This is a genomic window from Phenylobacterium sp. RIFCSPHIGHO2_01_FULL_69_31 (assembly GCF_001824475.1).
In the GTDB taxonomy this organism is placed as follows: domain Bacteria; phylum Pseudomonadota; class Alphaproteobacteria; order Caulobacterales; family Caulobacteraceae; genus Phenylobacterium.
On the sequence record NZ_MHXN01000006.1, the window covers coordinates 56,477 to 111,423 of the forward strand.

The 54,947-nt window shown below is 70.3% G+C and carries 54 protein-coding genes (2 of these 54 running past the window's edge); 25 read left to right on the top strand and 29 right to left on the bottom strand.

Annotation, left to right across the window (positions count from 1 at the left end):
- Both A2790_RS03075 and A2790_RS03080 read left to right on the top strand, forming a co-directional pair.
- Nucleotides 1-281 carry the 3' portion of a hypothetical protein gene (locus A2790_RS03075; protein WP_293387467.1) on the top strand. 928 nt of this gene lie to the left of the window's left edge, so only the last 281 of its 1,209 coding nucleotides appear in the window; its start codon lies beyond the left edge, outside the window; it ends in the stop codon at nucleotides 279-281.
- Nucleotides 278-1,156: a DUF4198 domain-containing protein gene (locus tag A2790_RS03080; RefSeq protein WP_293387469.1), complete on the top strand. Its 879-nt coding sequence runs from the start codon at nucleotides 278-280 to the stop codon at nucleotides 1,154-1,156. Before A2790_RS03075 ends, A2790_RS03080 begins: the two co-directional genes overlap by 4 nt.
- Here A2790_RS03080 and A2790_RS03085 read toward each other — a convergent pair.
- Nucleotides 1,083-1,916, bottom strand: a complete 834-nt coding sequence (locus tag A2790_RS03085; RefSeq protein ID WP_293387471.1) for an AraC family transcriptional regulator — start codon at nucleotides 1,914-1,916, stop codon at nucleotides 1,083-1,085. The two genes, A2790_RS03080 and A2790_RS03085, sit on opposite strands and share 74 nt — an antisense overlap.
- A gap of 42 nt (nucleotides 1,917-1,958) precedes the next feature.
- Nucleotides 1,959-3,326 carry an MFS transporter gene (locus tag A2790_RS03090; protein WP_293387473.1) on the bottom strand — a complete coding sequence of 456 codons (1,368 nt, stop codon included), beginning with the start codon at nucleotides 3,324-3,326 and terminating at the stop codon, nucleotides 1,959-1,961.
- A gap of 109 nt (nucleotides 3,327-3,435) precedes the next feature.
- On the opposite strand from A2790_RS03090, the gene A2790_RS03095 reads away from it, so the two are divergent.
- Together A2790_RS03095 and A2790_RS03100 are read left to right on the top strand one after the other, a co-directional pair.
- Complete coding sequence (locus A2790_RS03095; protein ID WP_293387475.1) at nucleotides 3,436-4,056, top strand: glutathione S-transferase family protein; 621 nt, start codon at nucleotides 3,436-3,438, stop codon at nucleotides 4,054-4,056.
- Nucleotides 4,053-4,586, top strand: coding sequence for a DUF1697 domain-containing protein (locus tag A2790_RS03100; protein ID WP_293387477.1), 534 nt, complete (start codon nucleotides 4,053-4,055; stop codon nucleotides 4,584-4,586). Before A2790_RS03095 ends, A2790_RS03100 begins: the two co-directional genes overlap by 4 nt.
- Here the strand turns inward: A2790_RS03100 and A2790_RS03105 are convergent.
- Entirely contained in the window at nucleotides 4,583-5,350 is a 768-nt protein-coding gene (locus A2790_RS03105) for a hypothetical protein (RefSeq protein ID WP_293387479.1), read from the bottom strand. The two genes, A2790_RS03100 and A2790_RS03105, sit on opposite strands and share 4 nt — an antisense overlap.
- 26 nt (nucleotides 5,351-5,376) lie before the next feature.
- Nucleotides 5,377-5,967: an OmpA family protein gene (locus tag A2790_RS03110; protein WP_293387481.1), complete on the bottom strand. Its 591-nt coding sequence runs from the start codon at nucleotides 5,965-5,967 to the stop codon at nucleotides 5,377-5,379.
- 256 nt (nucleotides 5,968-6,223) lie between these two features.
- Between A2790_RS03110 and A2790_RS03115 the strand changes: the two genes are divergently transcribed.
- Nucleotides 6,224-7,084 (top strand): DUF2189 domain-containing protein, encoded by an 861-nt coding sequence (locus A2790_RS03115; RefSeq protein WP_293387483.1) that lies wholly within the window; start codon nucleotides 6,224-6,226, stop codon nucleotides 7,082-7,084.
- Between the two features lie 16 nt (nucleotides 7,085-7,100).
- Here the strand turns inward: A2790_RS03115 and A2790_RS03120 are convergent, their stop codons facing one another.
- Entirely contained in the window at nucleotides 7,101-8,189 is a 1,089-nt protein-coding gene (locus A2790_RS03120) for a trypsin-like peptidase domain-containing protein (RefSeq protein ID WP_293387485.1), read from the bottom strand.
- Nucleotides 8,190-8,404: 215 nt separating this feature from the next.
- Between A2790_RS03120 and A2790_RS03125 the strand changes: the two genes are divergently transcribed.
- The 5 genes from A2790_RS03125 to A2790_RS03145 all read left to right on the top strand — a co-directional run bounded on the left by A2790_RS03125 (nucleotide 8,405) and on the right by A2790_RS03145 (nucleotide 14,167).
- The gene (locus A2790_RS03125; protein WP_293387487.1) at nucleotides 8,405-8,800 is read left to right on the top strand and encodes a YciI family protein; all 396 of its coding nucleotides are present in this window, start codon (nucleotides 8,405-8,407) and stop codon (nucleotides 8,798-8,800) included.
- Nucleotides 8,797-10,053 carry an RNA polymerase sigma factor gene (locus A2790_RS03130; RefSeq protein ID WP_293387489.1) on the top strand — a complete coding sequence of 419 codons (1,257 nt, stop codon included), beginning with the start codon at nucleotides 8,797-8,799 and terminating at the stop codon, nucleotides 10,051-10,053. The genes A2790_RS03125 and A2790_RS03130 overlap by 4 nt, the downstream gene beginning before the upstream one ends.
- 172 nt (nucleotides 10,054-10,225) lie before the next feature.
- Entirely contained in the window at nucleotides 10,226-11,368 is a 1,143-nt protein-coding gene (locus A2790_RS03135; protein WP_293387491.1) for a hypothetical protein, read from the top strand.
- An 89-nt stretch (nucleotides 11,369-11,457) separates the two neighbouring features.
- The gene (locus A2790_RS03140; RefSeq protein ID WP_293387493.1) at nucleotides 11,458-11,718 is read left to right on the top strand and encodes a hypothetical protein; all 261 of its coding nucleotides are present in this window, start codon (nucleotides 11,458-11,460) and stop codon (nucleotides 11,716-11,718) included.
- Nucleotides 11,719-11,842: 124 nt separating this feature from the next.
- On the top strand, nucleotides 11,843-14,167 hold the full coding sequence (locus tag A2790_RS03145; protein WP_293387495.1) for a PAS domain S-box protein: 2,325 nt from the start codon (nucleotides 11,843-11,845) through the stop codon (nucleotides 14,165-14,167).
- Between the two features lie 7 nt (nucleotides 14,168-14,174).
- On the opposite strand, the gene A2790_RS03150 is transcribed toward A2790_RS03145, so the two are convergent.
- Entirely contained in the window at nucleotides 14,175-15,536 is a 1,362-nt protein-coding gene (locus A2790_RS03150; RefSeq protein ID WP_293387497.1) for a PAS domain-containing protein, read from the bottom strand.
- Nucleotides 15,537-15,665: 129 nt separating this feature from the next.
- Here A2790_RS03150 and A2790_RS03155 point away from each other — a divergent pair, with 129 nt between their 5' ends.
- Nucleotides 15,666-17,000, top strand: a complete 1,335-nt coding sequence (locus A2790_RS03155; RefSeq protein ID WP_293387499.1) for an HWE histidine kinase domain-containing protein — start codon at nucleotides 15,666-15,668, stop codon at nucleotides 16,998-17,000.
- Between the two features lies 1 nt (nucleotide 17,001).
- Here the strand turns inward: A2790_RS03155 and A2790_RS03160 are convergent, their stop codons facing one another.
- A complete protein-coding gene (locus A2790_RS03160) occupies nucleotides 17,002-18,057 on the bottom strand; it encodes a hypothetical protein (protein WP_293387501.1) in 1,056 nt (351 codons plus the stop codon).
- 347 nt (nucleotides 18,058-18,404) lie between these two features.
- Here A2790_RS03160 and A2790_RS03165 point away from each other — a divergent pair, with 347 nt between their 5' ends.
- A complete protein-coding gene (locus A2790_RS03165) occupies nucleotides 18,405-19,253 on the top strand; it encodes an SPOR domain-containing protein (protein ID WP_293387503.1) in 849 nt (282 codons plus the stop codon).
- A gap of 31 nt (nucleotides 19,254-19,284) precedes the next feature.
- On the opposite strand, the gene A2790_RS03170 is transcribed toward A2790_RS03165, so the two are convergent.
- Nucleotides 19,285-19,437, bottom strand: a complete 153-nt coding sequence (locus A2790_RS03170) for a hypothetical protein (protein WP_293387505.1) — start codon at nucleotides 19,435-19,437, stop codon at nucleotides 19,285-19,287.
- A gap of 200 nt (nucleotides 19,438-19,637) precedes the next feature.
- On the opposite strand from A2790_RS03170, the gene A2790_RS03175 reads away from it, so the two are divergent.
- Together A2790_RS03175 and A2790_RS03180 are read left to right on the top strand one after the other, a co-directional pair.
- The gene (locus A2790_RS03175; protein ID WP_293387507.1) at nucleotides 19,638-20,009 is read left to right on the top strand and encodes a hypothetical protein; all 372 of its coding nucleotides are present in this window, start codon (nucleotides 19,638-19,640) and stop codon (nucleotides 20,007-20,009) included.
- 5 nt (nucleotides 20,010-20,014) lie between these two features.
- Nucleotides 20,015-20,359 carry a hypothetical protein gene (locus A2790_RS03180; protein ID WP_293387509.1) on the top strand — a complete coding sequence of 115 codons (345 nt, stop codon included), beginning with the start codon at nucleotides 20,015-20,017 and terminating at the stop codon, nucleotides 20,357-20,359.
- A gap of 4 nt (nucleotides 20,360-20,363) precedes the next feature.
- Here A2790_RS03180 and A2790_RS03185 read toward each other — a convergent pair whose 3' ends face one another.
- Both A2790_RS03185 and A2790_RS03190 read right to left on the bottom strand, forming a co-directional pair.
- Nucleotides 20,364-21,266, bottom strand: coding sequence for an intradiol ring-cleavage dioxygenase (locus tag A2790_RS03185; RefSeq protein WP_293387511.1), 903 nt, complete (start codon nucleotides 21,264-21,266; stop codon nucleotides 20,364-20,366).
- Between the two features lie 147 nt (nucleotides 21,267-21,413).
- Complete coding sequence (locus A2790_RS03190) at nucleotides 21,414-23,909, bottom strand: TonB-dependent receptor (RefSeq protein WP_293387513.1); 2,496 nt, start codon at nucleotides 23,907-23,909, stop codon at nucleotides 21,414-21,416.
- Nucleotides 23,910-24,181: 272 nt separating this feature from the next.
- Here A2790_RS03190 and A2790_RS03195 point away from each other — a divergent pair, with 272 nt between their 5' ends.
- Together A2790_RS03195 and A2790_RS03200 are read left to right on the top strand one after the other, a co-directional pair.
- Entirely contained in the window at nucleotides 24,182-25,246 is a 1,065-nt protein-coding gene (locus A2790_RS03195; protein ID WP_293387515.1) for a DUF2157 domain-containing protein, read from the top strand.
- The gene (locus A2790_RS03200) at nucleotides 25,243-25,821 is read left to right on the top strand and encodes a GDYXXLXY domain-containing protein (RefSeq protein ID WP_293387517.1); all 579 of its coding nucleotides are present in this window, start codon (nucleotides 25,243-25,245) and stop codon (nucleotides 25,819-25,821) included. The genes A2790_RS03195 and A2790_RS03200 overlap by 4 nt, the downstream gene beginning before the upstream one ends.
- Here the strand turns inward: A2790_RS03200 and A2790_RS03205 are convergent.
- Nucleotides 25,807-26,841, bottom strand: coding sequence for a hypothetical protein (locus A2790_RS03205; RefSeq protein ID WP_293387519.1), 1,035 nt, complete (start codon nucleotides 26,839-26,841; stop codon nucleotides 25,807-25,809). The two genes, A2790_RS03200 and A2790_RS03205, sit on opposite strands and share 15 nt — an antisense overlap.
- A 2-nt stretch (nucleotides 26,842-26,843) precedes the next feature.
- On the bottom strand, nucleotides 26,844-28,097 hold the full coding sequence (locus tag A2790_RS03210) for a serine hydrolase domain-containing protein (protein WP_293387521.1): 1,254 nt from the start codon (nucleotides 28,095-28,097) through the stop codon (nucleotides 26,844-26,846).
- Between the two features lie 171 nt (nucleotides 28,098-28,268).
- Here A2790_RS03210 and A2790_RS03215 point away from each other — a divergent pair, with 171 nt between their 5' ends.
- Nucleotides 28,269-29,585 (top strand): dicarboxylate/amino acid:cation symporter, encoded by a 1,317-nt coding sequence (locus A2790_RS03215; RefSeq protein ID WP_293387723.1) that lies wholly within the window; start codon nucleotides 28,269-28,271, stop codon nucleotides 29,583-29,585.
- A gap of 18 nt (nucleotides 29,586-29,603) precedes the next feature.
- Here the strand turns inward: A2790_RS03215 and A2790_RS03220 are convergent, their stop codons facing one another.
- Nucleotides 29,604-31,937, bottom strand: coding sequence for a heavy metal translocating P-type ATPase (locus A2790_RS03220; RefSeq protein WP_293387523.1), 2,334 nt, complete (start codon nucleotides 31,935-31,937; stop codon nucleotides 29,604-29,606).
- A gap of 90 nt (nucleotides 31,938-32,027) precedes the next feature.
- Here A2790_RS03220 and A2790_RS03225 point away from each other — a divergent pair, with 90 nt between their 5' ends.
- A complete protein-coding gene (locus A2790_RS03225) occupies nucleotides 32,028-32,303 on the top strand; it encodes a metal-sensitive transcriptional regulator (protein ID WP_293387525.1) in 276 nt (91 codons plus the stop codon).
- A gap of 66 nt (nucleotides 32,304-32,369) precedes the next feature.
- Here A2790_RS03225 and A2790_RS03230 read toward each other — a convergent pair whose 3' ends face one another.
- From A2790_RS03230 to A2790_RS03245, 4 genes are all read right to left on the bottom strand, one after another.
- Nucleotides 32,370-33,209 (bottom strand): DUF3618 domain-containing protein, encoded by an 840-nt coding sequence (locus A2790_RS03230; protein ID WP_293387527.1) that lies wholly within the window; start codon nucleotides 33,207-33,209, stop codon nucleotides 32,370-32,372.
- Nucleotides 33,206-33,607: a phage holin family protein gene (locus A2790_RS03235; RefSeq protein WP_293387529.1), complete on the bottom strand. Its 402-nt coding sequence runs from the start codon at nucleotides 33,605-33,607 to the stop codon at nucleotides 33,206-33,208. The genes A2790_RS03230 and A2790_RS03235 overlap by 4 nt, the downstream gene beginning before the upstream one ends.
- A gap of 3 nt (nucleotides 33,608-33,610) precedes the next feature.
- Nucleotides 33,611-34,300 (bottom strand): hypothetical protein, encoded by a 690-nt coding sequence (locus A2790_RS03240; RefSeq protein WP_293387531.1) that lies wholly within the window; start codon nucleotides 34,298-34,300, stop codon nucleotides 33,611-33,613.
- Between the two features lie 133 nt (nucleotides 34,301-34,433).
- A complete protein-coding gene (locus A2790_RS03245; protein ID WP_293387533.1) occupies nucleotides 34,434-34,700 on the bottom strand; it encodes a hypothetical protein in 267 nt (88 codons plus the stop codon).
- A gap of 114 nt (nucleotides 34,701-34,814) precedes the next feature.
- Between A2790_RS03245 and A2790_RS03250 the strand changes: the two genes are divergently transcribed.
- Both A2790_RS03250 and A2790_RS03255 read left to right on the top strand, forming a co-directional pair.
- A complete protein-coding gene (locus tag A2790_RS03250) occupies nucleotides 34,815-36,467 on the top strand; it encodes a M20/M25/M40 family metallo-hydrolase (RefSeq protein ID WP_293387535.1) in 1,653 nt (550 codons plus the stop codon).
- Nucleotides 36,468-36,535: 68 nt separating this feature from the next.
- Nucleotides 36,536-36,931 (top strand): hypothetical protein, encoded by a 396-nt coding sequence (locus A2790_RS03255; protein ID WP_293387537.1) that lies wholly within the window; start codon nucleotides 36,536-36,538, stop codon nucleotides 36,929-36,931.
- Here A2790_RS03255 and A2790_RS03260 read toward each other — a convergent pair.
- Nucleotides 36,919-37,323, bottom strand: coding sequence for an EthD domain-containing protein (locus A2790_RS03260; RefSeq protein WP_293387539.1), 405 nt, complete (start codon nucleotides 37,321-37,323; stop codon nucleotides 36,919-36,921). The two genes, A2790_RS03255 and A2790_RS03260, sit on opposite strands and share 13 nt — an antisense overlap.
- A gap of 90 nt (nucleotides 37,324-37,413) precedes the next feature.
- On the opposite strand from A2790_RS03260, the gene A2790_RS03265 reads away from it, so the two are divergent.
- The gene (locus A2790_RS03265) at nucleotides 37,414-38,862 is read left to right on the top strand and encodes an HWE histidine kinase domain-containing protein (RefSeq protein WP_293387541.1); all 1,449 of its coding nucleotides are present in this window, start codon (nucleotides 37,414-37,416) and stop codon (nucleotides 38,860-38,862) included.
- Between the two features lie 567 nt (nucleotides 38,863-39,429).
- On the top strand, nucleotides 39,430-39,858 hold the full coding sequence (locus A2790_RS03270; protein WP_293387542.1) for a response regulator: 429 nt from the start codon (nucleotides 39,430-39,432) through the stop codon (nucleotides 39,856-39,858).
- Between the two features lie 74 nt (nucleotides 39,859-39,932).
- On the opposite strand, the gene A2790_RS03275 is transcribed toward A2790_RS03270, so the two are convergent.
- Genes A2790_RS03275 through A2790_RS03285 form a run of 3 tightly spaced genes read right to left on the bottom strand, consistent with a single transcriptional unit; the run spans nucleotide 39,933 to nucleotide 42,634 of the window.
- Complete coding sequence (locus A2790_RS03275; RefSeq protein ID WP_293387544.1) at nucleotides 39,933-40,559, bottom strand: DUF4142 domain-containing protein; 627 nt, start codon at nucleotides 40,557-40,559, stop codon at nucleotides 39,933-39,935.
- Nucleotides 40,560-40,601: 42 nt separating this feature from the next.
- On the bottom strand, nucleotides 40,602-41,570 hold the full coding sequence (locus A2790_RS03280) for a pepsin/retropepsin-like aspartic protease family protein (RefSeq protein WP_293387546.1): 969 nt from the start codon (nucleotides 41,568-41,570) through the stop codon (nucleotides 40,602-40,604).
- Entirely contained in the window at nucleotides 41,567-42,634 is a 1,068-nt protein-coding gene (locus A2790_RS03285) for a beta-N-acetylglucosaminidase domain-containing protein (RefSeq protein WP_293387548.1), read from the bottom strand. The genes A2790_RS03280 and A2790_RS03285 overlap by 4 nt, the downstream gene beginning before the upstream one ends.
- Before the next feature lie 77 nt (nucleotides 42,635-42,711).
- Here A2790_RS03285 and A2790_RS03290 point away from each other — a divergent pair, with 77 nt between their 5' ends.
- On the top strand, nucleotides 42,712-43,866 hold the full coding sequence (locus A2790_RS03290) for a saccharopine dehydrogenase NADP-binding domain-containing protein (protein WP_293387550.1): 1,155 nt from the start codon (nucleotides 42,712-42,714) through the stop codon (nucleotides 43,864-43,866).
- Between the two features lie 30 nt (nucleotides 43,867-43,896).
- On the opposite strand, the gene A2790_RS03295 is transcribed toward A2790_RS03290, so the two are convergent.
- From A2790_RS03295 to A2790_RS03315, 5 genes are all read right to left on the bottom strand, one after another.
- The gene (locus tag A2790_RS03295; protein ID WP_293387552.1) at nucleotides 43,897-44,682 is read right to left on the bottom strand and encodes a 3-hydroxybutyrate dehydrogenase; all 786 of its coding nucleotides are present in this window, start codon (nucleotides 44,680-44,682) and stop codon (nucleotides 43,897-43,899) included.
- 39 nt (nucleotides 44,683-44,721) lie between these two features.
- Nucleotides 44,722-45,852: a patatin-like phospholipase family protein gene (locus A2790_RS03300; RefSeq protein ID WP_293387554.1), complete on the bottom strand. Its 1,131-nt coding sequence runs from the start codon at nucleotides 45,850-45,852 to the stop codon at nucleotides 44,722-44,724.
- 112 nt (nucleotides 45,853-45,964) lie between these two features.
- Nucleotides 45,965-46,705, bottom strand: a complete 741-nt coding sequence (gene radC, locus A2790_RS03305) for a DNA repair protein RadC (protein ID WP_293387556.1) — start codon at nucleotides 46,703-46,705, stop codon at nucleotides 45,965-45,967.
- A 217-nt stretch (nucleotides 46,706-46,922) separates the two neighbouring features.
- Complete coding sequence (locus tag A2790_RS03310) at nucleotides 46,923-50,501, bottom strand: M1 family aminopeptidase (RefSeq protein WP_293387558.1); 3,579 nt, start codon at nucleotides 50,499-50,501, stop codon at nucleotides 46,923-46,925.
- Nucleotides 50,502-50,519: 18 nt separating this feature from the next.
- Nucleotides 50,520-51,398 (bottom strand): ABC transporter ATP-binding protein, encoded by an 879-nt coding sequence (locus A2790_RS03315; protein WP_293387560.1) that lies wholly within the window; start codon nucleotides 51,396-51,398, stop codon nucleotides 50,520-50,522.
- A gap of 255 nt (nucleotides 51,399-51,653) precedes the next feature.
- Here A2790_RS03315 and A2790_RS03320 point away from each other — a divergent pair, with 255 nt between their 5' ends.
- On the top strand, nucleotides 51,654-52,328 hold the full coding sequence (locus A2790_RS03320) for a PEPxxWA-CTERM sorting domain-containing protein (RefSeq protein ID WP_293387562.1): 675 nt from the start codon (nucleotides 51,654-51,656) through the stop codon (nucleotides 52,326-52,328).
- On the opposite strand, the gene A2790_RS03325 is transcribed toward A2790_RS03320, so the two are convergent.
- From A2790_RS03325 to sfsA, 3 genes are all read right to left on the bottom strand, one after another.
- Entirely contained in the window at nucleotides 52,325-52,648 is a 324-nt protein-coding gene (locus A2790_RS03325; protein WP_293387564.1) for a hypothetical protein, read from the bottom strand. The two genes, A2790_RS03320 and A2790_RS03325, sit on opposite strands and share 4 nt — an antisense overlap.
- A gap of 6 nt (nucleotides 52,649-52,654) precedes the next feature.
- Entirely contained in the window at nucleotides 52,655-53,473 is an 819-nt protein-coding gene (gene map, locus A2790_RS03330) for a type I methionyl aminopeptidase (RefSeq protein WP_293387566.1), read from the bottom strand.
- A 74-nt stretch (nucleotides 53,474-53,547) separates the two neighbouring features.
- Nucleotides 53,548-54,264, bottom strand: coding sequence for a DNA/RNA nuclease SfsA (sfsA, locus tag A2790_RS03335; protein ID WP_293387568.1), 717 nt, complete (start codon nucleotides 54,262-54,264; stop codon nucleotides 53,548-53,550).
- A gap of 53 nt (nucleotides 54,265-54,317) precedes the next feature.
- Between sfsA and A2790_RS03340 the strand changes: the two genes are divergently transcribed.
- On the top strand, nucleotides 54,318-54,947 hold the 5' portion of the coding sequence (locus A2790_RS03340) for a competence/damage-inducible protein A (protein ID WP_293387570.1). The gene runs 138 nt beyond the window's last position; only the first 630 of its 768 coding nucleotides appear in the window; its start codon is at nucleotides 54,318-54,320; its stop codon lies off the right edge, out of view.

The following is a 54,947-nucleotide window of genomic DNA, read 5'->3' on the forward strand; positions in this document are numbered from 1 at the left end:
ACCTGCCGCTAGCGACGCTGCTGGCCGATGACCGGCTGTGGGTGAACGGCGCGTCCGGAACCTGCACGGAACTGTTCGCGGTGGAGCGGGCGGCGCTGTCGGGGCGCCGGGACCTGGCGGGCGACTGTGGCGGGCGGGCGCCGAACCTCGACGCCATGGATGCCTACCGCGCGCTGCTGGTGAACGGGACCACGTCGGGCGTAAGCGACGGGGTGGACCGGGACGAGATCGGGGCCGGCGCGACGTTTCCGTTCCTGGCGGCGCCGGGCGTGACCCGGTGAGAATCTGGCTGGTCGTGGGCCTCGCTCTGGCCGCGGGCGCCGCCCAGGCCCACGATTTCTGGATCCAGCCGCAGGCCTTTGCCGTCGAAGCGGGCGGGGCCACGGCTATCACCCTCCAGGTCGGGGACGGCGCTGAGCGGCAGCGCTCGTCGATCCCGCGGCGCAGGATCGTGCGGTTCGAGGCCCTCACCCCGGATGGGACGGTGCGGGACCTGGCCGGGGCCCTGACCCTGGGGGCGAGCGGCGGCGACACGGCGGCGCGCTTCGAGGCGCCCGGCGCGCACGTCCTGGTGTTGGCCACCGACGCGGATGGGCGCAGCCGGCTGCCGGCGGAGAAGTTCAACGCCTATCTTGTCGAGGAAGGCCTGATCCCGGCCCTGGAGGCCCGGAAGCGGGCCGGGCGGAGCGAGCGCGAGGGCTCCGAACGCTATCGGCGCGCGGCGAAGGCGATCGTTCAGGTGGATGACGGAGAGGGTGCGGCGATGCGACCGGCAGGCCTGCCGCTGGAGATCGTCCCCCTGGCGTGGCCCAGGACCGAGGCGGGCCGGCTGCCGGTTCGGGTGCTGTTTGAGGGCAAGGCGCTGGCGGGCGCCCTCGTGAAGCTGACCGAGCTGACCGAGCTGACCGAGCTGGCCGGCGGCGCCGGGCCGCAGGCTTCAAGGCGGACGGATGCGGCGGGAGAGGCGGTCTTCGCCGCGCCCTCGGCGGGAGCCTGGCGGCTCAGCGTGGTGTGGACCAAGCCGCTGGGGCCGGACGCGGACGCCGACTTCGAGACGACCTTCGCGACACTGTCGTTCGGGGTCAGCGCGCCCTGGCCGGGCGCCTGCGGAAGGCGGACGGCGGGCGCCCGTAGGCCTGGCGGAAGGCGGCCGTGAAGTGGCTGTGGCTGGAGAAGCCGAGGTCGAGGCCGAGCGCGGTGAGATCGTCGGCCTGCGGCAGCAGGTCCAGCGCCCGCGCCAGGCGCAGGTGCAACTGGTGGCGATAGAGCGGCACGCCTTCGACGGCCTGGAAGACCTGGGTGAGATAGACCGGCGAGCCCCCCACCTCGGCGGCGATCTCGGCCAGGGTCCAGCGACGGGCAGGATCGGTGCTAAGCACAAGCTTGGCGCGGTCGGCGAGCCGACGGCGTCCCGGCGTCCCGCCGATGGCGCGGCTGGTGCGCGGTCCGAGAGCGCGGCGGGCCAGGGAGAGGGCGAGACTCTCGGCCTCCAGCGGCTCGAGGGCGCCGGCGGCGAGGCCGTGGCGGAGCTGGGCGGCCAGCGCCTGGGCCTGCGGGTCGATGCGGCGGCGCTGGTCGTGGAAGGCCAGGGCCGGGGCGCGGCGGAGCAGGGGCTGGGGCGCCAGCTCGCGCAGCACGTCCGGGTCGAGCGCGAAGGACAGGCAAGCGTCGCCGCCGGCCACGGGGTGAGCGATGCGGTAGCCCTCGCCGGCGTTGAAGAACAGGACCTGGTTGGCCTCGGCCACCGCGAGATCCCGCCCGAGCCGGCGCGTGTAGACGCCGCGGTAGGGAAAGACGAGTTCGGTCGCGGTGGCGCATTCCTCGGCGCCGGCGTGTCGGCAGGTCCCGCGGCAGCGGATATCCCGGACGGCGAGCGTCCGGGTCCGCAGCAGGGTCTGCACGGCGACTTCGGTCATCGGCGCCTGGGTACGCGCGCCGCCGGCGCAGCTCAAGCCGCTCTAGCTGACGGTCTCCTCGCGGATGGTGCGGCGGGCCAGCCAGAAGCAGACGAAGGCGATCAGGCCGAACAGGGTGGAGACGATCAGGGCCCAGCGGACGCCTTCGGCGGCGCCCATGCCCATGCCCTTGTTGAACCAATCCGACAGCAGGCCCACCGCCAGCGGGCCGAGGCCCAGGCCGATCAGGTTGATGATGAAGAGCAGGATCGCCGCGGCCGTGGCGCGCATGTGCGGCGGCACGACGGACTGGCCGGTGCCGTAGACGGGGCCGTACCAGAGCGTGCCGAGGAAGGCGTTGATGGCCAGGATGAAGAGCGCGACGCTGGCCTGGTCGATGCTGACGGCGGTGATGTAGACCGGAATGGTGATCAGGCTGGCGATGGCCGGGGCCACCATGTAGGCGCGCAGGTCCTTGCGGCCGTACTTGTCGGCGATCCAGCCGCCCACCCAGGAGCCGATGGCGCCGGCGGTGCCGCTGATGACGCCCAGCGCCAGGCCCAGGAAGCCCACGGGTCCCAGGCCGAAGCTGGCGGCCAGGGCGGCGATCTCTTCCGGATGGTTGCGCAGGAAGAACGAGGCGGTGAAGGGGGCGTGGCCGTAGCCGATGAAGGCCTTGATGGCGGCGGCGAAGGCGATGAACCAGAAGGTGCGCCGCTGCATCAGGTAGGACATGGTCTGGCCGAAGGTGGCCGAGGCGGCCGCGACCTGGGCCGCGTGCTGGGCCATCAGCTTGCGCGGCTCCTTCAGGGTGAAGAAGGCCAGCAGGGCGAAGATCAGGCCCGGGACTCCGGCCACCAGGAAGGCGGCGCGCCAGCCGTAGGCGTCGGCGATCAGCCCGCCCATCACCAGGCCCAGCAGACTGCCGATCGGGGTGCCCATGGAATAGAAGGCGAGCGCCGAGGCGCGCTTTTCCTTGGGCGTGTAGTCCACGATCAGGGAGTGGGCCGGCGGCGTGCAGCCGGCTTCGCCCACACCCACCCCGATGCGGAAGATGATCAGCTGCCAGAAGTTGCCGGCGGTGGCGCAGAGGGCGGTGAAGCCGCTCCAGACCGCGGTGGCCGAGCCGATGATGAAGGCGCGGTTCTTGCGCTCGGCGAGTCGGGCGATGGGAATGCCCAGGAAGGTGTAGAAGACGGCGAAGGCCAGGCCGCTCATCAGGCCGAGTTGCCAGTCGGCGAGGCCCAGGTCCTGCTTGATCGGCTCGGCCAGGATGTTGATCACCTGGCGGTCGAGGAAGTTGATCACATAGATGCCGAGGAGCAGCCACATGGCGTAGCGCGCGTAGGCCTTGGAGAACGGAGCCGCCTGCAGGCCGCCTTCGGAGGCGGGGGTGGCGACGGGGCCGCTGGGCGACACGGCTTCGGTCATGGGGGACGCGTTCCTCTGGTTTTCTTTGTGCTTGGCCCGAACTAGATGGCGCCCTGCGGCCGGCCGCAACGATTCAAGTGTTTCAAAACAGCAGTATGGAGCGAGCGCGATGGAGCTGGTGATCGGAACCAAGCGGTGGTCGACGTGGTCGTTGCGACCCTGGCTTGCGCTGAAGCGCTCGGGGCTGTCCTTCACCGAAACCTTGGTGGAGCTGCGCCAGGAGAACAACGTCAGCGAGGCGCAGATCCGGGTCCACTCGCCATCGGGCCTGGTGCCGGTGCTGAAGGACGGCGGGCTGACGATCTGGGACAGCCTGGCGATCTGTGAGTACCTGGCGGAGAAGGTGCCGGGCCTTTGGCCGGCCGACCCGGTGGCGCGGGCCCTGGCGCGGGCGGCGACCGCGGAGATGCACTCTGGATTCGCCTCGCTGCGCGGCGAGTGCCCCATGGCGCTGGAGGCCGAGCCCAAGCCCACCGAGCTGTCGCCCGCGACGCAGAAGGACATCCGGCGGATCGTCACGGTCTGGAACGAGCTGCTGGGCCGGTTCGGCGGGCCGTTCCTGGTGGGCGAATGGTCGATCGCCGATGCGTTCTACACCCCGGTGGCGACCCGGTTCCGGACCTATGGGGTGAAGCTGTCGGACTATGGCGACTCCGGCGCGGCGGGAGAATATTGCCAGCGCCTGCTGGAGACGCCGGAGTTCCTGGCGTGGGAGGCAGCCTCGAAATGAGGCGGTTCGCCGGCCTCCTCCGGGCGGTGAACGTCGGGGGGCGCAAGCTGCTGATGGCCGACCTGAAGCGGATTGCGGCGGAGGCGGGGTTCGACAGCCCCGCCACCCTGCTGGCCAGCGGCAACCTGCTGTTCGGCTCGCGCCTGGCGCCGGACGAGGCCGAGGCGGCGCTGGAGGCGGCGATCGCAAAGGACCAGGGGCTCAAGGCCGACGTCATGGTCCGCGACCATGCGCAGCTTCAGGCCGTCATCGCGGCCAATCCCTTTCCACAACAGGCGAAGGATGAGCCCAACCGGCTGATGGCCATGTTCCTGACCGGGACGCCGCAGGCCGGGCCTGAGACGCTGGAGAACGCGTGCGGGGCCGGGGAACAGGTGCGCGCCGGGCCGGGCTGCCTCTATGTGTGGTTTCCCGGCGGAGCGGGGACCTCGACGCTGTCGAACACGCTGATCGAGCGGCGGCTGAAGGTGCGCGGCACGATGCGCAACTGGAATACCGTGGGCAAGCTGGAGGCCCTGCTGGCCGGCTAGCCGCCGCGGCTGCGGGCGAAGAGCAGGTCGGACCAGCGCCAGTCGCCGGCGCCAACGACCACCCGGGGCGAGGCCGGGCCGTCGTCCAGCGAGACGACGATCAGGCCGCGCACCCGTTGCTGGCGGCAGGCCTCGGGCGCGAAGGCGACCTCCCACATGATGGCCTCGCGGACCGAGGCCAAGCCCTTGCCCTCCTGGCCCGGGTGGGTGACCCAGTCGCCGTTCCAGACGCGGATCGCGCGGCCCTGATGCGCCTGCGCCATCGCAGCCTGTACGCGGCGGTCCTTGCGCAGCTTGGCCTGCAGCCAGGCGACCATGTCGCAGCGCCCGCCGCCGCCGCCCGCGCCGACACCCGAACCGGCCTTGGTGGCGGAAGCGAGCTCGGCGTCGCTCACCTCGGCGGCGAGGTCCGTCACCGGGCCGGAATCGGCCTCAATGGGCGTCACGTCGGGCGGAGGCGTGCGGACTGGCCGCGAGACCGTGCGCCGGGGCGGCGTCGGTTTGGGCTTGGGCTCGACCTTTGGCGGCGGCGGGGTCGGCGGCGCGGGGTCGGGTTCGGGCTCGGGTTTCGGCGCCGGGGGGGCGGGCGGCGGCGGGGGCGGCAGCTCCACGAGCTGGACCTGCACCGCCGGCAGCTCGCGGGGCGGCGGGATATCGGGCTGGGCGAGCAGCAGCGCGGCGAGGAACGCCGCGTGCCCACCAAGGCTTAGCATCCCCGTGACCAGGCGGCGGCGCTTCGCGTGGATGCGTGCGGCCTCGGTCACGGGGCTTTGGGCGACTTCGTCGCGCTCTAGGAGAGCACGACCAGGACGACCCGGCGGTTCGCCTGGCGGCCCGCGCGGTCACGGTTGGGCGCGACCGGCGAATCCGGACCGTACGAGATCGTGCTGATGCGGTTCAGCGGCACGCCGTGCTGGTTGAGGTAGCGGCGCACGGCTTCGGCGCGTTCCTCGCCCAGCCGGTAGTTCAGGTCCTTCGAGCCGGTGGCGTCGGTATGGCCCTGTACCTCGATGTAGACGTTCCGATTGTCGGTCTTCAGCTTCTCGGCGATCGCATCGAGGCGGGCCTGCATCTCAGGGGTCAGGGTGGCCTTGGCCACGCCGAACTTGAAGCCGTCGTCGGACAGGACCTCGGAATAGAGGAACTTGCCCTCGGCCAGCTTGCCCGCCGCAGTGGCGCGGTCGAGCGCGTCCTTGGCCGTGCCCTCGACGCTGGCGACGCGGGTTTCGACGGTGTCGACCCGCCCGGCGACCACGTCGGTCTTGGCGCCCACGACGGCCACTTCTTCCCTGACGAACTTCTTTGTGGCGCACCCTCCCAGGCTCACCACACCCAGTAACGCCGCCCCCGCAATCATCACCTTCGACGTAGGGTGGATCATTCAATTCTCTCCGTTCCGGTTGGTCCCCCCGACCGTCGTTAAGCTTTGAACAACCATTCCATCGGGCCCGATCTAGGCCGTTTTCGGGCGCAGCTTGACCGTGGGGCGGCGGGGCTGGGAGCGCGCCGATGGCCCCAGGGGCCGCTTCCGTGCTAGGCTCCCCCTCGAGTTTCCTGGGCGATGGCCTGCGCCAGACGCCAGCCGAACCGGCAGGAGCCTTGCGCCGCCACGCGCCCGATCGGGCCGGAGGTGTGCGATGGCTGTCGGAAATCACGTCGAGAATCCGTTCGAGTATGTGCTGAAGGGACTGGCCGGGGCCTTTTCGCCCGGACGGCGCAGCGATCCCGCGGCGCGCGCGGCGGCCCGGGCGGCGCCCCAGGTGCGGCGGATCACGGCGGCCGACCTCTGGGCGTCGCTGCGCAAGGGGGTGGACGATTTCGCCGCCGCGCGGGACGACGTGATCTTCATCGCCGTCATCTATCCGCTGGCGGGCCTGGTGCTGGCGGCGACCGCGTTCCGCTACGCGCTGCTGCCGATGATCTTTCCGCTGCTTTCGGGCTTCGCGCTCATCGGACCGCTGGCCGCGATCGGCCTCTACGAGATCAGCCGCCGCCGCGAGCGGGGCGAGACGGTGAGCTGGATGGACGCGGTGGGCGTGCTCCGCTCGCCGGCCATCGGCTCGATCATCGGCATGGGCCTGATCCTCGTGGGCCTGTTCGCCCTGTGGCTGGCCACCGCCTACGAGATCAGCCTGCTGGCGTTCGGCGACGGCCCGCCGGTGACGGTCGCGAGCTTCGTCGACCAGGTGTTCGCCACCGGCGGCGGCTGGGCGATGATCGCCATCGGCATCGGCGTAGGATTCCTGTTCGCCGTGGCGGCGCTGGCGATCAGCGTGGTCTCGTTCCCGCTGCTGCTCGACCGCCACGTGGGCGTGGACGTGGCCACCCGGACCTCGCTGAAGGTGGTGGCCGAGAACCCGGGAACGATGGCGCTCTGGGGCTTGGTCGTGGCTGGCTCGCTGGTGATCGGCGCCCTGCCGGCGCTGCTGGCGCTGATCGTGGTGGTGCCGGTCCTTGGACACGCCAGTTGGCATCTCTACCGGCGGGCCGTGGCGTAGGACTGACCGCCCCCCGTCAGCCCTGATCGCTGCGCCGGGCGGTGCGCACGGTTACGGTTTCGGGGCGGCCGGCGCGGAGGACCTGGAGGGTGAGCTGGGCGCCGGGGGGCGCCTCTGCGATGGCGCGCAGGAGGCCGCCGGCGCTGGCGATGGCCGCGCCCTCGACGGCGACCACCACGTCGCCCGGGCGCAGGCGGCCGGCGGCGGGGCCGCCGGCGGCGACGCCGACGATCACCGCGCCGCGGCGGCCGCGGGCGTCGAGCCGGGCGGCGAGGGCGGGAGTCAGGTCCTGGACGCCGACGCCCAGGTACCCGCGGGTGACACGGCCCTCGGCGATGAGCTGCTGGGTGACCCGTTCGGCCAGGTCCGAGGGGATGGCGAAGCCGATGCCCACCGAGCCGCCGCTGGGCGAGAAGATTGCGGAATTGACGCCCACCACGCGGCCCTGGAGGTCGAAGGACGGGCCGCCGGAGTTGCCGCTGTTGATCGGGGCGTCGATCTGCAGATAGCCCACGAAGGTCTCGCCGATCTCGCGGCCCCGGGCCGAGACGATGCCGGCGGTGGCCGTGCCGCCCAGGCCGAAGGGATTGCCCACCGCCACGACCCAGTCGCCCACCTCGGGCAGAGCGGAGCGGGCGAAGCTGACGTAGGGCAGGTCGCGGCCGTCGATCTTGACCACCGCGAGGTCCGTGGGCGGGTCGCGGCCCACGATGCGGGCGGGGAACTGGCGCCCGTCGGCCAGGCTGACGACCATTTCGGTGGCGCCCTCCACCACGTGGTTGTTGGTGACCACGTAGCCGTCCGCGCTGATCAGGAAGCCTGAGCCCGCGCCGCGCCGAACGGGCGTGGGGCCGGCCAGGCCGGGGGGCAGGAGCTCGAGCCAGGGGGTGTCGTTCTGGGCGACGCTGAGGGTGTCGATGGAGACGACGGCCGGGGAGACGCGCTTGACGATGGGCGCGAAGGAGTCGGGCGCGCCCCCCGCGGGTGTCGCGATGGCGGGCACCTCGATGGGGCCCTTTTCCGCGGCCGCGGGCGCGGCGGGCCGGCGCTCGCAACCGGCGACCAGCGCCAAGGCGGCGCACGCGACGATCAGGGACTTCTGCAACGGCGTCTCCCGGGACTGGACGTGGCGGGCGACCCCGCGATGATGGTCAAATGTCGCTGACGCCCATCGGCTGCAAGCGCCCGTCCCCGCGCGGGCGGGGCGTTGCCGCGGAGGGCCATCAACTTTTCGGCCCGGCCGTGTCTGTCTGGCGGCGGGTCGTTCGTCGACGGGGGGATGGGCCGAAGACGCCCGCCGCTCAAGCTAGGAGATTTCCCATGCGCTATATGTTCATCGTCCGCTCGGGCCACCAGGGCCCGCCCACGCCCGAACTGATGGAGGCCATGGGCGAGCTGGCCGCCGAGGAGATCCGCGCCGGCCGTATGATCGACCAGGGCGGGCTGCTGCCCATGCCCATGGGCGCCGAGATCTCGCTGAAGGGCGACAAGGTGTCGGTGCTGGACGGGCCGTTCGTGGAGTCGAAGGAGATCATCGGCGGCTACGCGATCTTCGACTTCCCGGCCAAGGAGGAGGCGATCGCCTCGGCCGTGCGGTTCATGGAGCTGCACCGCCAGCACATGCCCGGCTGGGAAGGCGTCTGCGAGATGCGGCCGATGGCCATGCAGGGGGTCGAGACCGAGGCCTGCGCGAGCATGCCTGCCCCCGTCGCGTGACGGACGGCGCCGCGCAGCGGGCGGTCCTGGCCGTCTGGCGGATCGAACAGCCGCGGCTGCTGGCCGGGCTGGCCCGGATGCTGCGCGACGTCCCGCTGGCCGAGGAACTGGTGCAGGAGGCCCTGGTGGCCGCCCTGGAGACCTGGCCCTCGGCCGGCGCGCCCCAGAACCCCGGCGCCTGGCTGATGACCACGGCCAGGCGCCGGGCGCTGGACCATCTGCGGCGCGACAAGATGCTGGCGCGCAAGCACGCGGCGCTGGCGCGGACGCTGGAGGTCGAGGAGCAGGCGATGCCCGACCTCGACTCGCGCCTGGACGACGACATCGGCGACGAGCGGCTGCGGCTGATCTTCACCGCCTGCCACCCGATCCTGCCGCGGGAGGCGCGCGCGGCGCTGACGCTGCGGATGATCTGCGGCCTGACCACGGAGGAGATCGCCCGGGCGTTCCTGCAGACCGAGGGCGCGGTGGGCCAGAGGATCACCCGGGCCAAGCGGACGCTGTCGGAGTCGGGCCTGGAATACGAGACGCCGCGGGGCGAGGAGCTGGCCCGCCGGATGGGGTCCGTGCTGGACGTCGTCTACCTGATCTTCAACGAGGGCTATGCCGCCACGCGCGGGGACGACTGGATGCGGCCGCAGTTGATGCACGAGGGCCTGCGGCTGGGCCGGATACTCACGGCGATCGCGCCGGAGGAGCCCGAGGTCCACGGTCTCTTGGCGCTGATGGAGCTGAACGCCTCGCGGGCGGCGGCGCGGGCGGGGCCGGACGGGACGCCGATCCTGCTGCCCGACCAGAACCGCGACCTGTGGGACTGGGCGCAGATCCGCCGCGGGCTGGTGGCGCTGGGTCGGGCGCAGGCGCTGGGCGGGGAGGACGGGTTCCACGCATTGCAGGCGGCGATCGTGGCCTGCCACGCCCGCGCCCGGCGGCCGGAGGACACCGACTGGGGGCGGATCGCGAACCTGTACGCCGTGCTGGCGCGCGGCTGGCCATCGCCGGTGATCGAGCTGAACCGGGCCATCGCGGTGGGGTTCGCCGAGGGGCCGGCCGCGGGGCTGGCGGTGCTCGACACCGTGGCCGAGGCGCCGGCGCTGCAGCGCTATCATCTGCTGCCCAGCGTGCGCGGCGACCTGCTGCTGCGGCTGGGGCGGAAGGCGGAGGCGCGGGCCGAGTTCCTGCGCGGCGCTGCGCTGGCCGGAAACGCGCAGGAGCGGGCGTTCCTGAGCCGCCGCGCGGCCGATTGCGGCTGAGCGCCGTACCAAATCTTCAATTTTTGAAACAGGGCTGCAATGCGTGGGCGATAGGCCAGCCGCACCGGTGGAACGCCGGCGTGGGCGCATTGCCGGATCGGTGGGGCGGCCGTAAAATCGGTATGAACGCGGCGACCTGAGATCGCGGCGAACAAGATGGGGAGATGAGGCCATGCAAAAGGTGGTCGTCGCAGCACTTGGGAGCCTCCTGCTGGCCGGCGTCGCCGCCGCGCCGCTGACCGCCGCCGCGGAGGGCGCGAAGGCCGCCCCCGCCAAGGCCGGCGCGGCGTGGAAGACGCCCCGCAACGCCTTCGGCCAGCCGGACCTCTCCGGGTTCTGGAGCAACGCGACGCTGACGCCGCTGACGCGCCGGCCGCAGTTCAAGGACCAGCTCAACTACACCCCTGAGCAGGTGAAGGAGATGGAAGCCAACGCGGCCGCCGAGGTCGAGGAGGGCAATCAGGACACCGATCCCAACGCGCCGGCCGAGGCGCCCAAGACCCCGCCCGGCGCCAACATCCGGCCCGAGTTCGCGGCCGCGGGCGGGGACGTGGGCGGCTACAACCGCGGCTGGCTGGACCCGGGCAGCCACGTGATGCGCGTGAACGGGGAGCCGCGCACCTCGCTGATCACCACCGCCAACGGCCAGCCCCCGCCGCGCAAGGCGGGCGCCCCGCCGGCGCCGCGCTTCGGCGGCGGCATGGGATCGTTCGATCATCCCGAGACGCGCTCGCTGGGCGAGCGCTGCATCATGTCGTTCGGCCGGAACGCCGGGCCGCCGATGTTCCCGAACGGCTTCTACAACAACAACTACCAGATCCTTCAGACGGCCGACGCGGTGATCATCGAAGTCGAGATGAACCACGACGTGCGCCAGATCCGGCTCAACTCGAAGCACCGGGCCGACGACGTGCGGCCGTACATGGGCGATTCCATCGGCTGGTACGAGGGCGAGACCCTGGTGGTGGAGACGACCCACATTCCGCAGGCCCAGCACTTCATGGGGTCGTGGCAGAACCTGAAGATCACCGAGAAATTCACCCGCGTGGGGCAGCACCGGTTGCACTACCAGTTCACCGTCGAGGACCCGGACACCTGGGACAAGCCGTGGGGCGGGGAGTACGAATTCTCGCCGCTGGATGGGCGGATCTACGAATACGCCTGCCACGAGGGCAACTACGCGCTGCCGGGCATCCTGGCCGGGGCGCGCGCCGAGGAGGCTGAGAAGGCCAAGGCCGCCGCCGAGAAGGCCGAAGCCGACAAGGCCGCCGCGGCCAAGGCCAGCGCCGGCAAGAAGGCCAAGTCGGGCGACTGATCGCCGCCCCTGTCGACACCTACGCGGGCCGGGGAGCGATCCCCGGCCCGATGCGTTGAGGGGCGAGCGTTTCAGACAGGGACCCGTCCATGAAGATCATCCTCGCCCTCGCAGCGACCGCGGCTCTCGGCTTGGCGGGCTGCGAACGGTCCACCGGCACTGCGCCGCAGGGCTCGGACGTGGCGGCCGCCATGCCGGATACGACGCAGCCGCGCGACCCTAACGTGCAGATGACCGTGCCGGACGCCGGGGCCACCGGCGCCGTGCCCGCCGATGGCTCGGCGCCGCCGGTCGCGACGACCCCCGCAGATCAGCCGGCCACCGCGCCGGCCACCGAAGCACCGAAGTAAGCGGCGAACTGCGGCGAACGGCCGCAGTCCGGGCGGCGCGCGGCGTCCAGGCGTTCACCGCCTTGAAAGCGAGTTGCCGTTTACCCTGCTCCCTGGCGTCCCGGCGCCGGGAGAGGGATCGATCTTGAGTAGCAGCGTGCCGCCCGCGCCCGAGGGCGCCTTCGCCTTCATCGCCGAACAGACCAGCGATGTCATCGTGCGGACCCGGGCCGACGGCGTCCTGACGTACGTCTCCCCCGCCGTGCGCCGCTATGGCTACGAGCCGGAGGACTTGGTCGGCGAGGCGCAGGGGTCGATGGTCCACCCGGACGACGCGGCGGACCTTGCCTGTAAGAACGCCGCCCTGTTCGCGGGGTCGCTCGACCCGACGCTGAAGCGCGAGCATCGGTTCAGGGCCGCCGACGGCCGCTGGATCTGGATGGAGGGCAACCCGAAGATCATCTTCGGGGACGACGGCCAGGTGGTCGAGGTCATCAACATCTTCCGCGACGTCACCGCGCGACGCCTGCTGGAGGCGGAGGCGCGCGAGCAAGCCGAGGTGTTCGAGGCCGCCTTCACCCATGCCGCGATCGGCATGGCCCTGGTCGGCCTGGACGGACGCTTCCTGCGCCTGAACGACGCCTTCTGCCGGATCGCCGGCTATACGGAAGACAAGCTGCTGACGCTGGACTTCCAGACGATCACCCATCCCGAGGACCTGGATACCGACCTGGACCTGCTGCGACAGCTGACCAACGGCGAGATCGACAGCTACCGGATGGAGAAGCGCTACCTGCACGCCAGCGGCGAGACGGTGTGGGTGGGGCTGGCGGTGTCGATGGCCCGCGACGCGGACGGCGCGCCCCGGCACTTCGTCGCCCAGGTCACCGACCAGTCGGAACGCCGGCAGGTCGAACAGGCGCTGCGCGAGAGCGAGGGGCGCTATCGCCTCATCGCCGAGAACACCTCGGACATGATCACCATGACCGACCTGACCGGGAAGACGCTGTACGCCAGCCCGAGCGTGCGGCAGACCGGCTGGACGCCGGACGAGCTGGAAGGCCGGTCCTTCGCCTACAGCGTCCATCCCGACGATGCGCGGGAGGTCCATCGGACGTTCAAGCGCCTGCTGGCCGATGGCCAGGCCACCCGGGTGCGCTGGCGCGGTCTGGACCGGGAGACCGGCGAATACAGGTGGCTGGAATCGAACCCCAGCCTGGTGCGCGATCCCGAGACCGGCGAGCCCGCCGGCTTCCTCGACACCATTCGCAACATCAACGTGCAGGTCGAGCAGGAGGAGGCCGTCGCCAAGTCTCGCGCCGAGGCCGAGGCCGCCGCGACCGCCAAGTCGCAGTTCCTGGCCAACATGAGCCACGAGATCCGCACGCCGCTGACCGCCGTGCTGGGCTTCACCAACCTGCTGCGGGAAATGGAGCTGCCGGAAGCGGCGGCCGGCTACGTGCGGCGGATCGCGGGGGCGGGCAACGCCCTGCTGGCCATCGTCAACGACATCCTGGACTTCTCGAAGCTGGAAGCGGGCAAGTTCGAGATCCGGCCGCGGCCGACCAGCCTGGCCGAGGTCTGCGAGGAGACGCTGCATCTGTTCTCCAGCCAAGCCGAGGCGAAGGGCCTTTCGATGGTCTTCGAGCCCGCTCCGGGCCTGCCGCGCGCGGCGATGCTGGACGCCGACCGGCTGCGGCAGCTGCTGATCAACCTCATCGGCAACGCCATCAAGTTCACCGAGCAGGGCGGCGTCACCCTGCGGGCCGCGCCCGCCGGCGACGGCCGGGTGAGCCTCGAGATCGCCGACACCGGCCCGGGCCTGGACGAGGAAGCCCAGGCGCAGCTGTTCCAGCGCTTCACCCAGATCGACGGCTCGGTGGCTCGGACCCACGGCGGGACCGGCCTGGGCCTGGCCATCAGCCGCGGCATCACCGAGGCCATGGGCGGCGCCATCGCCGTCCACAGCCGGCCGGGCGAAGGGGCGACGTTCCGGGTCGAACTGCCGGCGCCGGCCGCCGAGAGCGCCCAGGACCTCGCGGGCGAGGATGCGCCGATCTCGATCGAAGGTCTGCGGATCATGGTGGTCGACGACAACGCCGTGAACCGCGAGCTGAGCCGCCGGATCCTGGAGGCCGCCGGCGCCCAGGTGAGCGACGCCGCCGACGGCGGGGCCGCCCTGGCGCACCTGGCGCGGCTGCCGGTGGACGTGGTGCTGATGGACCTCCGCATGCCCGGGCTGGACGGCCGCGCCACGCTGCGGGAGCTTCGCGCCGCCGAGGGGCCGAACCGGGGCGCGCCGGTCCTGGCGTTTACGGCCGACGCCGATCTGGAGGGCGAAGGCGAGCTCGCGGGGTTCGACGGCCTGGTGCGCAAGCCGATCCAGCCGCTGGAGATGTACTGCGCCATCGCCCGCGCCGCCCAATGGGCGGCGAGCGACGAGCACGCCGGGACCCGCGTCGCGAGCTGAGCGTGGCTCAGGCCACGGGCGCCCGGAGCCGGCAGGACAGGCCCGAGCGGGCGTAGTCGATTGCGGCCGGCGCGCCGAGCTCGGCGGTGAGGCTCGAAAGCAACCGCGAGCCGAACCCCTTGGTGGCCGGCGCCGACACCGGCGGTCCGCCCGTCTCGCGCCATTCCAGGTCGAGCGCCTCGCCGGTTGGGCTGAGCGCCCACAGAAGATCGACGCGCCCCTGCCGGGCCGAAAGGGCCCCATACTTCTGCGCGTTGGTCGCAAGCTCGTGCAGCGCCATGGAGAGGGCGAGCGCCACCTGCGGGGCCACCCGGGCGCGGGGGCCCTCGATGTGGATCCGCGGCCCCTCCGGCCCGTCGAAGGGCTGCACGGCCTCGCGCACGATGTCGGCGATCTCGGCGCTCTCCCAGTTCTGACGGGTGAGCACGTTGTGCGCCGTGGACAGGGCCAGGAGCCGCTCGGTCAGGCGCTCGCGGGCGTCGGCCATGGAAACGCCCTCGCGCAGGGTCTGGCGCGCGAGCGACTGGATGGTGGCGAGGGTGTTCTTGACGCGATGGTTCAGCTCGTTGACCAGCAGCCGCTGGCGTTCGGCGGCCTGGCGCTCGTCGGTGATATCCTGGGCCAAGCCGACGTAGCCCCGGAACGCGCCGGCTTCGTCGAAGCGGGCGCTGGAGACGGTGCGGAGCCAGCGCCACTCGCCGCGGATACGGAAGCGGGCTTCCCAGCTCGCCGGCTCGCGCGTGCCGCGGGCCCGCTCGCGGGCGGTTCCGATACGGTCCCGGTCGTCGCGGTGCAGCAGCGCCAGCCAGGCGTCGCCTGTGAGTTCCTCCAGGGGCAGGCCGGCGAGATCGCGGAAGGCGCGATTGGCGAACTCGAGCCTGCCCTCGGCGCCGGTCACCCAAATGGGCAGGGGCGCGCTGTCGGCCATGTCACGGAACCGGGCCTCGCTCTCGGCCAGGCGCGCCGCCTGCTCGCGCTCGCGGCGGACGCGTTCCCGCCGCTCGGTGATATCGCGAAAGGTGACGCCCAGGCCGTCCTCCAGCGGGAAGGCGCGCAGATGGAACCAGACGCCCCGGCGAAGCTCGGACGCGGCCTCGACCTCCACCTCGGCCTGGGAGGTCATGGCGCGCTCGAGGAAGGCGCGCATCTCGCCGTCGCCGCCGAGTTCGGGGAGATCCCAGGCCACCCGCCCGATGGCCTCTTCCCGGCGCAGGCCATAGTGGGCCAGGGCGCTGCTGTTGCAGTAGGTGACGCGCCAGTGGGCGTCGAACGCCATGAAGCCGTCTCCGATGCTGTCGAGCAGCTCGGCCATGTGGCGGTCCTGGGCCGCCTGTGTGCGCGCCGGCGATCCGGGGATGGCGACCTCCATGGGATACGCAATTGCCGGTTGACGTTGACCGTAACGCGGGCCCGGGCGCAACCCCACCAGGTTCGGTCGTGACCTGCGGCGCAGCCTGTGTCTTGATCTCCGGTGCAGTCGTTCAGGTGTGGGAAAACGTTGAAGAAAGCCAAGCCAGATCCGGAGGCCGACTCGCGGCTGGCGGCGGTGCTGGAGAGCATCAGCGACGTCTACTACGCCATGGACCGCGACTGGCGGATGGTGCTCTTCAACCGGGCGGCCGAGGAGTTCTTCGGCATGACCCAGGGCGACATCCTGGGGCGCGACTTCTGGGAGCTGTTCCCCGAGGGCCGGGGCACTGAGTTCGGGCGGCTGCTGGAGGCGGCCATGGGCGAGCGCAAGCCCGGGCGGCTGACCGCGCCGTCGGCGCTGCGCGCCGGGCGGACGGTGGAGGTGCGGGTCTCGCCGCTGGGCCAGGACGGCGTCGGCGTGGCGATCAATGACATCACCGAGCGGGCCGACGCCGAGCGCGCCATGCGGCGCAGCCAGCATCGCCTGGACCTGGCGGTGGAGGCGCACGGCATCGGCATCTTCGACTGGCATGTCCCCAGCGGAAAGATCGTCTGGAACCGCGAGGAGGAGGCGCTGTTCGGCCTGCCGCCCGGCAGCTTCGGCGGCGATCTCGCCGACTGGCGCAAGCAGGTGCTGCCCGAGGACCTGGAGCCGATGGAGGCCCGAATGTCGGCGGCCATGGCGGCGCGCGAGCCGACCCTGTCGTTCGAGTTCCGCATCCACCGGCCGGACGGGGCGGTGCGCTGGGTGGAGGGCGCGGCGCGTTTCGTCTACCTGCCGGACGGGACGCCCTACCGGATGGTCGGCACCAACATGGACGTCACAGACCGCAAGATGGCCGAACAGCGCCAGCGGCTGCTGATCAACGAGCTGAACCACCGGGTGAAGAACACCCTGGCGATCGTCCAGGGGATCGCCTGGCAATCGTTCCGGCATAGCGGGGCGCCGCGTAGCGCCGTCGAGTCGTTCGAGGGCCGGCTCGCCGCCCTGGCGGCCGCGCACGACGTGCTGACACGGCAGAGCTGGGAGGCGGCGCCCATCGCCAGCATCGTCGCCGGCGCCTTCGCGCCGCATCACGCGGGGGACGGCCGGCTGACGGCCGAGGGGCCCGCGCTCGACCTCGAGCCGAAGGCGGCGGTGGCGCTGAGCCTGGCCATGCACGAGCTGGCGACCAACGCGGTGAAGTACGGAGCGCTGTCGACGGACGCCGGCCGGGTGGAGGTCCGCTGGACGGCCGTGGGCCCCAAGCTGGAGCTGACCTGGCGCGAGATCGGCGGCCCGCCGGTGTCGGCGCCGCTGCACCGGGGGTTCGGAGCGCGCCTGCTGGAGCAGGGGCTGTCGGAGGAGTTGGGCGGGCGCGTCCGGCTGGAGTTCCTGCCGCAGGGCGTGACCTGCGTGGTCGAAGCGACGCTGGACCGCTAGCTCAGGCCGCCTGGCTCTCGTGCATGTCCGTCCCGAGGCTGAGCTCGAAGTCCTGCAGCGTGTCCACGAGCTGGATCACGTTGGCGGCCAGCGGCTTGCCGCGCGGAAACTGGTAGCGCCAGTAGGTGGCGATGTGGCTGACGAGGCCGCAGCCGTCGCCCAGGGACAGGAACATCTCGGGCGACTTCAGCAGGAAGTCGCGGAAGGCCAGGGCGTTGCCGTCGACGGTGAGCTGGGAGAACACCTCGTCGTAGACGCCCAGGTGGCTCATGACGGACTTCACTTGCCGCTCCATCTTCTGGCGCAGGCGGTTCTTGAGGGCCTCGAGCTCGTGGGCCGTCTCGGAATCGATCGGGCCGATGACCCGGACGCGGCCCAGTTCGCTGAACACGTCGCGCAGGTTTCCCCACAGCGTGTTGAGGACCCACTTGTAGTAGAGGAAGCCCTTCCAGGCGAAGATCCCCTCCTTGTAGTTCTCCTTCTCCAGCCGGAGCGTGAGGCGCAGCGGCTCCAGGCGGTCGTCGGTCTTGGCCGAGAGCAGGGCCTCCACGAGGCGCGCGATATTGCCCTCCTGCCCCTCGGAGTCGCGGTAGGCGAGCTCGATCAGCTTGGCGATCTCGGCGCCGACGAAGCGCTGCATGCGGGCAAGGTCGGGGGCGGAGATCTCGAAGTGGCTGGGGCTGATGTCGAAGCCGCGCCGCTTCATGTGCTCGCGCAGCAGGAACGGGTCGAGTGAGGGAAGCTCGTCGATGGCCTCGAGAACGGCCACGTCGCGGCCGAAGTCCGGCGCCTCGCCGCGCAGCTCCTCGAAGGCGTCCAGCCAACCGGTCTCCGACACGAACACCGAACGCCCGCCGAGGCCCAGGTCGGACCGTTCGAACGGGATGATCAGCTTGGTGGCGGTGTAGCGGATGCGGTCGAACGCCTCGCGCTCCTGGTCGCGCAGCCGGTGGCGCACGATCACCGCGCCGTTGAGGCTGGAGGCGACGAAGAAGGGGGCTTTCTCGTGGTCGGGATTGTTGGCGTTGCGGGCCGAGAGCGCCGCAAGATTCAGCACACGGCTGGTCGACGCCGTCTTTTCCAGACCGCGCAGACTGCGATACGTCCTGTCAGAGCCTTTGCCCACGTCCTGATATCCCGAGGCGCGAAACGGTGGGGAGAGACCGCTTCGTCGCGAGTACCGAGTGCGTGCTGTGCAACTGCTAACCAAACTCAGCCGATTCGAGCCCCAACGGCTGCCCGCGCGGCCAGCGGGCCGTTTACCCTACTCATTTTGGGGGTGGAGGGGCCCAAGGACTCCGGTGGGCCTCTAGTTTCGAGATCCGTGTTCGGCGAATTTGCCCCGCTTGCGTCCGGCGCGGTTCGCGAACAGTTTGCCGCCGAACAGGGGCAGGGGATTCAGTGATGTGGGGCAGGGGCGTCGGCGTCGTGGGGTTCGTTTGGCTGGCGGGCGCAGGCTCGGCGGCCTCACAGAATGCGCCGGTGTTCCCCGCGTCCCTCGACCGGGGGCCGCTGCTAGCCTGGATGCAGCGCGAAACCGACATCCTGGCGGACCGGGTGGTGGCGGTGACGCCGCAGGCGCTGACCTCGGTGGTGTCGACGTTCCCGGCGGCCCCGGGCACGAGCCCGCGGGTCGTGGTCCGTGCCGAGGCGATGAGCGCGGAGGCCTATGCCCATACCGGCGCCTTGTCGTGGCACGTGTCGCTCAACGCCGACTGCGAAAGCCGCAAGGTCCGGCTCGGCGAGACCACCGGCTATGCGGAGCGGAACCTGCTCGGCGAGCGCCGAACGCTGCGGGTCTCGGAAACGAGCTGGCGGACGCCCGAGCCGGGCACCGCGCTGGAGGCGGCGTGGCGCGCTGCCTGCGAGAAGGACTTCAAGGGTCCGTTCCACGCCGCGGCGGTGACGGTGGCGCAGGCGGATCCGCCTGTTGCGACTGCCGCGCCGGCCCCGACGGCTGCGGCCAAGACGCCCGCGCCCCCGGCCAAGGCGTCGTCGCCGCGGTCCCGGGTGGGCACGGTGGTGCAGGTGGGCGCCACTACCTCCGAGGCCGAGGCGCGCGGGCTGTTAAGCGCGATGCAGGCCCGCCTGGGCGGCCGTGAAGCGTGGGTGGAGGCGGCGAGCGTGGACGGCAAGCTGTGGAGGCGCGCCGTGGTGGGCGGCTTCGCGGACAGCGCCGAGGCCGCGCGCTTCTGCGCGAGCCTCAAGGCCGAGGGCCGCGGCTGCTTCGTCCGGCCGTCCCGGCCGGGCTGAGATCCCGCACTTCCGGTGGGAAAGAGGTCAGTCAGTCCTTCGCGCGCGTGAAGAAGCGGAAGGCGAGAACGATCAGGCAGCCGACGAAGAGCACGCCGGCGATCACCCGCGCGGCGTCCACGAGGAAGCCGAGGATGGCGAGGCCGACCATGGCGGCGAGCAGAATGGCGATCCATTTTCCCATGAGCTCTACAATGGGTCGCCAGCGCCGATGTTCCAAGCGGGGTCCGTCTGCGGTTCGGTTTCAAGTCACGAAATAAAAACCATGGCCTGTGCTATGGTGACGCACGATCCGGCCACGCGGGGACGCGGCTCGGGTTCTATCAGCCGTGAAATGGCCACAGCGACGCTGCTTGATGGGGGCAGCCGGGTTGAGGACGGAGCATGCTGGCAGGACTGAGACAGATCCTTGTGAGCCCGGCGACGGGCCTGATCGCGATCGCCGTGGCGATCGCGTTGGGCGTGTTGCTTGGCATCACGTCCACCTCATGGGTGGCGGAACGCGAGCGCTACGAGGCGCGCATCGCCGAGCTGACGCGCGCATCCGAGAAGGCCGAGGCCAGTTTCCGGATGGAGCTGGCGTCGTGCCAGGCCGCCGGCCAGGCGCGCGAGGTCAAGACCGAGGCGGAGTTCGCGGCGCGGGGGCCCACGCCGGAGGGCGCGCGAAGGCTTCTGGAGCAGCAGCCCGAGGGCATCGACGCCTGCGCCCGCATGGAAAGCGCCGACCAGGCCGTCCTGTCGAATCTCAAGAAGTGAGCCGCATGAAAACGACGACCGTGGCGCTGATGGCGGCCGCCGTAGCCCTGGCCGGCTGCCAGAGCCTGCGCAAGGAGAAGCCCAAACCCGTGGCGCCGGCCCCTGTGGTCGTGCCCGTGATTCCATTGCCGAAACCGCCGCCGCCTCCGCCGCCTCCGGCGCCGCCCCCTCCCCCGCCCAAGAGCTGCGTGCCGCGGAACCTGCCGCCGCCGCCGCGCTATCCCGACACCGATGGCGCGCTACGGGCCGCCCCGGGCGCGGCCGACCGCTACCAACTGATGGCGGCCGGGCGGATCCTGCGCATGGAACGGCTGCAGGACCTGGAACGCGTGATCGCAGGCTGCCGCTAAGGGATCAGACGGCCAGGCCCACGGTGACCGAGCCGCTGTAGCCCGCGATGGGGCTGCCGCTGAGCGCGGGGGTCATGGCCGCGATCTGGGCTGTTGTGTTGTCGCCGAAGACGTTGTCGCCGCTCGTGCTGGTCTGCGCGAAGCGCGAGGCGCTGTTCGGATAGCCGCCGGCCGCATAGACGGCGGTGCAGGCCGCGGACGGCATGGCGAACTGCGAGACCAGCAGCCGGTTGGCGTAGGCCGTGGCCGTGTTCAGCGAGCGATAGACCTCGAAGTGGATGTGCGGATAGCGGCCCGCATAGCAACCGGGGAAGATGGTGGTGAAGGTGGCCTGGCCGTTCGCGTCGGTGGCCTGGACGCCGCGCAGGTAGTTCTGCTGCGGCAGGTCGTAGATCGAATACTGGCCGTTCTGGTCCGCGTGCCACAGGTAGATGGCGTAGTCGGCAAGGGCGGCGCACGCGGCGTTGGTGTTCACCAGGTTGATGGTCAGGGTCAGCTGCACGCCCGCCGCCGTCCCGGAGAGGCCGGCGAAACTGGAGCGGATGTCGCTGCGAACCACGCCGCTGGTGGTCAGGATGTTGGAGAGCACGCCGTTGGCCATGTTGGAGCCGTCGGCCGGGTAGGGGCCGTTGGTCTCGGTCGGTGTCGCGCTGCAGGTGGAGCTGCCCGTGCCGGTCGCGCCCGTGCCGGTGGTCCCGGTTCCCGTGGTCGTCGTGGTGGTCGTCGTCGTCGTGGACGCGGACGCCGAGGTGGTGGCGGAGTCGCCCGAGCCGCCGCAGGCGTCGAGCAGGACGGCGCTGCCGCCGACGGCGAGCAGGCCAAGCATCCGTCGCCGCGCCATCATCTGCCGTTCCAGAGCCTGGAGGTCGAAAGCCAGGCCACGGTGGTGATCGTCGTCGTCGTGCATGCGTCCCTCGTTGATGCCGTGCGGTGGCCGAGGGGTAGGGAGCCTGCGAGGCCGCAATGTTGCGACGCCGTTACGCGGTTGTTTCAGGGTCCAACGCAAAACGCCCCGGCGAAGGCCGGGGCGTTCGCGTGGCGGTGAGGCCGGCGGCTAGAAGCGCCGCTGGAGCTCGATGCCGTAGGTGCGCGGCGGAATATAGGACACCGTCTGGTTCACGTAGCCGGTGTTTGGGCCGGTGTTGATGCGCGTGGAGGTGACGCCGGCCGACCCACGGGAATCGAAGACGTTCTTCATGTATCCGATCACGGTCCACTTATCGTCGCGGTCGCTGAACAGCAGGCGCGCGTCGACCTGGTCGTAGGCCTTCACCCGGTTGTAGTAGCGGTTGAAGATCGAATAGTAGGTCGCATCCCGCCAGACGTAGGTCAGCGAGGCCGAGAGGTTCCCCGGCTCCAGCTCCCAGGTGTAGTTGCCGTTGATCGTGAAGCGGTGCGGCGTCGACGACGGCAGCTTCTGGCCCTTGAGGTCCTGGTTGAGCGCCGCCGTCGGGTTCGCCAGCTGGGCCGGCGTGTTGCCCGCGAGGTTGGCGCCCGGCACCAGGCCGCGCGGGTCCTCGGAGTCCTGGAAGCAGCAGGCCTCGCGCAGCTCGGCGTTCAGGTACGAGTAGTTCGCCAGGATCTGCAGGTTGTCGATCGGCTGCCAGATCGTCTCGACCTCGAAGCCGAGCACGCGGGCCTTGGGCAGGTTGAAGAACGAGTTGACGTTGGTGCTGGTCACCGGGTTCAGGCCCGAGATCGGCACCTGGATGTCCTGGTAGTTGTACCAGAAGGCCGAGGCGTTGGCCTGGAAGCGGCCGCCGAACGTCTTCTTCGCCCCCACCTCGTAGGCGTCGATCGTCTCCTTGTCGGTGCTGACGTTGGACTGCAGAGTGGTCGTGCCCGAGTTGAAGCCCCCGGCCTTATAGCCACGGGTGTACTTGGCGTAGACGAGGGTGTCGGCGTCGGGCTTCCAGTCGACGCCGAGGGTGCCGGACACGGCGCTCCAGCTCTCCCGCAGGCCGCGGTGGCGCAGGCCGGTGGTGGGATCGGTATAGGCCGGCAGGTAGACCGCCGGGTCGGTGCTCGTGCCTGGGGCCGCGACGGCGGTGACGTCGACCGCCCGGCCGGTGATCCGCGAGATCGGGCAGGTGGCGGTGTAGAGGCAGAGGAGCCGGGCGCTCTCGAAGGAGCGCTTCTTGTCGTAGGTATAGCGCAGGCCCGCGGTGACCTTCAGGGTCTCGGTCGCCTGCCAGTCGACCTGGCCGAAGGTTGCGTAGGATTCGCTGACGTTCTCGGACGAGCCGTAGGCGTACCGCCGCTCGGGGTTCGGCGCCGCGGCGACGAGCTGGGTGGCCGGGTTGGTGGAGAACAGGGTGGGGTTCTCGAAGCCGGCGTTGTCGGCGTAGCGCGCGTCGGAGAGGGTGTAGTTCGAGCCCTCGCGGAACTGGTAGAGGCCGATCAGCCACTGCACTGGCCCGTCGTAGGTCGAGGTGAAGTTCAGCTCGTTGGAGAACCACCAGACCTCTTCCTGGTACTGGTTGTTCCGGCGGGGGTAGTAGGGCCGGGCCGGGACGCCCGGCAGGAAGAACGGCGTCTGCCGCGACGTGCCGTCCAGGTCGGTCTGGAGGCGGTAGTCGTAGTAGGTCATGCCGCCCACGTACTTCACGTCGATCTTGTCGAGGTGCAGCACGGCCTCGAGCGTGTAGGTGTTGCTCTCGAGGTTGATGTAGTTGCCGTCGTCGGTGTCGAAGCAGAACTGGCATGTGTTGCCGGCGATGGACGGGCTGAGGCCGAAGCCACCGGCGTTGGGCGTCAGGGCCGCCTGGAACGGCGTGGTCACGTCGCGCAGGCCGTAGATCGCCGTGGTGCGGCCACCGGGTCCGCGGCCCAGGGTGTGCCACTCCGTCGTCGAAGCCTTGAACCACCATTCCAGCTTGTCGTCTGCCAGGCCGCCGTCGAGCTGGGCTTCCACCGTCCAGACGGCGCCGCGGTTGCCTTCGTCCTCGCCGTTCGGGTTCAGGTTCTCGAACACGCCCTTGCCGATGTGGCTGTAGGAGGCGGCGAGGCGACCGCGGACCGAGCCGGCGATCGGGCCGGATATGGCGACCTCGGCGAGCTTGTTGTCGTAGTTGCCGTACCCCGCGCGGACCTCGCCGTAGAAGTCGTCGGTCGGGCGCTTGGAGACGATGTTCAGCGCCCCGCCGATGGCGTTGCGGCCATAGAGCGTGCCCTGCGGGCCGCGCAGCGCCTCGGTCCGCTCGATGAACAGCGAGGATTGGGCGAAGGAGGTCACCGACGAGGTGTAGAAGCCGTCGTTGTACATGGCCACGCCGCCCTCGGAGGAGCGGTTGTTCGTGAAGCGGCCGATGCCGCGCATGTTGATGCGGTCGTTGTTGGTGGAATAGGCGAGGCCCGGCGTGAAGTTGGTGAGGTCCGCCACGGAGTTGATGCCGACCAGCTCACGCCGCTCGTCGGTGAAGGCCGACACGGCGACCGGCACGTCCTGCAGCGACTGCTCCCGCTTTTCTGCGGTGACGACCAGTTCCTCGATTTCGGTGGTCTGCGCCGACGCCGTCGTGGCGAGCGCTGCGCTGGAGACCGCCGTCATTGCGTAGACGCAAGACAGCAGAATGCTCTTTCTCGATAACATCTGACGTTTCCCCCAAGCCCATTTTGATAGCGCCTTGATGGCGCTTGGATTCGAATGTCCGGCATGGTGGACGCCGCGTCAATGCACCCATCGTTCTATATCGGCGGTTTTTGAACATACTGAATGTTGGAAATAGAACGCGTGATCCGAACGGTCGCTGGCCAGGAGGCGCCCGCACGGGGGCTAGGCGCCGCCGCCGACCCTGGGCCACTGTCTGGCCCGGAGGACCGATGGCGAGCTACCGGCAGCGGCTGGAACGGGACCTGGACGACTGGATCGGCCGCGGCCTGGTGCCGGCCGAGAGCCGCGTCGCGATCCTGGAGAGCATCGGCGAGGGTCGCCGCCCGGACGCGGCCACGGCGCTGGCGATCATCGGCGGTCTGCTGGCTGGCGTCGCGGTCATCGCTTTCGTGGCCGCCAACTGGGGCGAGATCCCCCGCATCGCGCGGTTTGTGCTGGTGCTCGGCGCGTTCCTGGGCGCGGCGGGCGGCGCGGCCTGGGCCAGCGCGCGGGGCCGGACGGTGACGGGCCACGTGCTGCTGAGCGTGGCCGCGCTGGTGTTCGCTGCGGCCATCGGGCTGACGGGCCAGATCTTCGACATCGCTGGTGAGCCGCAGGCGGCGCTGCGGGCGGCGGGCCTGGCCGCGGCGCTGCTGGCGCTGGCCGGGCGCTCGCCCTGGCCGGCGGCGGTGGGCCTGGTGCTGCTGGCCCTGGGCGACTTCCAGGACGGGCCGCGCCTCGGGGCGGATGAGCCGCGGCTGCCGGGCTGGCTGGCGGTGGCGGCGCCGCTGGGCATGGGCCTGGCCCTGGCCTGGCGGTCGCAGGCCCTGGCGCATGTGGCGGGGATCGCGGCGATCCTTGCCGTGCCGACCTTTGGCGAACTGTTCCGGAACGAGGCTGGGCAGCTGTTCCTGGGCGCTTCGGTGGTGCTCGGGGCCGCGGCGGCCGCGGCGCGTTTCCTGCGCGACCGGTTCGAGGCGCCCGCGGGGGTGCTGTACGGATGGCTGGCGTGGGGCGCGCTGTTCTGGTTCGGGGGCTCCGGCTTCGACGGCGACCTGAAGGGCGTGGGCCATTCCATCACGTGGCTGGCCATGTCGGCGGGCGTGGTGGCGCTGGGCCGGCAAGACCGCCACGCCCTGGTCACCGCCGCCGGCGTCGTGGGGCTGCTGGCAGCCGGGGCCAGCCTGCTGTTCAACCTGGGCGTCGGTCTGATGACCTCCGCGGCGGTGTTCGGCGCGGCGGCGCTAGTGGCGCTGGGCGTCGCCTGGGCCATGCGCGGGAGGACGCGGGCATGAGGGTTCCCGGCGTTCCGGTGCGGATCCTGGCCGCCGCGAGCGTGCTGGCGCTGGGCCTCGTGGGGCTGGTGGTGCGCGAGGGGATGGCCCGCGCGAATGGCCAGGAGGTGGTGCTGCCGATCACGGGCTACGATCCGCGCGAGCTGCTGACCGGGCACTATGTGCAGTTCCAGATCCGCTCGGAATATCCGGGGGGCGCGCCTTGTCCGCCCGGGCATGATGCGGCGACCCCTGGCGATGGCTGGGTAGCGCTGACCCGGCGCGGCGATCATCACGAGGCGACCGGCGCGGCGGCGAGCCAGGCGGCGGCGCTGAAGCTGGGCGAGGTGGCGGTGCGCGGCGGCATGGAGTGTCACGCCCGCCCCGCGCCCGAGGCGACCTGGGTGATGCTGCACCTGGGCGTCGACCGGCTGCACGCGGACCAGACGCAGGCCGAAGCGATTCAGGAGCTGCTGCGGGCGCCGGCCGGCGGCGCGGGGCGCGGCTATGCGATCATCTCGGTCGGGGCCGACGGGCGGGCCCGCCTAAAGGGCCTGGCCGCCGGCGGGCGGCGCGTGGACCTACTCTGGTTCTGAGCTCGACTCGGAGAGGTCGACGGCGTCCGGGCGCCGCCCCTCGCTCTCGGCCTTGCGGGCGCCGGCCAGGATGCCGGGCAGCGAGTAGTTCCCCTCATGGCAGGCGTATTCGTAGACCGGACCCGGCGCGGCGTTGAGCGCCATCTCGGCCTTCCAGACCTTCGAATAGACCTTGGGGTCGTCGACCTCGAACGCATAGAGGATCTGGTCCTGCGCGACCCGGGTGAAGCGTTCGACCACGCGGGCTTCGGGCGAGAGGTAAAGGCTGGAGCCGAAGTAGGGCCGCAGGCTCTCGCCCGGATGGAACCCGATGGTTTCCACGACCAGCGTGTCGCCCTCCCACCAGCCGACGGAATCGCCCATCCAGGTGCGGATGTGGCCCGGCGGGCGGCGCCTGTCGGCCAGGCGGACGATGCGGGCGTCGTGGTTCATCTCCACCACGATGACCACGTGATCGCGGGCCTGCTGCACCTGGTAGTGGTTGTTGTAGAGCACGTTCAGCATCGGCGGGCCGGCGGTGGAGCCGAAGCCCAGGATGCAGCGCTCGCCCAGGGGCCGCGCCTCGGGGCCGTCGAAGGTGTTGCGGGCCGCGTTGAGGGTGTCCTGGTACAGCTTCCAGCCCTCGGGCCGGTACGGCAGCTTGCCGTCGGTGGGATCGACCAGCCAGGAGGTACGCACCTCGCCTCTGATGCGGCCCAGGCGGCTGCCGCCGTCGGTCCAGAAGGCGTTGTAGCCGCCCGGGTCCTGGCCCGCCTTGGGGGCCGGGGCGTTGGGATCGGTCGGCCGGCTCTGGGCCTCCATCATCCGGGCGCGCATCTGCTCGACCTGCCGGGCCTGGGCCTCGGGGATCGTCAGCGACTTGAACTGGGCCGGGCGCTCGAGGCCGGTGAGCGAGGCGTTGGTCCAGACCCCTTCCAGGTCGGGCTGGCCGAATGCGTTGCGGGGCGCCTTGTAGGCGGGCTGCGCCTGGGCGCTGGCGGCGATGGCGGCAAGCGCCAGGGCGACGAGGACGCGGCGCACGATCAGGCCTTCCGGTCGGCGAGGGCGGCGTAGACCGCCTTGGGCGAGATCGTGCGGACATCCGGCGTGCCGGCGCCGGGGATCGAGCCGCGGAGGTTCTGGATCATGCCGACGAAGACGATGTCGTGGGCCGGATCGATCCAGAACCAGGTGCCGAACGCCCCGCCCCACCAATAGGTGTCCTGGCCGTGCGGCAATCCGCTCTCGGCGGGCCGCTCGTTGACCGCGAAGTCCATGCCGAAGCCCAGGCCCTTCTGCACCGGACCGTAGAGGTCGACGCCGACCCCGGGCTCGAGCACCGACTTGCGCATCAGCTTGACCGTGTCGGGCTTCAGGATGCGGGCGCCGTCCAGCTCCCCGCCCTGCAGCAGCGCCTGGCAGAAGCGGTAGTAGTCGGGCGCCGTGGACCAGAGGCCGCCGCCACCGGACAGGAAGCGCGGCGGGCTGGTGGCCATGCGGCTCTCGGTCGGCACGATCTTGCCGGCGGCGTCGTAGGTGTGGATGCGAACCGCGCGCGCCGTCTTGGCCGGGTCCACCCAGAACTGGGTGTCGGGCATCTTCAACGGCGTGAAGAGGTGATCCTGCAGGTAGCGGTCGAGCGACTTGCCCGACAGCTTCTGGACGACATAGCCCTGGAGGTCGACGCAGGGCCCATAGGCCCAGTCCGTGCCCGGCTGGCTCTCGAGGGGCAGGGCGGCGAGCTTGTCCACCATGCCCTGCAGGTCGGTCTCGCGGAGATTGACCTTGGCCGCCTCGTAGACGCCGCTGGTCCCGAAGCCGGCGGTGTGGCTCATGAGCTGGGCCATGGTCATGGGCCGGGTCTGGTCGACCAGGCCGGCGGCGGTCTTGACCTTCAGCCCCGCGAACTCGGGGATGTGCCGGGCGACCGGATCGTCCAGCTTCCACCTGCCCTGTTCCCAGAGCTGCATCATGGCGACGCCGACGATGGGCTTGGTCATCGAAGCGATGCGGAAGATCGAGTCCACGGCCATGGGCGCGGGCGCCGAGGCGTCCTGTTTGCCGTAGGCGTCGAGGTTCACGACCTTGCCCTTGCGGGCCAGCAGGGTGACGACGCCGGCCAGCTTCTGCTGGTCGACCAGGGCGTGCATCTGGGCGTTGAGGTCCGCGACACCCGCGGCGGTGAAGCCGGCCGAGGCGGGCGATTGCACGGAAATCTTCGCGAAGGCGGGCATTGCCGCCAGGCTCATCAGCCCCGCGCCGCCCAGCATCAGGCCGCGCCGATCCAGCGTCGTCATGGTCGTCCTCCCAATCCCTTGTCCGTCTGCAGCGGACTCTTTCGGGGATGAGCATCCCCTGTTTTCGAAACCTGGGCGACTCGTTTTGCCGGGATGTTTCCGGATCGGTGGGCGCGGCTCCGGCCATCCGCTAGGTTGCCGCGACGCAGGAGGGGGAGTCGCGTGGCGGGCATCAGGACGGTCGAGGCGCCGGTGAAGCGGCCGCTGTGGACGCAGCTTTACCTGCAGGTGCTCGTGGCCATCGCGCTGGGGGCGGTGATCGGCCACGTCTGGCCAGCCACAGGCGAGGCGCTCAAGCCGCTCGGGGACGCCTTCATCAAGCTGGTGAAGATGATCATCGCCCCGGTGATCTTCCTGACCGTGGTCACCGGGATCGCCGGCATGCGCGACATCGGCAAGGTGGGCGGCGTGGCCGCCAAGGCCTTCGCCTACTTCTTCACGGTGTCGAGCTTCGCCCTGGTGGTGGGGCTGATCGTTGCCAATGTGGTGCAGCCGGGCGCGGGGATGAACATCGATCCTGCCTCGCTCGACGCCGAAGCGGTCAAGGGCTACGCGGCCAAGTCGCACGACATGACCATCGTCGGCTTCCTGATGGACATAATCCCCACGACGGTCGTGACCGCCTTCACCGAGGGCAACATCCTGCAGGTGTTGTTCTTCTCGATCCCGTTCGGCCTGGCGCTGGCGATGATCGGGGATCGCGGCGAGCCGGTGCTAAACGTTCTGAACGCGACCGCCGAGGCATTCTTCAAGCTGGTGGCGATCTTCATGCGCGCCGCGCCCATCGGGGCGTTCGGCGCCTTCGCCTTCACGGTGGGCAAGTACGGGATCGAAAGCATCGCCAGCCTGGCGGCGCTAGTGGCCACCTTCTACGGAACCTCGCTCCTGTTCGTGCTGGTGGTGCTGGGGGCGATCGCGGCCCTGAACGGCTTCTCGATCCTGAAGCTGATCCGCTACCTCAAGGAGGAGCTGCTGCTGGTGCTGGGGACCAGCTCCTCGGAGGCGGCGCTGCCGTCGCTGCTGGAGAAGATGGAGCGGGCGGGTGCGGCCAAGAGCGTCGTCGGGCTGGTCGTGCCCACCGGCTACAGCTTCAACCTGGACGGCACCAACATCTACATGACGCTGGCGGCGCTGTTCATCGCCCAGGCGGTGGGGATCGACCTGCCGCTCAGCGAACAGCTTCTGCTGCTGGGCGTGGCCATGCTGAGTTCGAAGGGGGCCGCCGGCGTGACGGGGGCGGGCTTCATCACCCTGGCGGCGACGCTGCAGGTCGTGCCCAGCGTGCCGGTGGCGGGCATGGCGCTGATCCTCGGCGTGGACCGGTTCATGAGCGAGTGCCGGGCCCTGACCAACTTCATCGGCAACGCCGTGGCGACCCTGGTGGTCTCGCGCTGGGAAGGCCAGCTGGACCGGGCGAAGCTGGCGGAGGCCCTCAGCGGCCCGCCATTGCCGGTGGCGGCCCCGCCGGTCGAGTCAGACGCGGACTGACCGGCGGGGCTGCGGCACCTACAACCGCACCGCCCGGAGCCTCAGCGCGTTGCCGATGACGCTGACCGAGGACAGGGCCATGGCCGCCGCGGCGATGGCCGGGGACAGCAGCAGGCCGAAGACGGGGTAGAGCAGGCCGGCCGCGATGGGCACGCCCGCGGCGTTGTAGACGAAGGCGAAGAACAGGTTCTGGCGGATGTTGCGCATCACCGCGCGCGACAGCCGGCGCGCCTTCACGAGGCCCTGCAGGTCGCCGCTCAGCAGGGTGACCCCCGCGCTCTCGATGGCCACGTCCGCGCCGGCGCCCATGGCGACGCCCACCTCGGCCGCCGCCAGGGCCGGGGCGTCGTTGACCCCATCGCCGGCCATGGCGACCTTGCGGCCTTCGGCGCGGAGGCGGTTCACGACGGCGGCCTTGTCCTGCGGCAGGACCTCGGCCTCGACGTCGTCGATGCCCAGGCGGCGGGCCACGGCCAGGGCGGTGGTGCGGTTGTCGCCGGTCATCATCACCAGGCGCACGCCTTCGGCCTTGAGCGCGCGGACGGCGTCGGCGCTGGTCTGCTTGATCGGATCGGCGATGGCCAGGATCGCCGCGGCCTGGCCGTCGACGCCCAGGAAGATGGCCGTGGCGCCTTCGCCACGCAGGCCGTCGGCCTCCGGTTCCAGGGCCGAGACATCGACCCCGCGCTCGCGCAGGAAGGCGGCCGAGCCAAGCACGATGGCGCGGTCGTCGACGCGGCCCTCGACGCCCTTGCCCACGGGGGAGTCGAAACCTTGCGGCTCGGACAGGGGCAGCGACCGGTCCTTGGCCGCCCGGACGATGGCGTCGGCGAGGGGATGCTCGCTGCCGCGCTCCAGGCTGGCGGCCAGGCGCAGGACGGTGGTCTCGTCGAAGCCGGCGGACGGACGGATCGCGGTGACGGCCGGCCGACCCTCGGTGAGGGTGCCGGTCTTGTCGACGACCAGCGTGTCGATGGTCTCGAAGCGCTCCAGCGCCTCGGCGTTCTTGATCAGGACACCGGCCTGGGCGCCCCGGCCCACGCCCACCATGATCGAGATGGGCGTGGCCAGGCCCAGGGCGCAGGGGCAGGCGATGATCAGCACCGAGACGGCGGCCACCAGGGCGAAGCTGAAGCGCGGCTCGGGACCGAAGACGGACCAGGCGGCGAAGGCGGCGACCGCCGCGGCGATCACCAGGGGCACGAACCAGCCGGACACGCGGTCCGCCATCCGCTGGATGGGCGCGCGGCTGCGCTGGGCCTGGGTCACCATCTGGACGATCTGGGAGAGCAGGGTGTCGGCGCCGACCTTGTCCGCCCGCATCACGAAGGAGCCGGTCTTGTTGATGGCGCCGCCGATGACCCTGTCGCCCGCCTGGCGGGTGACTGGCATGGACTCGCCGGTGACCATGGACTCGTCGATGGCCACACGGCCTTCCAGGATCTCGCCGTCCACCGGGACCTTCTCGCCGGGGCGGACGCGCAGGCGGTCGCCGGCCAGGATCAGGTCGAGGGTCACCTCCTCGTCCGAGCCGTCGTGGCGGAGGCGCCGGGCGGTCTTGGGCGCGAGGTCCATCAGGGCGCGAATGGCGCCGGACGTCTGTTCACGGGCGCGCAGTTCCAGCACCTGGCCCAGCAGCACCAGCACGGTGATCACCGCCGCCGCCTCGAAATAGATCGGCACGCTGCCGTCGTGGCGGCGGAAGGCCGGCGGGAAGACCTGGGGCGCCAGGGTGGCGGCGACGCTGTAGGCGTAGGCCACCCCCACGCCCATGGCGATCAGGGTGAACATGTTGAGGTTGCGGCTGACCAGGGAGCGGGCGCCCCGGTCGAAGAACGGCCAGCCGACCCAGAGCACCACGGGCGTGGCCAGCGCCATCTGAATCCAGTTGGACGTCTGCGGGGACATGAACCGGTGCAGGTCGAACAGGTGGCCGCCCATCTCCAGCAGGAAGACCGGCGCCGCCAGGGCGAGACCGATCCAGAAGCGGCGGCTCATGTCGGCGAGTTCGGGGTTCGGGCCGTCGTCGGCGGAGAACACCTCGGGCTCCAGGGCCATGCCGCAAATCGGGCAGGCGCCGGGACCGACCTGGCGCACCTCTGGATGCATGGGGCAGGTGTAGATCGCGCCGGGGACAGCGGCGGAGGCCGCGCGGTCCGGGGCCAGGAACTTTACGGGATCGGCGACGAACTTCGTGCGGCAACCGGCCGAGCAGAAGTGGAACGCCTGGCCGTCATGGTCGGCGTGATGCGGGGTCGTCTGCGGGTCCACCGTCATGCCGCAGACCGGGTCGGTGACCTTCTCCGCAGGCGTCGCGTGGTCGTGATCGTGGCCGTGACAAGCGTGGGACATCGGGAGCCTCCTGCCAGGCTACATATACCCCAAGGGGGCATATTGCAATTACCTATGGGGGGTATATCCTGTCGGCAGATGGAGCCCCTCATGGAACGCCAAGACAAGCCGCGCCTGCTGAACCGCCTGAACCGCGTCGAAGGGCAGGTTCGCGGGATCGCGCGGATGATCGAGGAGGACCGCTACTGCATCGACGTGCTGACGCAGATCCAGGCGGTGCGGGCGGCCCTGACCAAGGTCGAGACCGAGATGCTGCGCGAGCATCTCAGCCACTGCATCGAAGGCGCCATCGTTTCGGGCGACAAGGATCAGCAGCGGCAGAAGGCGTCCGAGCTGATCCAGCTGCTGGAGCGGACGAGCCGGTAGGCACAAAAAAGGGCGCGGACAGCGGCTGCCGTCCACGCCCTTCGAGGGTCCTGCGGGTCGCCCGACCTAGTGGGCGGGGCCCTGCAGTTCGTCCTTCACGGTCCGGGCGCCGGCTTCGGCGAGGGCCGAGGCCTTCTCGCGCAGGCTCGCGCCTTCGCCCTCCGGCCCGGTCTGACGGTGCAGTTCTTCCTTCACCTGGCCGTAGGCGCGCTGCGCGACGTCCTTGACGTCGTCCAGGGAGGCCTTGGCGCGGTCGGCCACCTTGCTGCGGGCGGGGCCAAAGTAGCGCCGCTCGGCCGGGGTGGAGGGCAGGGCCGCGCCGATGGCGGCGCCCACGGCCAGGCCGATGGCGCCGATCACGAGCGGCTCAGTGTCGAGCGTATCGTCGAACCGCTGGCGCGCCGCCCGGCCGTATTCGCCAGCCTTGTCCTGGGCGAGGTGGGCGTATTCGCCGACCTTGCCGCGGACGCCCGACACGCTGTCCGCGGCGTGATGCTGGGCGTCGGACAGCCGGGACTTGGCCCGCTCGGCGCTGTCGGCCAGCTTCGCCTTGGCGGCTTCGGCCTTGGCCTTCACCTTTGCGCGCAGGCTCTCGCCCTCGTCGTAGCCTTCGTAGGTGGGGTAGTAGCCTGACCCCTCATAGCCGACGGAGGCCGATTGGCGCCGGGTCTGGCTGATCGCCAGCCAGGCCACGCCCAAGCCGATCAGGGCGATGGGGATCGGGTTTTCCCGAAGCTGATCCACCGCCGTCGTCAGCACCTTGTTGCTCGCGCCGCCCATCATCCTCGTCGCCTCGTCAAACATTTCCCGGGGTTGCATCTTGTCCTTGAGCGCCTCGACCGTCTGGTCGATCCGCCCGCGCGTTTCCTCGACTTCGAGCTCGAGCTCGGCTGCCGTCTTGGTCATCGGGTGGTCCCCTTCATGAGTTGCGCGTCCTTCTTGAGCTGCCGGGCGGTGCGATCAGGCTTCATTCCGCTGAGCGAGACGGCCTTCATCCCGGCCCGGACGAGCAGGGCGCCCACGGCCGCCACGGCGAGGCCGACGATCAGCGCCGCCCAGATCGGATCCATGAACTTGGACAGGGCCAGCACCAGCGCCTGTAGAAGCACCAGCAGGGCGGCGATGAGCAGCAGCCCGCCGGCCGCGATGTCGGCGACCGCCTTGCCCGCCGCGTTGAGCTTCTCGGAGAGCTCGGCCCGGACCAGCTCCGATTCCTTGCGCACCAGAGCCGCGAGGTCGACGCCAAGCTGGCCGATCAGGTCGGTAAGGCCGCGAGACTCCCGCGTTGGAGAGGTCCCGTCCATGGTCTACCGGCCCCCGGTGTGCGGCGAGGTGATGGCGTCCTGCTCGCCGACGCCCGACATCCCGTCGTCCGGGCCGCCATCCAGGGAGCTGTCACCCGCCAGGCCGATGGACGATTCCGTCGTGGGCTCCGTGGCTTCCAGGCTTCCCATGTTCTGGGCGATGGAGCTGTCGATGCCGGCGTCCTGCGGTGCGGCCAGCGGGCCGGCGTAGGGGTCCGTCTCGGCGAGTTCGAGAGGTTCAGGCTGGAAGTCGGCTCCGGCCGCGTGCGGCTCGGACGCACGCGCGAACCGCCCGACGGCGAGGCCCACCAGGACGGCCCCACCGATGAAGGCCGCTGGGTTCTTTCGGCCGAAGTCGCGGACGGCGTTCAGTAGGTCGCCCGGCTCCTTGTCGGCAAGGCTGCGGGAGAGGCTTTCCAGCCCGTCAGCGGCCTGCTGGACCAGCCGGGAGGCGGGGCTGTGGTCGGCGCCCGCCAACTCGTCGCCAGCGCGACGAACGGCGTTGGCGAAGTCGCCGAGGGTCCGGGCGCCGGCCTGCGTGCCCTTCTGAGCCTCGGCCTTCACGCGCTCCTGGGCCACGCTGGCGAAGGACTGGGCTTCGGCCTTCAGCGCGTGGCCGGCCTGGCCGACGAGTTCCTTAGCCTGGTCCTTTCGGCGGGCCGTTCCGGTGGCGCCGGTGTCGAGGTCGGTCATCTGTTTCTCCCCATGCAGGCACGGGGCGGCCCGTCCGGACCGCCGCTTCGGGGGCCTAAACGCAGGAGACGGCGTTCGGTGGCGTCGCGACGACGCGAAACTTCAGTTTTTCAAGGGAAAGTCGGCCGGCGGCCTAGCGACGGCCTCGCCGCCACATCACAGCCACCCCGATCGCCACGCCGACCATCAGGCCTGCCGCCCCCATGGCCAGGGCCTCGCGGTCCATGGCGGCAGCGATGCGGAGGCGGGTGCGGCGAGACAGGGCGCGCAGGCTCAGGCCGTCGTCGTCGTAGCCTTCGTAGATGTCGTAGTGGCCTGCGAGCCGCTCGGGCTTCACCACGTCCGGCGTCGGCGCGTCGCGGCCAGCCATCTTGCGCATGGAATTGTCGAACACACCCATCCGTCGCACCCTAATCTCTCGCCGCGTCTTAGAGCGCCGCGCTTTGTCCTTGTCACCCGCCTATCGTGTCAAACCGAAGGCAAGCGCCGCAATCCATTCTATAGAGGATGTATGATGCGTACCTTTACCGGCCTAGCCCTGGCCGCCTCATTCTTCGCCACGACCGCTGCCGCTCAGGAGATCTCGGCGCAGCGCCTCTCGGACATCACCCGCGAACTGGCCTCCGAAGCCTACGCCGGGCGCGGCCCGGGCGGGCCCGGGGAGCAGAAGACGGTCGACTTCATCGTCGCCCAGTTCAAGGCCCTGGGCCTGACGCCGGCCGGCGACGACGGGAGGTGGACCCAAGCCGTGCCGCTGTGGCGCTACCAGACCCAGCCGGGCGGAACCTTCACCCTGACGGCCGCCGGACAGTCGAAGGCGCTGCACGAGCAGACGGACCTGCGGATCGAGACCCAGCGGCCGGTGGAGCGGGTGGTGATCGAGGCCGCGCCGCTGGTGTTCGTGGGCTATGGCGTGACGGCCCCCGAGCGCGGCTGGGACGACTTCAAGGGCGTGGACCTGAAGGGAAGGATCGCCCTGGTCCTGATCAACGACCCGGACTTCGAGGCGACGCCGCAGGATGCGGTGTCCGGCAAGTTCGGCGGCAAGGCGGCGACCTTCTACGCGCGCTGGGTCTACAAGTACGAGGAGGCCGTGCGGCGCGGGGCGCTGGGCGTCCTGATCGTGCATGAGACGGCCGGTGCGGCCTATGGCTGGAACACGGTCGTGGCCTCGAACGGCGAGAGCTTCGACGTGGTCCGCCCCGATCCGGCGCGGGACAAGCTGCTGCTGCAGGGCTGGATCCAGCGCGACCTGACGGTGCAGCTGTTCAAGGACGTCGGGCTGGACTTCGAGGCGGAGAAGGCGCGCGCCAAGACCGCAGCGTTCCGGCCGGTGGCGCTGAAGGGCGCGACGTTCTCGGCCGACTACCGCAACAGCTTCACGGCCCTGAAGAGCCAGAACGTGCTGGCCAAGATCACCGGTACGAAGCGTCCGCAGGAGAGCCTGCTCTACGCCGCCCATTGGGATGCCTACGGCGTCGATCCTGCCGATCCCACGGGCAAGGTGATCCGGCCGGGCGCCGTGGACGATGCGGTGGGGGTCGCCGGCGTGATCGAGACGGCGCGCGCCTTCAAGGCGGGGCCCCCGCCCGAGCGCACGGTGGTCTTCGCGGCCTGGACGGCCGAGGAGCGCGGCCTGCTGGGCAGCGAATACTACGCCCAGCGCCACGAGGGCGATCTGGCGCGGATGGTGGCCAACTACACCTACGACGTGCTGCAAACGGGCGGACCGGCCCGGGACGTGGTGCTGGTGGGCTCCGGGCAGAACGAATTGGAGGCCCACCTGGCGAAGGTGGCGGCCAGGCACGGCCGGACGATCACGCCGGACCCGCGACCGGAGCGCGCGCTGTTCTACCGCGCCGATCACTTCTCGGTCGCTAAGCGAGGGGTGCCGACCGTGCTGTTCATGGGCATGAGCGGCGGCGCCGACCTCGTGAACGGGGGCCGCGCGGCGGGCGATCGTTGGGTCGAGGACTACACCGCCCGCTGCTATCACCAGACCTGCGACGTCTGGGCGCCGGAACAAGACTATCGCGGCGCGGCGCAGGACGTGACGCTGGCCTTCGAGGCCGGCCGCGAACTGGCCAACTCCCGCCTCTGGCCAGATTGGAACGCCACCTCGGAGTTCAAGCCGGTCCGGGCGAAATCGGCGGCCGCACGGCGGTAGCTGACCGGCGCGTTCAGGCACGGTTCAGGGTGAACGCGCGTTAGTGCCTTCAATTCAGGAGGCATTTCATGCGCAAGGTCATCACTACCGCCCTGGCCGCCGTGACCGCCGCCGGCGCCGTCCTGGCGACCGCGGCGCCCGCCCAGGCGGACCGCTATCGTCATCACCGCCATCGGGACAACGACGACGCCGTGGCCGCCGCCGTCCTGGGCGGCGTCGCCGGCCTGGCCCTGGGCGCGGCCCTGTCCAGCAACCGCGACCGCAACCGCGGCTACTATTCCAACGGCTATTCGTACGACCCGCGCTACGAGCGCTACCGCGGCGGCTACTACCGCGACAGCTATTACGGTGGCCGGCCGTACGCCCGCTATGATCGCCCCTACCGGACTTGCGTGACCCGCGATCGCGTCTGGGATCCCTACATCGGGCGCCGCGTGACCATCGAGCGTCGCTACGCCTGCTGAGGCTGGCCCACCACCACCCGTTCCTGACCCCACCAAAGCGGTGAGCGGGACAGGTCGATGAACCGCTTCTCGTCCTCGAGCAGCAATACGGCCGCCGCCTGGGCCTCCGGGCGGCGGCCGTTCTGCGCCATGGCCTCCAGGCTGTCGAACCACAGCTCGGCCACGCCGTCGAAGTCGGGCGGCGCCTCGCGGCTGGCGCGGATGCCCGCGCTCACGTCGGCGGGCAGGCTGTGAGTCAGGACGTAGCGCCGGATCTGGAGGACCTCGGCCACGCTGGCCACCAGCGGCCCGTGGGTATCGTACCAACACTTCTGAAATTCGGCGCGGCTGAGGGACGCCAGCCGGACGAGACAGATGTGAGTTTGATCATGGCGATACGCCTCCCGACTCAACCATAACAGGCGAACGGCGCTCGCCAGAACCCTAGGCTCAGGCTAGGTTCGAGGGGGTCGGACAGGGCTGGAGGCTAGGGGGCGCGGACAATGTCCGACGAGCTCAGAAGCGAGAACGCGCGCCTGGCGGCCCGCGTGGCGGAGCTGGAGGCCCAGCTCGCCGCCAAGCCGCCCATCGATCGCGCCAGCCTCTATCGCATGACCGACAACGCCCCCTGGGGCGTGCTCGCCGTCAACAGCGACGGCGGCGTCGACTACGCCAACCCCGCCTTCCAGCGCTGGATGATGCGGACCGTCCCGGCCACTGGCGAGCGCCTGGCCGACGCCATCTGCCCCCCATTGCTGGCGCGGCTGGAGGCGCCCCTCGCGGGGGCCTTGGGCGGGGAGGCGCACGAGGCCGAGCTCTCGGTCGAGGATGCGGCGGGCGAAAGGCGCGACGCCCGGATCTTCGTCGTGCCTCGCGGCGGCGGACGCAACGCCGTCACTGGCGCGGTGGTCAGCCTCTACGACGTCACCGACACCCAGGCCCTGGACCGCACGGTGCGGGAGAACGAGGCGCGGCTGAGCCATATCAACGCCGTCGCGCCGACCGCGAACTACATCTACGACTTCCAGGCTGGCGGGCCGGCCTGGGCGGCCGGGCGCGCGGAGGGCGTTTACGGCTATTCCGCGGTCGAGCTCATGGCTGGCGGCGGCGAACTGATCCGCTCCCTGATCCATCCGGACGACTTCCCGAAGATCGCCGAGCGCCTGAAGCGACTCACCGCCGGCGCCGACGGCGACGTGCAGGAGTTCGAGCTGCGGGTCCGGCGGCGGGACGGGGGCTATCGGTGGGTGCTGGACCGGGCCGTGGCCTTCGAGCGGAACGCGGAGGGCCGGGTGATCAAGACGCTGAGTGCGGCGCTCGACATCGACGAGCGCAAGCGCGCCGAGGAGCGCCGCACGCTGCTCATCAACGAGCTGAACCACCGGGTGAAGAACACCCTGGCCTCGGTGCAGTCGATCGCCCGCCAGACCCTCCGTTCGGCCCACACGCCGGAGGAGATGGTGGAGATCTTCACCGGCCGCCTGATGGCGCTGGCCTCGGCCCACGACGTGCTCACGCGCGAAAACTGGGAGGGCGCGGGGCTGCGGAAGATCGTCGAGGTGGCGCTGGCGCCCTTCGACGCGGCGCGGGTCTTGCGCGGCGGGCCCGACGTGCGGCTGGACGCCCGCGCGGCGCTTGCGCTGGGCATGGCGCTGCACGAACTCGCCACCAACGCCTCGAAGTATGGGGCGCTGTCCAACGAGGCCGGCCAGGTGCGGGTGTCGTGGGAGATCCGGGCGGGCGGTCCGGCGTCGGTGCTGGCGCTGGAATGGCGCGAGGAGGGCGGTCCGCCGGTAGTCCCGCCCAAGCGCCGCGGGTTCGGCTCGCGCCTGCTCACCCAGGGCGTCCGCAGCGAACTGGGCGGATCCGCCGACGTGGAGTTCGCGCCGGGCGGCGTCGTGTGCCGGATCACGGCGCCGCTGGAGACCACGCCCATCCTCGCCCTGGCCTGATCGCAACCCGGCCTCCGCAATATCGCCACAGAGTCCCGCGAAACGTAGTTGACGGCGAGGAGTCCAGTAATTACTAAACATGCAGGAACTGGATTCACGAGACCTCGCCACCCGGAGGGCCCAGCGGCCGCCCCAGCCGCTTTCCGCCTCTTCCGCGACCAAACCTCCCCCCTGAGTGCGGAGATCCGGGTGGCGAGCCCCCAACTGCTTGGAGAAGCCTGATGCGCGTCCGATATGCCATCCGCTGGTCCCGGCTCACCGAGACGCTGGCCATGGCTGCGTCGGCTGCAGGGCTGATCGCCGTGGTCGCCCGACTGGTCTAGAACGGGCCAAGAAGAGGCGTACGAAGTCGTCACGCCTTAACCATCGAAGTCTGCAACCGGGACGCGATTGCCGTGGCGGAAGCTTACGGCGAGGGCGTGCGCGGCCGCCGCAGATCTCAAGAGGCGTAGAATTCGGCGCGGTTAACGCGGATTCAGTACGTCTGTCAGTCTTACCTTAAATTCCCATCGCCAGATTCGCGGCGTAGTCGGGCGCATTCCCGGCGCCGCTCCGCGGAGCTCCACCGTGCCGGACACCCCGGTCGATTTCGGCAGGCCCCTGAAGGTTCTGCATGTCGACGACGACCCGATGAACCTGCGCGTGGTCCAGGAGATCCTGGGTGCGTTCGGTCATGACGCGGTGATGGCCTGCTCGGGGCAGGAGGCCCTAGAGCGGCTCGCGGTCGAGGCGTTCGACATCATGCTGCTCGACATCCACATGCCGGGGATGACGGGAGTGGACGTGATCGAGCGCCTGCGCAGCTCCAGCGGGCCGGAACGCGACATCCCGGTCATCGCCCTCACCGCCGACGTCTATTCGCGGCGGCCGGCCGAGTACGTGGCCCTGGGCTTTAACGACTTCGTCTCGAAGCCGATCCTGGTCTCCGGCCTAATGGCGACCATCAAGCGCTGCGTCGCAGCGCCCCGCGCAACGGCCCTCAGCCGCGCGAGCTAGATCGCGCCGACGGCGACCCCAAAAGCAAAACGCCCGCCGTCGCCGGCGGGCGTCGCTGTGTCCGGAGGGGCCGGCTACTTCTTAGCCGGCGCCGCGGCAGGCTCGGCCTGCAGGGACTTCACCTTGTCCAGATGGGCCTGGACCTTGGGCACGGCCTTGGCGGCCGCGGCCTTGAGGCCCGCATCGTCGCCGTTGTCGGCGTAGCCCTGCATCAGGGTCAGGGTCTCGCTGTGAGCGGCTTCCTGCTGGGCGAGGTAAGTCTTGTCGAAGTCCGCGGCCGAGGCGGCGTTGAGGTTGTCGATCAGGCCCTTGCGGCGCTCGTCGAGGCCGGTCGGCGCGGTCTTGCCGGCGGCGGTGATGAGCGGCTTCATCTCGTTGGTCATCGCCGTGTGTTCGGTGACCATCATCTTGCCGAAGTCCTTCACGCCCTGGGACTGGCCCTTCTTCTGGGCGATCTGGCCGGCCTGGATCTCGTACATGTCGCCGATGGCGGCGTTGGTGACGAAGGCGTCAGTGGACACCTGGCCCACGGTCGCGGCCGCAGTGGCCCCGACGGCCGCGGAGGTGGCGTCCTGGGCGGCGTTGACCGCTTCGTTCGAGGTGCCGGGGTCTGCGGCGGTCGCGGTCTCGTCCTTCTGCTGGCAGGCGGCGAGCGACATCGCGGTTACGGCGGCGGCCGCAAGCATCATGGCGCGTTTCATGGAGGCTCTCCCTTGAGGCGTGGTGGAGGGCCAAACGGCCCGTTAGCCAAGGGGTTCCGGCATCGGCACAATGATTAGTCCGGACCGGGCCAGGAACATCCGCTGGCCCGCGAGGTCGAGGGACAGGCGGAACTGCCGGAACAGCCCCGTCCCCAGGAGGCCCGCGGGCGCCGGGGCGTTGGCGGCCGGGGTATAGACCTGGACCTCGGCGTCGCGCAGCGTCATGCCGGCCAGCCGGACCGTCCGTGCCGTGACCATGCGGTCCAGGCTCAATCCCCCCAGGCTGACGGAATGTGCCGAGCTCACGCGGCGGCCAGGGGCCAGCAGGCCGGCGTCCTCGGCCGCCGGCGCCGACAGGGCCAGGACGCCGCTGGCGCCGGTGTCCACCAGGACGTCGAGGGGCGGGGCGTCCTCGATATGGACGGCGACCATCGGGGCGCCCCCCTCGAGCCGCAGCGGAACCTGGATGGCGTCGCGGGGCGGGCGATGGGCGTGCCGCGCCAGAAAGCGCGCGCGGGCCCGCGGAAAATCCGCCTCGACCACCATGTGGCGCAGGACGTCGCGGCCGATCAGCAGCTGGAAGTCGCGGCCCGTGGCGGCCGAGATGGCGGCGAGATCCAGCGCCGCCGCCCGCAGCCGCGGGATGTGGAGACCGGGAAGGGCGAGGTCCAGGCGGACGGTGTGGGTCAGGCTGGGCCCGCCGCTGACCCCGTAGGCCAGGATCGGCGCGGCCACCGTGCGCGGCAGCTCCAGGCGCTGGGCCAGAGCGCGGTCGACGGCCGAGAACTGGGCGCCGGAATCGACCACCGCCCGGATGGGCGCGCCGTTTACCGTCACGGCGATGTCGATCAGGCCGCCCCGGGCAGGCAGCGGCTGCCACGGCGTGTCGCGGCCGTTGGCGAAGCGGGGCTCCAGTGGCGGCCAGGGCAGGCGGTCGCGCACGAGGAACAGCGCCCCGCCCGCGGCCCCGAGCAGGCCGAGACGCGAAAGAAGGCCGCGCCGGCTGATCACTGGGTCTGCAACTCCTCGGCCCCGATGGCGAAGGCGCCGTCCAGCCAGGCCAGGATCTCGCGGGCCGCCGGATGGTCGAAGGCGGCGAACCGGGCGTGCAGGCGGGCCTTCTGCTCCGGGGTGATCCCGTCCAAGCCCGCGTCTTCCAACAGGAGCAGGGTGCGTTCGACCCCGTCCGCCAAGTCCGGCCCGAGGACCGCGACCGCCGCGCGGCGGAAGGCGGCGAGGTACTGGTAGTCCGCTCCGTCCCGGTAGCTCTCCGCCAGGGTCAGGGCGGGGATCTGCGACAGCACGGCCTGGGAGGCGGTGTTGATCCCGTGGGCCGCGATGTGCGGGCCGATGGTCGACGGGCGGCCGGTGAAGGCCCGCAGGTGCAGGTGGCGGCTCATTCGCGGGCCGTCGTTGACCGGATAGTTGTCCCAGAGGAACGGCTTGCGACGCATCTGTTCGGTCACGCGGGCCAGGTGGCCGGCGGAGAACTCGCGCGCGCAGACCTCCTCGCCGGTCCACATGATCTGGATGGCGGGGTCGAGGCCGGCGCCCAGGTCCTCCAGATAGTTCGCGGGTCGCTGGCCGAAGACGCGATCCAGCACCGGATCGTCCGTGTAGTAGCTGGGGCAGGCGATGACCCGGGCGGCCGTGCTGCGCTCGGCGATCCAGTGGACGATCTCGACCTGGCGCTCGGCCAGGTCCGGCAGGTCGCCCTTCATGTCGTCGAAGAAGACGCCAAGGTCGGCGAGGCCCAAGCTGTCGAGCTGGCCGAGCTTGGCGGCCAGCGCCGCCTTCGCCTCGGCGTCGAAACCGAGGAAGAGCTCGTAAGGGCTGAGACCGATCCCGAACCGCACCCCCGCCTGACGGCAGACATCGGCGAAGGCGGCCAGCGCCTGCAGCTCGGCGTCGGGGTAGGGCTCGCGCCAGCGGCGGCGCAGATGGGCGTCGGCCTTGGGCGCATAGAGGTAGAAGCCGTAGCCGGCGGGGGCGAGTGCGCGGACCAGGCTCGCCCGTTCCTCCCAGGAATAGGGCCGGCCGAAGAAGCCCTCGATGATGCCGAGCTCGGGTGTCATGGTCCCCTGATAACGGACCCGGTTGCGAGCACGATGTAAATTTGTAAGGTCCGCGCCAGCAAATCGAGGAAGCGCCCATGAACCCTAACGCCGAGTTCGACATCATCGTCTATGGCGCCACCGGCTACACCGGCCGCCTGGTGGCCGAGCACCTGGCGCAGCGCTACGGCGTGGGCGGCGAGGTGAAGTGGGCCATGGCGGGCCGCTCCGCCGACAAGCTGGCGCAGGTTCGCGACGAGATCGCCGCCCCCAAGGACACTCCGCTGGTGGTCGCCGATGCGAGCGATGCGGCGCAGCTCAAGGCCATGGTGGGCCGGGCGAAGGCAATCATCACCACGGTCGGCCCCTACCAGCTCTATGGCTCGGACCTGGTGGCGGCCTGCGCGGCGGCGGGGACCGACTATCTGGACCTCTGCGGCGAGCCCAACTGGATGCGCCGGATGATCGACGCGCACGATGCAGCGGCCAAGGCCTCGGGCGCGCGGATTCTGTTCTCGTGCGGCTTCGATTCCATCCCGTTCGAACTGGGCGTCTACTTCACCCAGGAAGCCGCCAAGGCGAAGCTGGGCGCGCCTGCGCCGCGGGTGAAGGGTCGGGTGCGCGGCATGCAGGGCGGCCTGTCGGGCGGCACCGCGGCCAGCGGGGCGGCCACCATGGCCTCGATCCAGAAGGACCCGTCGCAACTGGCGGTGATGATGAGCCCGTTCGGCCTGACCCCCGGCTTCGAGGGGCCAGCCCAGCCGCCGGGCACGGCCGCCGGCGACGATCCCGACGTGGGGCCGGTGGCGCCGTTCATGATGGCGATCATCAACACCAAGAACGTGCACCGCTCGAACCTCCTGATGGGGCACGCCTACGGCAAGGACTTCGTCTACGACGAGATGGTGATGGGCGCGCCGGGCGCGGGCGGCCCGGGCTTCACCGACCTGGGCAGCCTGCCGGGCGGCGGGCCGAAGCCGGGCGAAGGGCCGACCAAGGAAGAGCGCGAGGCGGGCTTCTACGACGTGCTGTTCGTGGCCACCGGCGCCGACGGGCGGCAGGTGCGCGCTTCGGTGAAGGGCGACAAGGACCCGGGCTACGGCTCGACGTCCAAGATGCTGGCCGAGACGGCGATCGCGCTGGTGAACGCTCCCGATGTGAAGGGCGGGATCTGGACCCCTGGCGCGGCTCTGCAGGGCCGGCTGGTCGACCGCCTGCAGCAACACGCGGGGCTGACGTTTACGGTGGAGTAGGCCGGGCCGGTGAGCGGGGGCGCGGCCCCGCTAGGCCGCCGTCCACCCGCCGTCGATGGAGAGGTTGGCGCCGGTGATCTGGCTGGCGGCGTCCGAGCAGAGGTAGACGGCGAGCGAGGCCACCTGGTCGACGGTGACGAACTGCTTGGTGGGCTGGGCCTCCAAGAGGACGTCGCTGATCACCTGTTCCTTGGTCAGGCCGCGGGCCGCCATGGTGTCGGGGATCTGCTTTTCCACCAGCGGCGTCCAGACGTAGCCGGGGCTGATGCAGTTCACCGTGACGCCGTGGGTGGCGACCTCGAGCGCTGCGGTCTTGGTCAGGCCGGCGATGCCGTGCTTGGCGGCGACGTAGGCGGACTTGAACGGCGAGGCCACAAGGCTGTGGGCCGAGGCCGTGGAGATGATCCGGCCCCACTTGCGCGCCTTCATCCCCGGGATCGCCGCGCGCATGGCATGGAAGGCGGACGACAGGTTGATGGCCAGGATCTGGTTCCACTTGTCGACCGGGAACTCGTCGATCGGCGAGACGTGCTGGATGCCGGCGTTGTTCACCAGAATGTCCAGCGAGCCGAAGTCCGCCTCGGCCTTGGCGATCATGGCGGCGATGGCCTCGCCGTCGGTCATGTCGGCCCCGTCGTAGGCGGCGCGCACGCCGAAATCCGCCTCGATCTTGGCCCGCTCGGCCTCGATGGCCGCCGGGTCGCCGAAGCCGTTGATCACGACGTTGGCGCCCTGTTCGGCGAAGGCGCGGGCGATGGCCAGGCCGATGCCGCTGGTCGAGCCGGTGACGAGGGCGGTCTTGGCTTGCAGGGACATGGCGGGCTCCGTCTGGCTATTGTGCAGTGCAGCGAAGCCTCATGGCGGATTTACGCCCGGTCGTCCATCGCCGGTGAGGTCGTAGGTGGCCACGCCTGGCCGTTCCGGCAGGGCCAGCGCCTCGCAGCGGCCGAGGGTGCGCCGGACATCCGCCAGGCCCGCGCGCCAGTGCTCCTGCATGGTGACGCGCGAGAACTCGTAGTCCTTGGAGTTCCCCTCGTAGAGCTTGGCCCGGTAGATCAGCTGCACGATGGCGATGCGGTTCTCCTGGGCGAAGGCGTGCAGGAGCGCGACGTCTTCCGGCCCGTCGAAGTCGTGCGGCAGACGGGCCAGCAGCCGCTGCAGCGCGGCCTTGGCGTTCTGCAGGCGGGCTTGAACGTCGGTGTTGAGCCGGGTGCGGCTGGAGAAGCGGATGTCCTTCTCGCGTTCCGCGGCTTCCAAGAGGGTCTTGGGCATGTCGCCGCGGGCGCTGAACAGGTCCACCTGGAAGATCAGCAGGTTGCGGTCCCCGGCCTCGTCCAGCACGTAGTGCAGCGGGGTGTTGGAGACGATGCCGCCGTCCCAGTAGTGCTCGCCGTCGATCTCTACCGGCGGGAAGCCGGGCGGCAGGGCGCCCGAGGCCATGATGTGTTCCGGCCGGATGCGGCAGTGGGTGTTGTCGAAATAGGCGAAGTTGCCGGTACGGACGTTCACGGCGCCGACGCTGAACCGCATGTCGCCGGAGTTTATGCGGTCGAAATCGACCATCTCCTCCAGCGTCGCCCTCAGCGGGGCGGTGTCGTAGAGGCTGATCGCCTGCGGCGCGCCGGGCGGATAGAGGATCGCCGGGGGCACGCGTGGCGTGAAGAAGCCCGGCACCCCGAACGCGGCGATCCAGGTGGCGGCCACCTCGTTCCAATAGGCGCGCAGATGCTCATTGGAGGGCGCATGCGGCGCCGGCGCGGCGGACGATACCAGGCGCCAGAAGGCGTCCAGCTGCTCGTGGCGCTTCTCGGGCGGGTTGCCGGCGATCAGGGCTGCGTTGATGGCGCCGATCGAGATGCCGGCCACCCAACCCGGCTGGAGGCCGGCCTCCTCCAGGCCCTGGACGACGCCGGCCTGATAGGATCCCAGCGCGCCACCGCCCTGCAGCACCAGCACGCGGTCGCATTCGGCAGCGGTGATCGTCATGGCGCGCTCCGCATCGGGCGCCCATCGCACCCCGCGACGCCGCTGTGCGCAAGAGGCGAGGCGGGACTGTGGCGGTTACGGCGGGCGCGTGCGCAAAAACGCGCCCGGCGTCTCACATCAGGCCGAGGGCCTTGAAGCTGGCCACGCCGTCGCGACCGACCACCAGATGGTCGTGGATGGCGATGCGCAGAGGGCGGACCGCCTCGACGATCTGGCGGGTCATGTCCACGTCGGCGCTGGAGGGCGTTGGATCGCCTGAGGGGTGGTTGTGCACGAGAATCAGGGCGCTGGCCGAAAGCTCCAGCGCCCGGCGGGCCACTTCGCGGGGATAGACCGGGGCGTGATCGACGGTGCCGCGGTTCATGACCTCGTCAGCGATCAGCTGGTTCTTCTTGTCGAGGAAGAGGACGCGGAATTGCTCGCGCGCCTCATGCGCCAGGGCCGTCTTCACATAGGCCAGCAGTGCGGCCCACGACGAGATCACCGGCCGACGGACGACCTGTTCACGGGCCGTCCGCAGCGAGATCTCGTGCTGCAGCTTTAGGTCCAGGGCCACCGCCTCGCCGACGCCGGCCACGGTGCGCAGCTCGTCGGCCGTGGCGCCCAGCACGCCGCCCAGCGAACCGAAGCGGGCCAGGAGCTGCTTGGCCAGCGGCTTGACGTCGCCGCGCGGGATCGTCCGGAAGAGCAGCAGCTCCAGCACCTCGTAGTCGGGCAGGGCCGCCAAGCCGCCCGCCACGGCGCGCTCGCGCAGCCGCTCGCGATGGCCGGCGTAGTGCGGCTTGGGCGCCGGCGCCGGGCGCCAGAGCTGGGCCTGGGGCGAAGCGTCCTCGACGGAGAAGGGGCGGGCCATGACGCGTCAATGTTCCGCAATTGTTCGCGCAATGCAAGGCCAAGCTAGACGCCCCCGATCGGGGGAGGCCGCTGCGGCGCCGGCGTTGCAAGGTTCGTCCCGGGATGGAGGGGACGATGAAAATCGGGACGCTGATCGGTGTGCTGGCGGTGGCCGCGCTGGTGATGACCCTGGTGCTGGTGGGACCGGATCAGGCCACGGAGCTGGCCTACCTCGGCTAATCCCCGACGCGGATGGCGTTGTCGTCCGAGTTGCGGTCGATCTGCTTGTTGTAGGGGTCGACGCCGGCGAACCGGGGCGGCTTGTCCACGGTGAGCGTGATCGTCTGCGGGCCGGACCTCAGCGGTGTGCGGCGGAAGGCCAGGACGTTCTTCGCTGCGAAGCCGGGCTTGCCGGGCTCGGCGTCGAACACGCCCACATCGAACACCTCGCCGGCCGGGATGGGCGCCGGCGCCTCCTGGCCCCGGCCGTCGGCATAGGCCTTCTTGGCTTCGACGGTCAGGGTCACGTCGTAGCGGCCGTCGGCGCGCTTCTTCACGGCCGCGGTCTTGGTCGAGAGGTCGTAGATCGTGATCTTCTCGAACAGGTCGGTGATGAGCTGCTGGGCCACGGGGTCGCTTCCGGCCTCGGCGCGCAGGGCGTCGACCAGGTCCTGGGAGCGGGGGTAGGGGGCGCCCTTGAAGGCGTATTGCGCCAGGAGGCGGCGGAGCGCGGCGTTGACCTTGGCCTCGCCGATCCGATCGCGCAGCAGGTACATGACCAGCGAGCCCTTGCGGTAGTGGATGTACGGCTGGTTCTCGACCCGGATCAGCGGCAGCTCCTCCACCAGCTCGCCGCCGCGGCTGCGGAGATAGCGGTCCAACTCGAATTTCAGGAACTTGCGGATGCCGGCCTGGCCGTAGGTCTTCTCCATGACCAGCAGGGCGGAATACTGCGCCAGGGTCTCGGAGAGGGCGGTCGCCCCCTGCATGTCGGCGCCGATGATCTGGTGGGCCCACCACTGGTGCGCCAGCTCATGCGCCGTGACGTAGGTCACGTAGTCGATCTTCTCGGGTTCGGTGTTGTCGGTGACGAAGCCGATGCCCTCCGAGTAGGGCATGGTGTTGGCGAACGCCTGGGCGAACTGCTCGTAACCGGGGAATTCGATGATCCGGGCCTGGTGGAACTGGTAGGGGCTGAAATTGGCCTGGTAGTAGTCCAGGCCCGTCTCCAGCGCCTTGATCATCCGGTCAACGTTCCAGGGATGCTGGCGGTCGTAGTAGATGGCCAGTTCGACCCCCTTGTAGACCTCGCGCCGGATGGCATAGCGGGCCGACTGCACCGAGAAGAAGTTCAGCACCGGGGCGTCCGTCCGGAAGCGGATCGTTCGCCGGCCGCCCTTGATCGAGTCCGAAATCCTGTAGCCCGGCGCCACAGGCGTCTGGTCGGCGTCGGTGGTGACGCGGATGTCGGCGTTTACCCAGTCGGCGTTGGCCAGGTAGTTGCGGGCCTGGGCGGCGCGGTCCTCGAGCTTCGGCGGGCGAAGCTGGGGCGGCAGGCCGTACTTGCGGCGTTTGGCGCGGTCCTGCAGCAGCTGCGCGCGATCCATGCCGACGACGGGCGCGAACTCGAAGTTGTTCACGAAGGTCCCATTGTCGACGATGCGGGTGGTGTTGCCCGAGTTCTTGAAGCCGCGCTGCTGCATCACCGTCTGGAACGAGAGTGCGGTGCGCTGGCCGGGCTGGAGCGGGGTGTCGAAGGTGAAGATGCGGTAGTTGAAGCGGTCGAAGGTGCGGACCCGTGCGGCGCCGTTCACCGACATCTGCAGGGCCTTGGTGTCGCGCGCGAGGCGCACGTGCAGCTCGCGGATCGGCGCCCCGGTGTCGTTGACCAGCTGGTAGACGCCCTCGGTGACCAGCTTCGGCAGGGCCGGGTGGAGGTCCAGGTCGAGGGCGACGTCGGTGACCGAGGGCTGGGGGACCTTCTCGTAGCGGAGGAACGCCTTCTCGAACTCGGCCATCCACCGCTCCTCCTCGATCGAGGTCCGGTAGGTGTTGATGACGTTGGTGTTGTCGTAGATGAAGGCGCCCAGGCCGATCCACGCCGCGACGGCGGCGGCGCCGATGGCTCCGGCGGGGCTCAGCAGGCGGCGGGGCAGGCGCTTGAGGCGCGGCAGCATCCGGGTTTCGGTCCCTCGCCGCCACAGGCTATAGGCCAGCACCAGCAGGATGACGGCAAAGGCGCTCCAGTAAGCGCGGAACCACGCCGCGAAGCGGGCGTAGTCGCCCTGGCCGTTCATGTCCGAGAGCGGGGTCGGGACGCGGCCGCCGTAGAGGTAGAGGTTGTGCTCGAAGCCGAGGGTGGGGAACGTGAGGACGGCGACCAGGTAGAGCACCATCAGCCCCCAGCCGACGAACTTGTGGGGCGAGACCGCCTGGAAGAACACGGCCAGCACCGCGATCAGCGTCCAATCCACCGCGCTCGGCAGGACGTACCAGTAGAGGTACTTGTCGAGCTGCAGATCGTAGAAGCCCTTGGAGATCTGCACCACGACGCCGGCCGCCGCGCTCACCAGCAGCATGGCGATCAGGACCAGGGCGATGGCCAGGGTCTTGGGGACCACGAAGGCCCAGTCGGGGACCGCCGTGGCGTCGACGATCTCGTGCGTCTTGCGCTCCCGCTCCCGCCAGACCAGTTCGCCCGCGTAGAACACCGCGACGATCACGACCAGGAAGCTGAAGCTGCCCTGCAGCGTGCCGATCACCCAGCGGGTGACGGGGTAGAGCTTCGCGCCGCTGAGCTCGTCGCCGAGGATCAGGCTGCCCAGGCTGTTGAACAGGCCGAGCAGCAGCAGCACCGCGAAGGCGGGGCTCTTGAACACTTGGCCCATCTCGAAGCGGGTGCGCTTCAGCAGCTGCGCCCACGCGACTTCCAGGCCGCGGCCCGGGGCCGGAAGTCGGCGGCCGGCGGGCGCTGACGGCGGCGCCTCGGCCACGGCGGCCGGCTTGCGCACGCGGCCGGCCTTGGCCTCGAATCGGAAGGTGAACCAGGCGCTGGCCAGGCAGGCGAAGGCGACCGGCAGCCAGATAAGGCGGTTCCAGAGCAGGGGCCCGACGAGGTCGGGCATGCGGCTGTTGGAGTCGGCGGCGGTGAAGTAGCGGGTCGCCAGCTCCCAGGCGGCGAGGCCGAACGGCTCCACGAGCGAGGCGAGCTGCAGCTTGTCCGGGTCCTGCAGCGCGACGTTCATGGCCAGGTAGGCCACCATGAACCCGGCGACGCCGAGGTAGGTGCCCATCATTGAGCGGGTGACCGTGGCCAGGGTGAAGAAGATGGCCGAGGTCAGAAACAGGCCGGGCAAAGCCAGCCAGACATAGGCGAAGGCATAGTCGGCCAGCCGGTTCGGACCCATGGTCTCCGGATCGACCCAGGGCATCAGCGACCCGACCACGATCGCGGCGGGGACGAACAGGAAGGCCAGCGCCACGGCCGCGAAGGCGCCGGCGAAGCGGCCGAACAGATAGTCGAACTTCCCGATCCGCGTGGACCGGACGATCGGCCCGAAACCCGTCTCCTCGTCGCGGACCACGACATTGGCGACGAAGGCCGTGGAGACGAACATGAAGAAGACCGTCATCACCATGACGATCTGGCCGATGGCCTGGGGCGAATTCTTGTGGACGTTGCCGCCGGCGCCGATCTGCACGCGGTCGATGCCGACAGCCCCGAACACCAGCAAGAAGAAGATCAGCCCGGCGATCCAGAAGATCGGTTGGCGAAGCTGGTAGCGCAGCTCGAAGGCCGCGATCTTGCCGAACATGCCGTTAGAACCCCTCGGCTAGGCCGCGCGGCGCGAGGCGGCGAGGGTCGAGAAGTAGACGTCTTCCAGCCCGCCGGGCACGGGCTCGAAGCCGGCGCCGGGGACGCTGTCGGAAAGTACGTGGATGACGGTGCGACCTCCGGCCAGGCGCGTGGAAATCACCTGGCTGCGCGCCCGCTCGGCCTCCAGCTCATGGCGGTCGATGACCTTGCGCCAGACGCGGCCGGAAAGGCCCTCGACCAGATCGGCGGGGGCGCCTTCCTGCAGGATCCGGCCGCCGGCCAGCACGGCCATCCGCGGGCAAAGGTCGGCCACGTCGTCGACGATGTGGGTGGACAGGATCACCACGACGTTCTCGCCGATCTCGGCCAGCAGGTTGAGGAAGCGGTTGCGCTCCTCCGGGTCCAGGCCCGCAGTGGGCTCGTCCACGATGATGAGGGTCGGCCGGCCGATCAGCGCCTGGGCGATGCCGAACCGCTGGCGCATGCCGCCGGAGTAGCCGGCGACCGCCTTCTTGCGCACGTCCCACAGGTTCACCTGTTGTAGGAGGCTCTCGACGGTCTCCTTGCGCTCGGCCTTGCCCGCGATGCCCTTCAGCACGGCCATGTGGTCCAGCAGGTCGAGGGCGGAGACCCGCGGATAGACGCCGAAGTCCTGGGGCAGGTAACCGAGCGTGCGGCGCAGCGCCTCGGGCTGGGCGATCACATCGATATCGCCGAACCGGATCGAGCCCGAGGTGGGCGTCTGCAGCGTGGCGATGGCCCGCATCAGCGTGGACTTGCCGGCGCCGTTGGGGCCCAGCAGTCCGAACATGCCTTTGCCGATCTCCAAATCGACGCCGTCCAGCGCGCGCGTCCCGTTTGGATAGACGTGCGTCAAACCCTTGATGGAAAGCATGATCCTCTGACTTCCACCCCACCCGGCTTTGAAGCTGCCTCGGGGCGAGGCGGCGGGCAAGTGAGGGTTATGTAACGTGTGGTGCGCCGGTAACGGCTGCTCCGGCGCGTTACGCCCCCGGCGTTGATCGCCTCACAGGCGAGTGCGGTTCACCCAAGCTCGTCGCGGCGCCGCTACGCATTCGTCGCACGGCGATGGAGCCGACGACCGCCGCGCCCGATGTCCGCCGAAGCAAACCAAGCATCGGAGATGGGTATGAAGCGTAGTTTCCTGGCGGGGGTCGCCCTGGCCTCGGTCATCGGCGCGGCGGGCGCGGCGCAGGCGGCGGTCATCGTGGCGCCGGTGAGTGTCAGCGTCACCAGCGGAGGGACCGTGGGCTCCTTCTGGACCGTCGACAACGTGATCGATCAGTCGGGTCTCACGAGGACCTACATCCCAGGCGTCACGGACTTCGACGCCTTCGTGGCCGAACCGAACCGGCATTCTGGCGTTCTGAACACCGAATGGTTCAGTCATCGGGACTCCCGTTCCGCGCAGTTGACCTTCGACTTCGGACAGGAGGTCACGCTCTACAAGCTGGCGATCTGGGACGAGAACAATTCCTCGCAGCAGTCGATGTCGATCTCGACGCCTGCCCTGGGGCTCATCCGATCGTTTGCGCCCCGGGAGAATTCCGGCTCGCCCTATCCGGGCGGCGAGGTCTTTGAGTTTCGACCGATCACCACGCGCTATCTGACCCTCGATATCACCGGCTGCGGGACGAAGCCCCAATTCAACTCGGTCGACTACTGCGGCCTGGGCGAGATCATCTTTGCGGACGGCAGCGGGGTCGCGGCCGTGCCGGAGCCGGCGACCTGGGCGCTGATGATCGGCGGGTTCGGGATGGCCGGCGCCATGCTGCGCCGTCGCCAGCGGCTGGCCCTCGCCTAGCCCTTCAGAGGACCGGAGCCGTCGGCCACGCGGAAGTGGTCGACGCCCGGCGGCCGATCCAGCAGGAAGCGGTCGTCCTCGGGGTAGTAGCGGGCGCGCTCATAGTCCTCGCCCGCGAAGGCCTTGATGACCTCCAGGTTGGTCCACCAGCTGAGGGTCGTGACCTCGCTCGTCCCGTCGCCGAGATCGCGGAACAGCATCTGCCAGCCCAGGTTGCCTGGGGTGGAGAGGTAGTCGTCGCCGCCGGTGGCGGCGATGTAGGCGCGGTACTCGGCCTCGTCGGCGGCGCGGATCCGGCCCACCCAGCGGCGCAGGATCATGGGGGCCTACGCGCTGACGATCGGCGGCTTGAACTGGCCGGTGGGCGAGCCCGTGAAGATCTCGACCCCGTCCTCGGTGACGCCCACGGAATGCTCGCACTGGGCCGACAGGGACTTGTCTCGGGTCACGGCCGTCCAGCCGTCGGACAGCAGCTTCACCGGGTGCTTGCCCAGGTTCACCATCGGCTCGATCGTGAAGAACATGCCGGGCTGCAGCAGCTCGCCCGTGCCCTTCTGGCCGAAGTGCAGGATGTTGGGCGCGTCGTGGAAGACCTTGCCCAGGCCGTGGCCGCAGAAGTCGCGGACCACCGAGCAGCGCATGCTCTCCACGTACTGCTGGATCGCCGCGCCGATATCGCCGGTGCGCGCGCCGGGCTTCACCGCCGCTAGGCCGCGCTCCAGCGCCTCGTAGGTCACGTCCACCAACCGCTTGGCGCGCGGCGCGACCGAGCCGACGCCGTACATGCGCGAGGTGTCGCCGTGCCAGCCGTCGACGATGACCGTGACGTCGATATTGACGATGTCGCCCTCGCGCAGCACCCGCTCGCCGGGAATGCCGTGGCAGACGATATGGTTGGGGCTGATGCAGACGGTCTTGGTATAGCCGCGATAGCCCAGGCAGGCGGGCAGGGCGCCATTGTCCAGGACGAACTCGCGCGCCAGGTCGTCCAGGTGGCCGGTCACGGCGCCGGGGACCACGTGCGGCGCCAGCATATCGAGGCACTCGGCGGCGAGGCGGCCCGCCTTGCGCATGCCTTCGAACGCCGCGGCGTCATGCAGCTTGATCTGGCCGGTGCGGTAGTCGCCGTCGAGGGTGTCGGTCATGGGATGCTCCAGCGACCTATGTCGCGATCCTATCACCGAAGGTCAACCGGGGCGCGACATCCTGCTTCGCGGCCTCACTCGCTCAGCCTGGCTCCCGTCCACGGGACGCGGTTCGCCAGGATCACCCGGTCGGGCGCGATGGCGCAGCGGTAGGCCAGCACCTCGACGCCCGCCGCCGCGGCCGCGGTCAGGCCCTTGGCGTAGGCTGGGTCGAGGTCGTGGCAGGCGGCGAAGGTGTCGCAGTCGGTGCGTTGGATCACGAACAGCATAACCGCGCGCTGCCCCGCTTCGACCATGGCGGTGAGTTCGCGCAGGTGCTTGAGCGACCGGGCCGCGACGCAGTCGGGGAACTCGGCCAGCGTCCCGGTGCGGCGCAGGTGGCAGTTCTTCACCTCCAGCCAGCACGGCGCACGGTCCGGATGCTCCAGCAGGAAATCGACGCGGCTGTTCTCGCCGTAGCGGACCTCGCGGCGGTGAGTGGCGTAGCCGGTGAGCTCGGGGATCGCGTCGGCGGCCAGGGCTTCGGCGACGATGCGGTTGGGGTGCAGGGTGTTGATTCCGACCAGGCCGCCGTCGGCCTCCACCAGCTCCAGGGTGTGGGCGAGCTTGCGCTTGGGGTCGTCGGATTTCGACAGCCAGGCGGGCAGGCCCGGGGTGTTCAGGCCCAGCATTGCGCCGGGGTTCGGGCAGTGGGCGGTCACTTCCGTCCCGTCCTGCAGGACCACATCGGCGAAGAAGCGCTTGTAGCGGCGGACGAGGGTTCCGCGGACGAGCGGTTGCGGGAAGTCCATGTAAGGCTTTAGTCCGGTGTGGAAGCAGGCTGATGTAGGCGAGGGTCGGGCGGATGGCGAGCGGCGAGGACAAGCGGGTCACCTGTGCGGTGCTGATCATCGGGGACGAGATCCTCTCGGGCCGAACCCAGGACACGAACCTGCGCGACATCGCCCGCTATCTGGGCGTCATCGGCGTGGACCTGGCCGAGGCGCGGACGGTGCCCGACGTGCTTGAGGAGATCGTGGACGCGCTAAACGCGCTGCGGTCCCGCTACGACTATGTGATCACCACCGGCGGGATCGGCCCGACGCATGACGACATCACCGCCGATGCGGTGGCGGCAGCCTTCGGCGTCGAGCTGGAAGAGCATCCCGAGATCATGGCGATGATGACCGCACGCTGGGGTGACCAGCTGAACGCCGCGCGGCGGCGGATGGCGCGGGTTCCGGTGGGCGGGGCGCTGGTGAAGAACCCCGTGCAGGGGCCGCCCGGCTTCACCATCGGCAACGTCTTCACCCTGGCGGGCGTGCCGCAGATCATGCGGGGCATGCTGGAGGACGTGGGGCCCCGTATGCGCGGCGGCCGCCCGACCGTGTCGCGCACCGTGCGCGTCGAGGGTTCGGGAGAGGGCCAGATCGCCGAGCCGCTGGAGGCGGTGGCCAAGGCCCATCCCGACATGTCGCTGGGCAGCTATCCGTTC

Bases quoted from the DNA above. Each gene is read 5' to 3' on its own strand.
- A2790_RS03085 (WP_293387471.1), bottom strand. From the start codon at position 1,916: ATGACCGAAGTCGCCGTGCAGACCCTGCTGCGGACCCGGACGCTCGCC.
- A2790_RS03090 (WP_293387473.1), bottom strand. From the start codon at position 3,326: ATGACCGAAGCCGTGTCGCCCAGCGGCCCCGTCGCCACCCCCGCCTCC.
- A2790_RS03095 (WP_293387475.1), top strand. From the start codon at position 3,436: ATGGAGCTGGTGATCGGAACCAAGCGGTGGTCGACGTGGTCGTTGCGA.
- A2790_RS03100 (WP_293387477.1), top strand. From the start codon at position 4,053: ATGAGGCGGTTCGCCGGCCTCCTCCGGGCGGTGAACGTCGGGGGGCGC.
- A2790_RS03110 (WP_293387481.1), bottom strand. From the start codon at position 5,967: ATGATCCACCCTACGTCGAAGGTGATGATTGCGGGGGCGGCGTTACTG.
- A2790_RS03115 (WP_293387483.1), top strand. From the start codon at position 6,224: ATGGCTGTCGGAAATCACGTCGAGAATCCGTTCGAGTATGTGCTGAAG.
- A2790_RS03125 (WP_293387487.1), top strand. From the start codon at position 8,405: ATGCGCTATATGTTCATCGTCCGCTCGGGCCACCAGGGCCCGCCCACG.
- A2790_RS03135 (WP_293387491.1), top strand. From the start codon at position 10,226: ATGCAAAAGGTGGTCGTCGCAGCACTTGGGAGCCTCCTGCTGGCCGGC.
- A2790_RS03140 (WP_293387493.1), top strand. From the start codon at position 11,458: ATGAAGATCATCCTCGCCCTCGCAGCGACCGCGGCTCTCGGCTTGGCG.
- A2790_RS03150 (WP_293387497.1), bottom strand. From the start codon at position 15,536: ATGGAGGTCGCCATCCCCGGATCGCCGGCGCGCACACAGGCGGCCCAG.
- A2790_RS03165 (WP_293387503.1), top strand. From the start codon at position 18,405: ATGTGGGGCAGGGGCGTCGGCGTCGTGGGGTTCGTTTGGCTGGCGGGC.
- A2790_RS03170 (WP_293387505.1), bottom strand. From the start codon at position 19,437: ATGGGAAAATGGATCGCCATTCTGCTCGCCGCCATGGTCGGCCTCGCC.
- A2790_RS03175 (WP_293387507.1), top strand. From the start codon at position 19,638: ATGCTGGCAGGACTGAGACAGATCCTTGTGAGCCCGGCGACGGGCCTG.
- A2790_RS03180 (WP_293387509.1), top strand. From the start codon at position 20,015: ATGAAAACGACGACCGTGGCGCTGATGGCGGCCGCCGTAGCCCTGGCC.
- A2790_RS03185 (WP_293387511.1), bottom strand. From the start codon at position 21,266: ATGCACGACGACGACGATCACCACCGTGGCCTGGCTTTCGACCTCCAG.
- A2790_RS03190 (WP_293387513.1), bottom strand. From the start codon at position 23,909: ATGACGGCGGTCTCCAGCGCAGCGCTCGCCACGACGGCGTCGGCGCAG.
- A2790_RS03195 (WP_293387515.1), top strand. From the start codon at position 24,182: ATGGCGAGCTACCGGCAGCGGCTGGAACGGGACCTGGACGACTGGATC.
- A2790_RS03200 (WP_293387517.1), top strand. From the start codon at position 25,243: ATGAGGGTTCCCGGCGTTCCGGTGCGGATCCTGGCCGCCGCGAGCGTG.
- A2790_RS03210 (WP_293387521.1), bottom strand. From the start codon at position 28,097: ATGACGACGCTGGATCGGCGCGGCCTGATGCTGGGCGGCGCGGGGCTG.
- A2790_RS03220 (WP_293387523.1), bottom strand. From the start codon at position 31,937: ATGTCCCACGCTTGTCACGGCCACGATCACGACCACGCGACGCCTGCG.
- A2790_RS03225 (WP_293387525.1), top strand. From the start codon at position 32,028: ATGGAACGCCAAGACAAGCCGCGCCTGCTGAACCGCCTGAACCGCGTC.
- A2790_RS03230 (WP_293387527.1), bottom strand. From the start codon at position 33,209: ATGACCAAGACGGCAGCCGAGCTCGAGCTCGAAGTCGAGGAAACGCGC.
- A2790_RS03235 (WP_293387529.1), bottom strand. From the start codon at position 33,607: ATGGACGGGACCTCTCCAACGCGGGAGTCTCGCGGCCTTACCGACCTG.
- A2790_RS03240 (WP_293387531.1), bottom strand. From the start codon at position 34,300: ATGACCGACCTCGACACCGGCGCCACCGGAACGGCCCGCCGAAAGGAC.
- A2790_RS03245 (WP_293387533.1), bottom strand. From the start codon at position 34,700: ATGGGTGTGTTCGACAATTCCATGCGCAAGATGGCTGGCCGCGACGCG.
- A2790_RS03250 (WP_293387535.1), top strand. From the start codon at position 34,815: ATGCGTACCTTTACCGGCCTAGCCCTGGCCGCCTCATTCTTCGCCACG.
- A2790_RS03255 (WP_293387537.1), top strand. From the start codon at position 36,536: ATGCGCAAGGTCATCACTACCGCCCTGGCCGCCGTGACCGCCGCCGGC.
- A2790_RS03265 (WP_293387541.1), top strand. From the start codon at position 37,414: ATGTCCGACGAGCTCAGAAGCGAGAACGCGCGCCTGGCGGCCCGCGTG.
- A2790_RS03275 (WP_293387544.1), bottom strand. From the start codon at position 40,559: ATGAAACGCGCCATGATGCTTGCGGCCGCCGCCGTAACCGCGATGTCG.
- A2790_RS03285 (WP_293387548.1), bottom strand. From the start codon at position 42,634: ATGACACCCGAGCTCGGCATCATCGAGGGCTTCTTCGGCCGGCCCTAT.
- A2790_RS03290 (WP_293387550.1), top strand. From the start codon at position 42,712: ATGAACCCTAACGCCGAGTTCGACATCATCGTCTATGGCGCCACCGGC.
- A2790_RS03295 (WP_293387552.1), bottom strand. From the start codon at position 44,682: ATGTCCCTGCAAGCCAAGACCGCCCTCGTCACCGGCTCGACCAGCGGC.
- A2790_RS03300 (WP_293387554.1), bottom strand. From the start codon at position 45,852: ATGACGATCACCGCTGCCGAATGCGACCGCGTGCTGGTGCTGCAGGGC.
- radC (WP_293387556.1), bottom strand. From the start codon at position 46,705: ATGGCCCGCCCCTTCTCCGTCGAGGACGCTTCGCCCCAGGCCCAGCTC.
- A2790_RS03310 (WP_293387558.1), bottom strand. From the start codon at position 50,501: ATGTTCGGCAAGATCGCGGCCTTCGAGCTGCGCTACCAGCTTCGCCAA.
- A2790_RS03315 (WP_293387560.1), bottom strand. From the start codon at position 51,398: ATGCTTTCCATCAAGGGTTTGACGCACGTCTATCCAAACGGGACGCGC.
- A2790_RS03320 (WP_293387562.1), top strand. From the start codon at position 51,654: ATGAAGCGTAGTTTCCTGGCGGGGGTCGCCCTGGCCTCGGTCATCGGC.
- A2790_RS03325 (WP_293387564.1), bottom strand. From the start codon at position 52,648: ATGATCCTGCGCCGCTGGGTGGGCCGGATCCGCGCCGCCGACGAGGCC.
- map (WP_293387566.1), bottom strand. From the start codon at position 53,473: ATGACCGACACCCTCGACGGCGACTACCGCACCGGCCAGATCAAGCTG.
- sfsA (WP_293387568.1), bottom strand. From the start codon at position 54,264: ATGGACTTCCCGCAACCGCTCGTCCGCGGAACCCTCGTCCGCCGCTAC.